The 51436-nt window shown below is 62.7% G+C and carries 39 protein-coding genes and 6 pseudogenes; 15 read left to right on the forward strand and 30 right to left on the reverse strand.

Going from position 1 to position 51436, the window contains the following annotated elements; all coding sequences use genetic code 11:
• Window positions 1-208: 208 nt before the first annotated feature.
• The 13 genes from AC1RTB_RS25505 to AC1RTB_RS25565 form a co-directional block, all read right to left on the reverse strand.
• Window positions 209-742: a hypothetical protein gene (locus AC1RTB_RS25505; protein ID WP_492882121.1), complete on the reverse strand. Its 534-nt coding sequence runs from the start codon at window positions 740-742 to the stop codon at window positions 209-211.
• On the reverse strand, window positions 735-3608 hold the full coding sequence (locus tag AC1RTB_RS25510) for a sarcosine oxidase subunit alpha family protein (protein WP_492882120.1): 2874 nt from the start codon (window positions 3606-3608) through the stop codon (window positions 735-737). Before AC1RTB_RS25510 ends, AC1RTB_RS25505 begins: the two co-directional genes overlap by 8 nt.
• A complete protein-coding gene (locus AC1RTB_RS25515; protein ID WP_492882119.1) occupies window positions 3605-3874 on the reverse strand; it encodes a sarcosine oxidase subunit delta in 270 nt (89 codons plus the stop codon). Before AC1RTB_RS25515 ends, AC1RTB_RS25510 begins: the two co-directional genes overlap by 4 nt.
• Before the next feature lie 13 nt (window positions 3875-3887).
• A complete protein-coding gene (locus tag AC1RTB_RS25520) occupies window positions 3888-5141 on the reverse strand; it encodes a sarcosine oxidase subunit beta family protein (protein WP_492882118.1) in 1254 nt (417 codons plus the stop codon).
• A gap of 153 nt (window positions 5142-5294) precedes the next feature.
• On the reverse strand, window positions 5295-6749 hold the full coding sequence (locus tag AC1RTB_RS25525) for a M81 family metallopeptidase (RefSeq protein ID WP_492882117.1): 1455 nt from the start codon (window positions 6747-6749) through the stop codon (window positions 5295-5297).
• Window positions 6750-6772: 23 nt separating this feature from the next.
• Window positions 6773-7681 carry a CobW family GTP-binding protein gene (locus tag AC1RTB_RS25530; protein ID WP_492882116.1) on the reverse strand — a complete coding sequence of 303 codons (909 nt, stop codon included), beginning with the start codon at window positions 7679-7681 and terminating at the stop codon, window positions 6773-6775.
• The gene (locus tag AC1RTB_RS25535) at window positions 7678-9171 is read right to left on the reverse strand and encodes an amidohydrolase family protein (protein WP_492882115.1); all 1494 of its coding nucleotides are present in this window, start codon (window positions 9169-9171) and stop codon (window positions 7678-7680) included. Before AC1RTB_RS25535 ends, AC1RTB_RS25530 begins: the two co-directional genes overlap by 4 nt.
• A complete protein-coding gene (locus AC1RTB_RS25540; RefSeq protein ID WP_492882114.1) occupies window positions 9164-9985 on the reverse strand; it encodes an ATP-binding cassette domain-containing protein in 822 nt (273 codons plus the stop codon). The genes AC1RTB_RS25535 and AC1RTB_RS25540 overlap by 8 nt, the downstream gene beginning before the upstream one ends.
• Window positions 9978-10808, reverse strand: a complete 831-nt coding sequence (locus AC1RTB_RS25545; protein WP_492882113.1) for an ABC transporter ATP-binding protein — start codon at window positions 10806-10808, stop codon at window positions 9978-9980. Before AC1RTB_RS25545 ends, AC1RTB_RS25540 begins: the two co-directional genes overlap by 8 nt.
• Before the next feature lie 2 nt (window positions 10809-10810).
• Window positions 10811-11689 carry an ABC transporter permease gene (locus AC1RTB_RS25550; protein ID WP_492882112.1) on the reverse strand — a complete coding sequence of 293 codons (879 nt, stop codon included), beginning with the start codon at window positions 11687-11689 and terminating at the stop codon, window positions 10811-10813.
• Window positions 11690-11699: 10 nt separating this feature from the next.
• The gene (locus AC1RTB_RS25555) at window positions 11700-12689 is read right to left on the reverse strand and encodes an ABC transporter permease (RefSeq protein ID WP_492882111.1); all 990 of its coding nucleotides are present in this window, start codon (window positions 12687-12689) and stop codon (window positions 11700-11702) included.
• 13 nt (window positions 12690-12702) lie between these two features.
• On the reverse strand, window positions 12703-14307 hold the full coding sequence (locus AC1RTB_RS25560; protein ID WP_492882110.1) for an ABC transporter substrate-binding protein: 1605 nt from the start codon (window positions 14305-14307) through the stop codon (window positions 12703-12705).
• A 26-nt stretch (window positions 14308-14333) separates the two neighbouring features.
• Window positions 14334-15890 (reverse strand): serine hydrolase domain-containing protein, encoded by a 1557-nt coding sequence (locus AC1RTB_RS25565; RefSeq protein WP_492882109.1) that lies wholly within the window; start codon window positions 15888-15890, stop codon window positions 14334-14336.
• 353 nt (window positions 15891-16243) lie between these two features.
• Between AC1RTB_RS25565 and AC1RTB_RS25570 the strand changes: the two genes are divergently transcribed.
• The 3 genes from AC1RTB_RS25570 to AC1RTB_RS25580 all read left to right on the forward strand — a co-directional run bounded on the left by AC1RTB_RS25570 (window position 16244) and on the right by AC1RTB_RS25580 (window position 18250).
• Window positions 16244-16846: a helix-turn-helix domain-containing protein gene (locus tag AC1RTB_RS25570; RefSeq protein WP_492882108.1), complete on the forward strand. Its 603-nt coding sequence runs from the start codon at window positions 16244-16246 to the stop codon at window positions 16844-16846.
• 252 nt (window positions 16847-17098) lie between these two features.
• Window positions 17099-17608, forward strand: a complete 510-nt coding sequence (locus AC1RTB_RS25575; RefSeq protein ID WP_492882107.1) for an invasion associated locus B family protein — start codon at window positions 17099-17101, stop codon at window positions 17606-17608.
• Between the two features lie 3 nt (window positions 17609-17611).
• Complete coding sequence (locus AC1RTB_RS25580) at window positions 17612-18250, forward strand: L,D-transpeptidase (RefSeq protein ID WP_492882106.1); 639 nt, start codon at window positions 17612-17614, stop codon at window positions 18248-18250.
• Window positions 18251-18335: 85 nt separating this feature from the next.
• On the opposite strand, the gene AC1RTB_RS25585 is transcribed toward AC1RTB_RS25580, so the two are convergent.
• The gene (locus tag AC1RTB_RS25585) at window positions 18336-18947 is read right to left on the reverse strand and encodes a LysE family translocator (RefSeq protein WP_492882105.1); all 612 of its coding nucleotides are present in this window, start codon (window positions 18945-18947) and stop codon (window positions 18336-18338) included.
• A 110-nt stretch (window positions 18948-19057) separates the two neighbouring features.
• On the opposite strand from AC1RTB_RS25585, the gene AC1RTB_RS25590 reads away from it, so the two are divergent.
• Window positions 19058-19519 carry an Lrp/AsnC family transcriptional regulator gene (locus AC1RTB_RS25590; RefSeq protein ID WP_492882104.1) on the forward strand — a complete coding sequence of 154 codons (462 nt, stop codon included), beginning with the start codon at window positions 19058-19060 and terminating at the stop codon, window positions 19517-19519.
• 164 nt (window positions 19520-19683) lie between these two features.
• On the opposite strand, the gene AC1RTB_RS25595 is transcribed toward AC1RTB_RS25590, so the two are convergent.
• Window positions 19684-23766 (reverse strand): autotransporter domain-containing protein, encoded by a 4083-nt coding sequence (locus AC1RTB_RS25595; RefSeq protein ID WP_492882103.1) that lies wholly within the window; start codon window positions 23764-23766, stop codon window positions 19684-19686.
• Between the two features lie 1113 nt (window positions 23767-24879).
• Between AC1RTB_RS25595 and AC1RTB_RS25600 the strand changes: the two genes are divergently transcribed.
• The 4 genes from AC1RTB_RS25600 (at window position 24880) to AC1RTB_RS25615 (ending at window position 30788) form a co-directional block, all read left to right on the forward strand.
• On the forward strand, window positions 24880-26064 hold the full coding sequence (locus AC1RTB_RS25600) for an efflux RND transporter periplasmic adaptor subunit (protein ID WP_492882102.1): 1185 nt from the start codon (window positions 24880-24882) through the stop codon (window positions 26062-26064).
• Window positions 26061-29249 (forward strand): efflux RND transporter permease subunit, encoded by a 3189-nt coding sequence (locus tag AC1RTB_RS25605; RefSeq protein WP_492882101.1) that lies wholly within the window; start codon window positions 26061-26063, stop codon window positions 29247-29249. Before AC1RTB_RS25600 ends, AC1RTB_RS25605 begins: the two co-directional genes overlap by 4 nt.
• Window positions 29250-29391: 142 nt before the next feature.
• Complete coding sequence (locus AC1RTB_RS25610) at window positions 29392-29661, forward strand: glutaredoxin family protein (protein WP_492882100.1); 270 nt, start codon at window positions 29392-29394, stop codon at window positions 29659-29661.
• A 224-nt stretch (window positions 29662-29885) separates the two neighbouring features.
• Complete coding sequence (locus AC1RTB_RS25615) at window positions 29886-30788, forward strand: LysR family transcriptional regulator (protein ID WP_492882099.1); 903 nt, start codon at window positions 29886-29888, stop codon at window positions 30786-30788.
• A 51-nt stretch (window positions 30789-30839) separates the two neighbouring features.
• On the opposite strand, the gene AC1RTB_RS25620 is transcribed toward AC1RTB_RS25615, so the two are convergent.
• The 6 genes from AC1RTB_RS25620 to AC1RTB_RS25645 all read right to left on the reverse strand — a co-directional run bounded on the left by AC1RTB_RS25620 (window position 30840) and on the right by AC1RTB_RS25645 (window position 38191).
• Entirely contained in the window at window positions 30840-32429 is a 1590-nt protein-coding gene (locus AC1RTB_RS25620; RefSeq protein WP_492882098.1) for an ABC transporter substrate-binding protein, read from the reverse strand.
• 35 nt (window positions 32430-32464) lie between these two features.
• Window positions 32465-33379, reverse strand: coding sequence for an ABC transporter permease (locus AC1RTB_RS25625; RefSeq protein WP_492882097.1), 915 nt, complete (start codon window positions 33377-33379; stop codon window positions 32465-32467).
• Between the two features lie 4 nt (window positions 33380-33383).
• Window positions 33384-34337 (reverse strand): ABC transporter permease, encoded by a 954-nt coding sequence (locus AC1RTB_RS25630; RefSeq protein WP_492882096.1) that lies wholly within the window; start codon window positions 34335-34337, stop codon window positions 33384-33386.
• Window positions 34338-34341: 4 nt separating this feature from the next.
• Window positions 34342-36378 (reverse strand): ABC transporter ATP-binding protein, encoded by a 2037-nt coding sequence (locus AC1RTB_RS25635; protein ID WP_492882095.1) that lies wholly within the window; start codon window positions 36376-36378, stop codon window positions 34342-34344.
• Between the two features lie 103 nt (window positions 36379-36481).
• The gene (locus AC1RTB_RS25640) at window positions 36482-37360 is read right to left on the reverse strand and encodes an amidohydrolase family protein (RefSeq protein WP_492882094.1); all 879 of its coding nucleotides are present in this window, start codon (window positions 37358-37360) and stop codon (window positions 36482-36484) included.
• A gap of 27 nt (window positions 37361-37387) precedes the next feature.
• Complete coding sequence (locus AC1RTB_RS25645; RefSeq protein ID WP_492882093.1) at window positions 37388-38191, reverse strand: HpcH/HpaI aldolase family protein; 804 nt, start codon at window positions 38189-38191, stop codon at window positions 37388-37390.
• Window positions 38192-38473: 282 nt separating this feature from the next.
• On the opposite strand from AC1RTB_RS25645, the gene AC1RTB_RS25650 reads away from it, so the two are divergent.
• Entirely contained in the window at window positions 38474-39577 is a 1104-nt protein-coding gene (locus AC1RTB_RS25650; RefSeq protein ID WP_492882092.1) for a hypothetical protein, read from the forward strand.
• A 15-nt stretch (window positions 39578-39592) separates the two neighbouring features.
• On the forward strand, window positions 39593-40765 hold the full coding sequence (locus AC1RTB_RS25655) for a DUF5624 domain-containing protein (protein ID WP_492882091.1): 1173 nt from the start codon (window positions 39593-39595) through the stop codon (window positions 40763-40765).
• Between the two features lie 99 nt (window positions 40766-40864).
• Here the strand turns inward: AC1RTB_RS25655 and AC1RTB_RS25660 are convergent, their stop codons facing one another.
• The 4 genes and pseudogenes from AC1RTB_RS25660 to AC1RTB_RS25675 form a co-directional block, all read right to left on the reverse strand.
• The gene (locus AC1RTB_RS25660) at window positions 40865-41308 is read right to left on the reverse strand and encodes a DoxX family protein (protein WP_492882090.1); all 444 of its coding nucleotides are present in this window, start codon (window positions 41306-41308) and stop codon (window positions 40865-40867) included.
• A 40-nt stretch (window positions 41309-41348) separates the two neighbouring features.
• Window positions 41349-41678, reverse strand: coding sequence for a hypothetical protein (locus tag AC1RTB_RS25665; RefSeq protein ID WP_492882089.1), 330 nt, complete (start codon window positions 41676-41678; stop codon window positions 41349-41351).
• An 84-nt stretch (window positions 41679-41762) separates the two neighbouring features.
• Window positions 41763-42923 (reverse strand): MFS transporter, encoded by a 1161-nt coding sequence (locus AC1RTB_RS25670; RefSeq protein WP_492882088.1) that lies wholly within the window; start codon window positions 42921-42923, stop codon window positions 41763-41765.
• 86 nt (window positions 42924-43009) lie between these two features.
• Window positions 43010-43216: pseudogene (locus tag AC1RTB_RS25675) on the reverse strand (DUF1127 domain-containing protein); the annotation flags it as partial.
• Between the two features lie 235 nt (window positions 43217-43451).
• On the opposite strand from AC1RTB_RS25675, the gene AC1RTB_RS25680 reads away from it, so the two are divergent.
• The 5 genes from AC1RTB_RS25680 (at window position 43452) to AC1RTB_RS25700 (ending at window position 49031) form a co-directional block, all read left to right on the forward strand.
• Window positions 43452-44363, forward strand: a complete 912-nt coding sequence (locus AC1RTB_RS25680; RefSeq protein WP_492882087.1) for an agmatinase — start codon at window positions 43452-43454, stop codon at window positions 44361-44363.
• Window positions 44364-44463: 100 nt separating this feature from the next.
• On the forward strand, window positions 44464-45972 hold the full coding sequence (locus AC1RTB_RS25685; RefSeq protein ID WP_492882086.1) for a winged helix-turn-helix domain-containing tetratricopeptide repeat protein: 1509 nt from the start codon (window positions 44464-44466) through the stop codon (window positions 45970-45972).
• Window positions 45973-46221: 249 nt separating this feature from the next.
• Complete coding sequence (locus tag AC1RTB_RS25690; RefSeq protein ID WP_492882085.1) at window positions 46222-46989, forward strand: alpha/beta hydrolase; 768 nt, start codon at window positions 46222-46224, stop codon at window positions 46987-46989.
• Between the two features lie 96 nt (window positions 46990-47085).
• On the forward strand, window positions 47086-48054 hold the full coding sequence (locus AC1RTB_RS25695) for a helix-turn-helix domain-containing protein (RefSeq protein ID WP_492882084.1): 969 nt from the start codon (window positions 47086-47088) through the stop codon (window positions 48052-48054).
• Between the two features lie 26 nt (window positions 48055-48080).
• The gene (locus AC1RTB_RS25700) at window positions 48081-49031 is read left to right on the forward strand and encodes a DUF5996 family protein (RefSeq protein WP_492882083.1); all 951 of its coding nucleotides are present in this window, start codon (window positions 48081-48083) and stop codon (window positions 49029-49031) included.
• Window positions 49032-49262: 231 nt separating this feature from the next.
• Here AC1RTB_RS25700 and AC1RTB_RS25705 read toward each other — a convergent pair.
• From AC1RTB_RS25705 to AC1RTB_RS25725, 5 pseudogenes are all read right to left on the reverse strand, one after another.
• Window positions 49263-49487: pseudogene (locus AC1RTB_RS25705) on the reverse strand (chemotaxis protein CheB); the annotation flags it as partial.
• Window positions 49488-49592: 105 nt separating this feature from the next.
• Window positions 49593-50491: pseudogene (locus tag AC1RTB_RS25710) on the reverse strand (CheR family methyltransferase).
• Window positions 50488-50676, reverse strand: a pseudogene (locus AC1RTB_RS25715) (chemotaxis protein CheW); the annotation flags it as partial. The pseudogenes AC1RTB_RS25710 and AC1RTB_RS25715, both read right to left, overlap by 4 nt.
• Window positions 50673-50852 (reverse strand): annotated as a pseudogene (locus AC1RTB_RS25720) (methyl-accepting chemotaxis protein); the annotation flags it as partial. The pseudogenes AC1RTB_RS25715 and AC1RTB_RS25720, both read right to left, overlap by 4 nt.
• A 117-nt stretch (window positions 50853-50969) precedes the next feature.
• Window positions 50970-51209 (reverse strand): annotated as a pseudogene (locus AC1RTB_RS25725) (transposase domain-containing protein); the annotation flags it as partial.
• Window positions 51210-51436: the final 227 nt, after the last annotated feature.

Below are 51436 nucleotides of genomic sequence, written 5' to 3' on the forward strand. Positions count from 1 at the left end.
GGCAGCCTAAAATCTAAAACACCAATAAGCAGACTCGGCCTGTCTGGGGACAACCTGTTGAGGCTCCACAGCTAGAGTTCTGTCGAAGTGATCAGCAGATGCTATCTGCTGGCCTTCAGCGGCCAGGAGCCCGGCCCCGAGGACATCGACATTTTCGACGACTTCATCGCCCGCCTGAAAGCTCCCGGCCAGGCAGGTAGGTCTGACGTCAGACGTCCGCGCGTGCGATATTGCCGCTGACGGTTGCCGCCCAGGTCCAGAAATAGATCGCAAGGCCGCGATCGACGTGGATGCGAAGCCTTTCGCCGTGGCGATAGACGACAGCATTGATGCCGGCAAACGAGATGGATGCCGACGCGCTTGCCTTGCCCGGATCAAGCGTCGTTGCGCGCGCGATGAGTTCGTCTATCGCGCCTTCGACCTCGAATATCTGGTAACAGGCACTCACCGTGGTCACGGCGAAGCCCTCGTGGTGCCAGCCTTGGCCAACGCCGGACGGACGGGCTGACACGACCAGCAGCCGGTCGCGCGCGACCTGAACCGTATAAGTGTCGCCCTTTGCCGCGCCGAATGCGCCCACCGGCTCAAGCGCTATACCAGATGCCTTGCTCCAGGCGGCGAGATTGCCGCTGACGAGAAACTGGTTCAAGCCGGACACCGAACGGATCGCAAGGCCCGATGTGTCGATGACGGCTGCCTGCCAATCCGGTATGGCCGTCCATTTTTCCGCGAGATTACGCATTGAGCCGCTCTCCTGATGGGTCAAAGGCGCAAGGGCTGGTGATCGTCGCGCGCCGGGCCATGCCGAGGTGCTGGATGTCGATCGTCTCGCCATGGCGCGCTGCCCCGCGCTCGATCAGGCCAATCGCGATCGGTCGCATAAGCGTCGGGCTGTGGTAGCTCGAGGTCACGAAACCCTGGCTCCTGATCTTGCCACCCTCACGCGAGATGCCATGCGCGCCAGTCGCCAGTGGTTCTTCGCCCTCAGCGACGGCGAGGCCGACCAACTGCTGGCGGTTCGCTTGCACGGCCACATCGGTGAACAGCGAGCGGCGACCGACATATTCCGTCGCGCGCTTCACGCGCGGACCATCGACACCGAGATCATGCGGCAGTGTGGTGCCGTCAGTGTCCTTGCCGATGACGATGTAGCCTTTTTCGGCACGCAGGATCATCAGGGCCTCAAGCCCGATGGTCACCGCGTCGAAGACCTTGCCCGCCTCGTGCATGCGCGCCCACAGCCGCTCCGCTTTGTCGGCGCGGACCGAGACCTCGTAGCTGCGATCGCCAGTGAAGCTGACGCGGGCGACACGCACCGGATCGGTTTCGAACATACCCTCGCCGATCGCCATGTGCGGCAGATCGGCATCGTCGAGCGAAAGGCCAAGGTTCAGTGCCGCGAGCAGTTTCCTGGCGCTTGGCCCAGACACGGTCAGCGTTGCCAGCTCGGAGGTGGCGTTGTGGATATAGACGGCGTCACGGCCAAAACGGTCCTGCCGCCATTCCTCGAGGCGGGCGTGCACGGCAGCCACATGCGAACTCGAACAGGAGACGACGAAGCGGTGCTCGTCCAGCCGCACCAGAATGCCGTCGTCGAAGACCACGCCGTTTTCCGAGAGCATGAAGCCGTAGCGGCAGCGGCCGGGCTTCAGCGTCGACATGGTGTTGTAATAGATGAAATCGACGAATTCGGCCGCCTTCGGGCCCATCACCTCGATCTTGCCGAGCGTCGAGCCATCGAACAGCGCGACCGACTGTCGGGCACGCCGCGCCTCGTCCTGGATCGCCCGGTCGGCATCCGCACCACCATAATGGGCAGGCCGCAGCCAGCCGCCATATTCCTGGAAGACAGCGCCTTGGGCGCGGTGGGCGTTTTCGAGCGGCAGACGGCGCACCGGCGACATCAGTTCGCCGCCACGCAGCCCCGCAAAGCTTGCCAACGGCACCGGCGTGAAAGGCGGGCGATAGGTGGTGGTGCCGACCTCGGGAACCGTGCGCCCGGTGACGGCGCCCATCAGGGCCAGTCCGGCAAGGTTCGAGGTCTTGCCCTGGTCGGTCGCCATGCCAAGTGTGGTGTAGCGCTTGAGATGCTCGACCGAGATGAAGTTTTCGCGGGCGGCGAGCTCGACATCCTTGGCGGTCACGTCGTTCTGGTAGTCGATCCAGACGCGACCCTTGGCACCTGGGATCGGCCAGGCGGCGAGGATGCCGCCGGTCGCTTCCACGCCGGTGCTGCGCGGCGCCGCGGCCTTGGTCTCGCCCGGCATCGCTTTGGCGGCACTTTCGAAGATCTCCGCCAGCGAGACCGCGCCTGCAGCCGCACCGACGACTGCGGTGGCCTCGACCGGGTCGCCTGGCAGGAAAGCGGCACGTTCGTCGCTCCAGGCGAGCTTGCCCCTGGCCTGGCAGAATAGATGGATGGTCGGGGTCCAGCCGCCTGACACCACAACGCAATCCGCATCGAGCGCGGTGCCGTCGTCGAGCACAACACCTTCGACGCGCATTTTTCCGCGCGCCGAAGCGACAAGGCGACCGGCAATATGCCTGACGCCCTTGGGTATGGCAGGCGCGGCCTTACGCATGTCGACCAGCGTGACGTCGGCGCCGGCTTCAGCAAGGGCTGCTGCTCCCTCGTAGGCGCTGTCATTGTTGGTGGCGACGACGATGCGCTGGCCCACCAACACCGCGTAACGCCTGAGATAGATCAGCGCCGCATCGGCCGACATGATGCCGGGCAGGTCGTTGTTGGCGAAAGGCAGCGGCCGCTCGATGGCGCCGGTGGCCAGCACGATCTGGCGCGGCCTGACCCGCCACAGCGTATCGGGCCTGCCATCGCCATGGCGCTGGTTCAGCCCTATCAGATTATGGTCGTAGATGCCGAAGGCTGTGGTGGCGGAAAGAACCAGATGCCCTGCGCTGGAAAGGTCGGCGATCGTCTCGGCGATCCAGACCGACGCTGGCTTGCCGTCGATCTCACTTTCGCGATGGTTGAGCGAGCCGCCTGGCTTGTGCTGGTCGTCAACCAGGATGACGGACTGCCCTGCGGCGGCAGCAAGCTTGGCCGCTGCCAGGCCGGCGGGCCCGGCACCGACCACCAGCACGTCGCAGTGGCGATTGATCTGGTCGGACGGCCCGGACGATTGCCAGTGGGGGTCGACCGCTCCAAGCCCTGCGACCGCACGGATGCGCGGCTCGAACAGATGCCAGTCCGGCCACATGAATGTCTTGTAGTAGAAGGCAGCGGGGATGAAACGCGAGAAACGGTCGATGAAGGCGTTGCGGTCGGCAGCAGCGTTGGGGGATGCGTTGACGCTTCTGGCGATCATGCCTTCGCGCACGAACTCGGTGGTTGCGCGGGTGTTCGGCGTCGTCGCGACACTGCCGTTGACATCAACCAAGGCGTTCGGCTCTTCGACGCCGGCACCCCAGATGCCGCGCGGGCGATGGTATTTGAAGCTGCGGCCGACGACGGCCACGTCGCTGGCAAGCAGGGCGGAGGCGATGGTGTCGCCCTCAAATCCCTGCACCATGCGGCCGTCGAAGCTGAACGAGATCGGGCGGGAACGGTCGATGGCGCTGCCGCCGGAAGTCAGACGCGTGGCGGTCATTGGGCATGCTCCGCGCCGTCGAGGGATGTCGATGACCCGACCTTGTGGCTGACGCTGTCGCGCTCCATGACAAAGAACTCGCCGCAGTTCATATGCACCCAGACCTCGCGGACAGCGCCCTTGGGATTGTCGCGCATATAGAGATAATTGGCCCAGCGATCGGCGGTGACATCAGCGCCATCGGGCCGGAGTTTGCCGGCCTCGCCGCCAAAATGGAATTCGGTCTCGTCGCGCGCGCCGCAGAAGGGGCAGGAAAAGAGCTGCATGATTGACTCCAGCCTAATGAGCGATGCCGGAACCGGCGGCTTCGTCCAGCAGGCGGCCGGTGACGAAGCGGTCGAGATCGAAGGGGCGGCTGATGTCGTTGTGCTTGCCTGTCGCCAGCAAATGGGCAAGCAAGGTGCCGCCAGCCGGGATCGCCTTGAAGCCGCCGGTACCCCAGCCGCAATTGAGGAACAGGCCGGGCAGCGGCGACTCGCCAATAACAGGCGAAGAGTCCGGCACGACATCGACGATACCGGCCCATTGCCGCATCAGCTTGAGCTGGCCGAAAGCCGGGAACATTTCGAGCAGCCCTGAAATGACGCCCTCAAGCGTCGGCAGATTGCCGCGCTGGCCATAGGATGGCACGCGGTCGAGCGCGCCGCCGATGACGATCTCGCCCTTGTCGGACTGGCTGACATAGACGCCCGTGCCCGGCGACAGCACCACCGTGTCGAGGATGGGCTTGACCGGTTCGGAGACGCAGGCCTGAAGCGCATAGGAATTGATCGGCAGGCGGAAACCGGCCTTTGCCGAAAGCACGGACGAATGGCCGGCAACCGCCATGCCGATGCGGTCGGCGCGAATGGTGCCGCGCGACGTGTTCACGCCACGGCAACGGCCGCCCTCGACGATGAAGTCAGTGACTTCGCAATTCTGGATGATATCGACGCCAAGCGCGCTTGCGCCGCGCGCATAACCCCAGGCGACCGCGTCGTGCCGTGCGGTGCCGGCCCTGCCCTGCCACACGCCGCCGAACACCGGAAAGCGTGCGTCGGGGGCAAAGTTGAAGATCGGGGCGACACGTTTGACGTCTTCGGGCGAAAACAGCTCGGCGTCGGTGCCGTTGATCTGCATGGCGTTGACCGTGCGCGCGGCGATCTCCATCTCGCCGATGCTGTGGCAAAGCGTGACCATGCCGCGCTGGGAGAGCATGATGTTGTAATTCAGCTCCTTCGACAGGCCCTCATAGAGCTTGTGCGCCAGGCCGTAGAGCGCCACGCTTTCGGGATAATAATAGTTGGAGCGCACGACCGTCGTGTTGCGGCCAGTGTTGCCGCCGCCGATCCAGCCCTTTTCCAGCACCGCGATGTTGGGGATGCCGTGGGTCTTGGCCAGATAATAGGCGGTTGCCAGCCCATGCCCGCCACCGCCGATGATGACGGCGTCATAAGTCTTCTTCGGCTCGGGCGTGCGCCAGGCTGGTTTCCAGCCCTTCTGGCCGGCGAAACCTTCCTTGATCAGCGACAGCGCGGAGTAGCGGCGGGTCATTATGCCATTTCCTGGAAAATATCCGTCTTATGCCTGATCGGGATGATGCGAGGCTTGCGCCCGCACAGGCATAGGAATCCTCCCGAACCGGGAGGAAACTAATGGCAATGTACATATATGTCCAGATGGTGAATTGGCCTCGCCGCTACCCTATTAGGCGGCCGTGGAAATCGGCCACTTCGGAAGCTTGATCCTGGTGTAAGGCAGGCTCGACAAATGCGAGGTGACGGTACCTTTCGAGGCGGCATAGATCACGGCACTTGCGACCTTTTCGTAGGATGCGCGGAAGTGCTGGGTGGATTTCACCACCACGATCCGCTTTTTGGTGAGATCGCAGCCGATGCCGGTGAACAGGTCGGTGTCGATCGCCTGGGAGCGTTCGGAAGCGAGCAGGATTTCGACGCCGCCGCAGTCGATCAAGGCGCAATCGCCCATCGGCGACGGCACGCCACCAAGGCCGGTCATCACCAGGTCTCGCTTCAGTCCAAGCACCCGACAGGTGACATCGACGGGATTGCCCGAGCTTGGCCCAATCTTGCCGCCGACGCGCAGCGGCAGCACGGCGCCCTCACCGGCCTCGAACAACAGCCGAACCGCAATCGGATCCCACAGCGGACCGATGACGGCGTCGCGGATACCGCGCTCGATCATGCGGGCGAGGAAAAAAGTCGAGTCGCTTGCGGCACCGCCGCCGGCATTGTCAGCGGTATCGGCGATGACAACGGTCCCAGCGGGTGCGGCGAGCGCCTGGTCGAGCGCCTCGTCGATCGAAGGCATCGGCGGCACGATCTCGGCGCGCATGGCGTAGAGATCGTCGGCCAGCCGCTGTGCTAGCGATTGTGCCAGGTCCTCATTATCGTCGGTGTAGACAACGACACGCGTGCCCATTTCGGGCACGTCGGCCCAGGGGAAACCTTGGGCGATCGATACCGACAGCACCTTGTCCTTCTGCTCCATGGCGCGGATGCGGCCGATGATCGACAGGCCGGGCTCGGTGGTGGTGCGGATGAAGGTGACCATGCCGGTATCGACAAGCGCTGCCTTCGGCTTGATCTGGCCGGTGGCGATGCGGTGGCAGAGATCGACGAGCTGGACACCGCATTCATAAACGTCGGTGTGAGGATATTCCTTGTAGGCCAGCAGGATGTCGACATTGTCGATCATCTCAGAGGTCATGTGGCAATGCGGGTCGAGCTCGCAGCCGACGACAGTGTCGGGGCCGACGATCTGGCGGATACGGGCGAGGATGTCGCCTTCGCAATCGTCGTAGCCGTCGGCGACCATGGCGCCGTGCAGCGACATCAGCACCATGTCGACAGGCAGGACGGCCCGGAGATCGTCGAGCAACTGGTCGCGCAGCGTCTCATAGGCATGGCGGGTGGTGGTTCCGCCCGGTTCCGCCGAGGCGCTCAGGCCTTCGAACAGCGTCCAGCCCTCGCGGCGACCGCGTTCGCGCGCCGCCCACAGCTGGCCGCCATAAAGCGTCATGTGATCGGGATGCTGGCCGGCTGGATAATAGTCGCCGCCCTCGACGAAGGCAGTCAAGCCAGTAGGGATGGGCGAGAATGTGTTGGTCTCAGTCGCAAGGACGGCACTGAACACGCGCATGATTGGACAACTCCGCTTGCGGGTTATGAGGTGAAGATTTCGGCGAGCCGGGCATGCGCCGTCTCGGCATCGATGACGCTGGCCTCGCCGATCAGAACGAGGCGGCAATCGGGCTCGAATTTTGGAAACGGGCGCAAGGTGGCGCGGCGTCCGACCATCTGCAGCAGGAAGCTTTGGCCGGGCCGCTCGATGAAATTGACGATGCCCTTGGCGCGGATGACCTGTGGCGCAAGCTGGTCCATGCCGGCCTGGAAGCGGTCGAGCGCGACAGGGCCTGCCGACTGCCATTCGATCGAGGTGAAGCGCGAGGCGCCGACTTTTGCCTGGCCGGGCTGGGCCGGAGGCCGGTCGGTGACGAGCAGTGCTTCGATCGGCATGGCATCGCCGTCGGTTTCAAAGACCAGCGTCTTGTTGAGCCAAACCAGCTCCGCGCGGAGCGCCTCGCTGGAGCTCTCGCTCAGTCCGGTCTTGGACAGCGCGATGAAATCCGCCGCTTCGACCTGCACGCGCCACAGCTCGTCACGCATGCGGCCGGGATTGGCAGCGACCTCGTCGGCATCGACGACAGCAACCACCGCATCGAGCCGGATGTCGTTCCACAGGATCGGGTCCATCAGGGTTTCGGTAATGCCCCTAGGATCGGCGACGCCGCTGGCTTCGATGACGATGTGGTCGGGTTTGACAGGCTGGGACAGCACGAGCTTCAAAGTGCGCAACAGATCGCCCTGCAGCGAACAGCAGATGCAGCCGTTCTTCAGCCCGACCACCGTGTCGGCTGCGTCAGCTATCAGCTCGGCGTCGATGTTGATGGCGCCGAAGTCATTGACGATGGCGCTGATGCGGCGGCCTTCGGAGCGCAGCAAAAGCTGGTTGATGAACGTCGTCTTGCCGGCGCCGAGAAAGCCGGTGACGACGAGGACCGGAACGCTCACGCGGCACCTCGCCTGATCGGACGGCCTGGTGCCGAAGCCTCGTCCAATACCCCGTCGCGGATCACCTGCTGACCATTGACCAGCATGTGTCGCACGCCTTCGGCCGGCAGGTTCATCTCGGCGAAGGTGGCGCGGTCGGCGATCGTTGCGAGATTGAAGACGACGATGTCGGCGTCGCAACCCGGCTGCAGCCGGCCCTTGCGCTTGAACAGCGGCGCGCAGCTTTCAACGATCTGGGCCGGAATCAGCGTGCATTTGGCAATCGCCTCGACGAGCGGGATCGCATCGCGCTCGCGCACCCATTGGCGCAGGAAGCGGGTGAAGGTGCCAGAGGATCGGGGATGCGCCGTCTTGTCGTCCCCGAGCGGCCATTCGCTGCCCTCATAGGGCGATCCGTCCGGCTGGCTCCACGGCATCGCGTCGGAGGCGATAGCGCCGCCGGGATACATCACCGACACGTCGAGCAGCGCGCGGTGACGCGGATTGTCCTCGGTGTCGAGGAAGTGCCAGAGCACAAGTGCCGAGGGGTCGGCCTGCCGGACCTTTTTGAGATCGTCGATGCCGTCGAGACGACGGTGCGTGGTGACAAGTTCGATCGCGTCGTAACCCGTGCCAGTGCGGGCGGAAAATGCCGGATCGACGAAGAAGCCGGCGCTGACGACCGTCGAGCCGGTGCCGTAGGGATAGGCCTCGGTGGTGATCTTCAGCCCTTGCGCCTGCGCCTTGGCGATGATCGCCGCCGCGCGTTCGACATCCTGCAGGCTTGTCGAGTTCAGGTGGCAGATATGCATGTGCGCGCCTGTCGCCCCCGCCAGCCCGATCAGCGTGACATAGGCCTCTATCGAGCTTTTGGGGTCGATGTTCGACATCTGCGCGATGTGGGTATAGGTCGGCGTGTCGGTTTCGGCGGCCAGATCGCAGATCAGGCTCATTTCCTTGGCGCCGGCGCCTGGCGCGTAGCCGGCGGGGATGCCAATGCCAAGCGCGCCCTCGTCGATACCTTGGCGCGTGAGCGCCACGACCTCGGCCGCCTGCGCTTCGGTGGCGGCATCGGTCGACCAGCGCGGGTCGTCGAAGCCGCGTCCCATGACAGTGATCGGCGCCTCGCCCGGCTTGAGTTCCAGCCCGATCATCACCGCCTTGCGGGCGAAGACCCAGGCGGAAGCGGTGCCATAGTTGAGCACGCGGGCGGTATTGGCCTGCGCGTCGTACCAGGCGCCAACAGGCAAGGCACCGACTTCCAGTTCGAGCGCCGTGGTCACGCCATCGAAGGCCTGCATGCGGTCGGCCGGCACGGATTGGCCATGCGCGTGAAGGTCGATGAAGCCGGGCGCAACGATCAGACCCGTTGCGTCGATGATGCGATGCGCCGGGCCGAGATCGGCGCCAATAGCAGCGATCTTGTCGCCCGATATGGCGATGTCGGCAATCTCGTCACGGCCGGTCTCGGGGTCGATGACGCGCCCGCCCCTGATCACGATGTCATGCATGAACAACCCTTTCGGCGGCGCGGCGCTTCTTGCCCGGCACGGCGTCGATCAGCCGGCGGGTGTAATCGGACTTCGGCGTGCGGAAAATCTCGGATGTCGGGCCGACCTCCTCCAGCACGCCCCGGTTCAACACGCCGACGCGCTGGCAAAGGTGATCGACAACCGACAGGTCGTGCGAGATGAACAACATCGCCAGGCCCTGCTCGGTGCAGATCTTGCGCAGCAGTTGCAGCACCTGCGCCTGGCTGGAAACGTCAAGCGCCGAGACCGGCTCGTCGGCGATCAAAAGCTTCGGACTGGAGGCCAGCGCGCGGGCAATCGCGATGCGCTGGCGCTGGCCGCCGGAGAATTGATGCGGGAAACGGTCGAGCCAGTCGGGGTTGAGGCCGACCTGCTCCATCAGTTCGGCTGCGCGCGCCGTCAGGCTCGAACCCTTGAGGTCGGTGTAGGATTTGAGCGGTTCGGCCAGGATGTCGCGCACCCGCCAGCGCGGATCGAGCGAGGCATAAGGGCTCTGGAACACCATCTGGACGTCGCGGCGCCTGTCGCGCAAAGCCTTGCCGCGCAGGGCGAGCCAGTCGACGCCGTCGAAGCTGACCGAGCCGGCGCTCGGTTCGGTCAGTCTCGCAATGATGCGGCCGATGGTCGACTTGCCCGAGCCGCTTTCGCCGACGAGCCCGAAGGCCTCGCCCCGGCGGATGGAAAAGCTGACATCGTTGACTGCCGTCAGCTGCCGCGATTTTTCAAACAGCCGGCCCGACAGAGTGAAATGGCGGACCAGACCGCGGACTTCGAGCAAAGCGTCGTCAGCCATGGCTCACCTCGGCCTGCATGTGGCCGGCACCGAAGCTCGGCCGCGCGTTGAGCAATTGAAGCGTGTAGGCATGCTGGGGACGGCTCAACACGTCGTCGACAGGACCGGCCTCGACAATAACACCGTCCTTCATCACGACGACGTCCTCGCAGACGTCGGCGACGACATCGAGATCGTGGCTGATCAGGATCATCGCGGTACCCTGCTCGCGGCTCAGCTCCTGCATCAGGCGCAGGATCTGCGCCTGTACGGTGACGTCGAGCGCCGTGGTCGGCTCGTCGGCGATCAGCAAAGCCGGCTTGAGCGCGATGGCGGCAGCGATGACCACACGCTGGCGCATGCCGCCCGACAATTGATGCGGATAGGCGTCGATGCGGCGGGCGGCATCCTGGATGCCGACGCGTTCGAGCAGATCGAGGCTCGCCGCGCGGATCGCCTTGCGCGACATGCCGGGGCGATGATAGCGGAAGACTTCGCCGATCTGGTCGCCGACCCGCATGACCGGGTTCAGCGTCGCCATGGCATCCTGGAACACCATGGCGATGCGGTTGCCGCGCAGCTTGCGCCAGTCGCGGCTCGACAGGGCAAGCAGGTCGCGGCCTTCGAAGGTGACCGCGCCGCCCAAAATGGCGTGCGAGGCGTCCGTCAGCCGCATCAGCGCGTAGCCGATCGAGGATTTTCCCGAGCCGCTTTCGCCGACGACGCCAAGCACCGAACCCGGCGCGACGGAAAAGCTGACGCCATTGACGGCACGGACGGCGCCGTGTCGGCTGGGATAATCGACAGTCAGGTCTCGAACAGACAACAAGGGAGAGGCTGTCATGGTCACATCCTCTCCAGGCGGGGATCGAAGTAATCGCGCAGGAAATCGCCAAACAGGTTGATGCCAACCGAGGAGATCAGCACGGCGATGCCGGGCGCTATGACGATCCAAGGCTGCTCATAGAGGAAGTCGCGGCCTTCCGAGATCATCACGCCCCAGGATGCCGTGGGCGGCTGCACGCCAAGACCGAGGAAGGACAGCGCGGCTTCCGAGATGATGACCAAGGCGATGTCGAGGGTGGCGACGACAAGCACGGCGGGCAGCACGTTGGGCAGGACGTGGGTGAAGATGATGCGCATCTGCGACACGCCCATGGTGATGGCGGCATCGACATAGTCGAGGGTGCGGATGCGCATGGTTTCGCTGCGCACGATGCGGGCGAAATTGATCCACAAAGCAAAGGCCAGCGCCATGACCAGCGTGGCGAACCCCGCCCCCAGCACCGCCATGAAGATCAGCGCCAGAAGCAGGAACGGAAAGGCGAGCTGGAAGTCGACGATGCGCATGATGATGGTGTCGACGATGCCGCCGAAATAGCCGGCGAGCGCGCCGAGGGTCGAGCCGACGACGAGTGCGATCGATACCACGATCAGCGCCACCTGGATCGAGACCTGCGCGCCCATGATGGTGCGGCTCAGAATGTCGCGGCCCATATTGTCGCCGCCGAGCAGGTTTGTGGTGCTGCCGCCGTCCTGCCAGACGGTCGGGGCGTAGCGCCACTCGATGACCTGCTGGGCGTGGTCGTGCGGGGCGATGCCTTTTGCAAAGACGGCGCACAGCACGACGATGGCAATCAGGAACAGGCCTGATATGCCCTTGGCGCTGCGGCTCAGGGCTCCGAGGAAGCGGCGCTCAGTCTTGGGCTTTGTTTCAGCGGACACAATCACGGCCTCAGTCATCACGCACCCTCGGATCGATGAAGCGGTAAAGGATGTCGACGATCAGGTTGAGCGAGATGAACAGTGCCGCCGAAATCAGCACCACCGCCTGGATGATCGGATAGTCGCGGACATGGATCGAATCCACCGCGAGCCGGCCGATGCCGGGCCAGGCGAACACCGTCTCGATGACGACGGTGCCCGACAACAGCGCCCCCATCTGCAGGCCGGCAAGGGTCACGATCGGCAACAGCGCGTTGCGCAGCGCATGACGCAGGATGATGCGCAAGCGCGGCACGCCCTTGGCGGTGGCGAAGGTGATGTAGTCCTGCTGCAGGACTTCCAGCATGGCCGAGCGGATCAGCCGCGCATTGACAGCGACCAAAACGAAAGCGAGCGAAATCGACGGCATGATGAAATAGCGGAAGGCATTCCAGAAGATGGAGACGTCGCGCTCGACAACAGCGCGCCCAAGACTCGCGAGTGCTGATCCGCGATAGCCGGACGCGGGCAGCCAGCGCAACTCGATGGAAAACCACAGGATCATCAGCACGGCGAGCAGGAAGCCCGGCATCGACACGCCCAAAACGGCGACGAAGGTGCCGGCATAGTCCAACCAGCTGTCGCGTTTGAGCGCTGTGGCGATGCCCAGCGGAACCGCGATGACGAAGGCCAGAAGCAGCGTCCAGAAGGCGAGCTCGCCGGTCGCCGGCAGGCGGTCGGCGATCAAGGTGGTGACCGGAACGCCCTGGCGGATCGAGGTTCCGAGATCGCCCTGCACCGCATGGCCGAGATAAGCGACGAACTGCTCCGGCACGGAGCGTGTCAGCCCCATGCGCTCGCGCAGCGTGTCCATGTCGGCAACACTCATGCCGGGATTGCCGGCGGCAATCACGTCGACCGGATCGCCCGGCACGAGCTTGACCAGCGAGGCCACCACAAGGATGACCCCGAGCAGAATGACAGCCGCGTAAAGCAGCCTCGATACGACCAGCCTCAGCATCCGTCGGCGCGGGTCACGAGGTCATGCCGAGCTGGTCGACACGCAACTCGCCGCCGGCATTCATGCGGGGGTCGACCACGTCCTTGGAAACGACAGCGAAGATGAGCGGCTCGAACAGCGGCTTCCAATAGGCTTCGGTGACGACCTTGGCCTGGATCTTGTCCAGCACGACCTGCCGCGCCGCCGGGTCGGCGGTGACGCGCTGCTCGGCGATCATGCCGTCGAGTTCGGCGTTTTCGTGGAAGGCCCGGTTCAGCGCGCCCTTGGTGTGCAGCACCGGATAGAGGATATCGGCTTCGGTGTAGGAATAGGTGGAGATGACCATGTCCTGCCCGCCCTGGGCGGTGATGGCCGACCATTGCGCGATCGGCAAGGTTTCGATCGCCACCTCGACGCCGATCTCGCGCAGCTGCGCCTGGATCACCTCAGCGGTACGGCGGATGACTGGCGTGTCGTTGGCGACGAGCTTGACCTTGAGCCCCTGGGCGACGCCAGCCTCAGTAAGCAGCGCCTTGGCCTTTTCGGGATCGTAGCCGTAAGACAGCTCAGCCGTCTTGGGTGAGTAGCCGGCGATCGAGCTCGCCACCGGCGAAGTCGCGGCGACGGCAAAACCATCCAGCGCAAAGGCAATCATCCGTTTCTGGTCGATGGCATGGCAAAAGGCTCGGCGCACGAGCGGATTGTCGAACGGCGCGTGCTTCTGGTTGAAGACCAGCGCGCGCATCATCTGGGCCGGGCGCTCCAGAAGGACCGCATCGGGGTTGCCGCGAAGGCGGCGCACGCTATCGAGCGGCACAGAGGCGCCACCATACATCGCGTTGATCTCGCCTGTTTCAAAAGCGGCGATACGGGTCGAATCCTCGGGGTAGTGGAAGAGCTCGACCGCATCGATGCGTGCAAGCGCGGCAACAGGTGCGTAGTCATCATTACGCTCGAGCCGCATGCCGCGGTCGGTCGACCACGACACGAACTTGAACGGACCAGCGCCGACCGGCTTGCGGCCGAACTGATCGCCAGCGGCTTCCACGGCCGCACGCGAAATCGGTGCGGAATAGCCGAGTGTCAGGCCGACCCAGACGGCAACGAAGGGTTCCTTGAAGTGGTAGGCGACGGTCAGCGGGTCGACGACCTCGGCGCGCTCCAACGGACCGAGGAAGAAGGCGCTGGGCGATGCCGCCTCGGGTGCGAGATGGCGCGCTACGGTCCAGGCCACCGCCTCGGCATCGCAAGGCGTGCCGTCGTGGAACTTGACGCCCGGCTTCAGCTTGAAGGTCAGGGTCTTGTTTTCATTGCTGAAGGCCCAGCTTTCGGCAAGGCCCGGCAGGATCTCGCCGTCATAGCCGGCGCGCGCCAGCGGCTCGTAGATCATGTCCATCGTGGTCGAGGACACCGACAAGGTGGTCTTGTGCGGATCGAGCGTATCGGGCTCTTCCGAGCGGCCGACACGCAGCGTGCCGCCGGTCTGCTGCGCCAACGCCTTGCCGGGCATGCCCAGGCTGGCCGCCGCAACGAGCGCTACCGCACCGCCCAGAAAGCCGCGCCGCGACAGGGTTGCCTGCTTGAGATAGTCGCGCGCCAGCGCGTCGAATTCCTGGGGAGATAGGTTCCGAAGGGACATGTTACACCTCGCCGTAAGTTGGTTGATCAGGCTCGTTTGAAGGCCAGTTTCTTGATGCGGTCGGAGTTCATCTCAAAACCGTCGGCGGTCACCGCCAGCGTTGCATTCCACGGCAAGCCGGGGCGCATGTCGGTGCCGGGTTGCAGCAGGAACCACAGGTCGGCATCGGCCGCGACGATGGGCGCGGTCATGGCACCCAGCCCCGAGCGCAGGCGGAATTCGCCGCTTTGCGCATCGCCTGTGATCTCGACCTCCAAGCCCTGGGCCGTATTGACGTAACGCCCGGCCAGCGGGCGCACGGCGCTGGCGTTGGCCTGAAGCGGCGCATAAATGCGCGGCGTGCCGCAGAAGACACCATCGACCTTGCCGTCAGGACGCGGGCTCAGCACCAGATCGGTGATGGCGCGTTCGGGCTTGGCACCGCCTTGATGGCCGAAGTCGAAGCCGCCGACGCCGCCTGAATTGAGGAAGGTCGGCACGCCGTCCTTGGCGACGATCTCGAAGACGTCGGGGCCACCTTCCTGGCGGTAACGGCCGGGGGCGAGCGCGATCAGCGCCGGGGATTCGTCGCCGAAATAGATGTCAGCGACGCGGCGGCCGAGCGCAAAGGAGGCAACCTGGTCGTTGTTGGCGATGATGACGACGCCAAAACCGTCATCGACAAAGCGTGTCGATTCCGACTTGCCGCCAGCGACCGTTCCGCCATGACCGACAGCGCGCCGGCCGCGATAGACATCGGTGACAAGACCGAGGCCGTAGAAGCCGGTCGCACCGTTGTCGAAGACGCAAGGGGTTGCCATGCGTTCGTACATCTCAGGCGTGCCGACCTTGGGGTCGAACAGGTTCTGCTGCCAGATGATCATGTCGTCGAGGGTCGAGATCATGCCGCCCTCGCCACCGAGATCGAGCCCCCAGTTGAGGTTGGCCCAGCCATCGGTGCGCTTGGTGTAGTGCGCGGCAAGCCGCTTCATCGCCGTTCCGTCGCGGATCAAAAGCGAGGTGTCGTTCATGCCGAGCGGGCCGGTGATGCGCTTGCGCAGCACCTCGTTGAAGGTTGCGCCCTCGATCTGCTCGATGATCTCCGACAGCATGAAGAAGCCGGCATTGCAGTAGGTCATGGCGCTGCCGGGCTTGAAGTTCAGCGCATCCTGGCGGGCGATGACATCGCGGCCGGTCTGCCGGTCGGATGGGGTGAAGATCGACAGGCCAGCGAAGATCATGGCTTCGAGGTGGTCGCGGAAGCCCGAGGTGTTGGAGGCGAGATGGGCCAGCGTCACCGGCTGTTCCAGCTTCGGCACATATGGCAGGTGCTTCTGCACCTCATCGGCAAGGCTCAGCTTACCTTCAGCTTCCAGCATCAGGATCAGCAGCACGGTGAACTGCTTGGTCTGCGAGCCGATGCGGATGATCGTCTTGCGTTCCATCGGCACGGCATTGTTGATGTTGGCGAGACCATAGGTATTGGCGAAGATCTCACGGCCGTTTTCGGTGACCGCCACGACAGCGCCCGGGCTGTCGGGGCCGGTGAATTCATTGAACAGCGCATCGATGCGCGCAGCAAAATCGGCCGGTGCCTTGGTCATGCCGGTCACTCCCTTCCTGATGTAATCGGATTGCCGGCTACGCGGAGCGTTGCGCCGGACGTGCATGGAAAACGATTGGCGCAACGCACCAGGCTCAGCCGCGATACGGTGCCTTGGTTATGACTGTCGCTACGCATGGTCCTGCCCTCCCGCATTGACCTTGGCACGACGCGCTTGGCGTCATGGGGTGCAGGGAAGTTTCCCTGCTCATCAAAAAATTTTGCCGTTCCCGCCTTTTTGTGATGCAATCGGTAAGATTTCTTTTTGCATACGTCAAGTCGTTTGCGTAAACGCTAAATCCCTGCCATTTTTAGAAAATGAAATAGGCTCAGCGCGCCAAAGCCGGAGACAATGTGACCCAACAACCGCGACTGAGTGAATGCTTGCGCGCCATGCGCCAGCGCCATGGGCTGAAGTTGCAGGAAGTCAGCGAGCGCACAGGACTTGCCTTGTCGACACTGTCGAAGGTCGAAAACGACCTGATGTCGCTGACCTATGACAAGATCCTGCAAATCTGCACGGGCCTCGATATCCCGGTTACGGAACTGCTGAATTTCGAACCGGCCAAGGGCGTGGAGCGCACAAGGCGCTCGGTGGTGTCGGCGGCAAACACGCTGCAGCTGGCGACGCGGAACTACGACTACAGCTATCTCTGCACCGACCTGATCAACAAGCGCATGGTGCCGATCATCGCCAAGATCCATGCCCGCACGCTTGAAGAGTTCGGCCCGCTGGTCCGTCACGTCGGCGAGGAATTCGCCTATGTGATCGACGGCGAGATCGAAATCCACACCGACCACTATGCACCGACACGGCTTGCAACAGGTGACGGCGTCTACATCGATTCGACCATGGGCCATGGTTATGTCTCGGTCGGCGCTGGCGAGGCGACGATCCTGTGCGTCTGCTCGGCGCCCGAATCCGGGCTGGAACAGGTGCTTATCGATCAGGCGTGAGTGACCTGTGCGGCATTTACCAGCACCAAGAGTCCTTGCTTGCCGTTCGCTGCCGGGCAGTCCAATCTCTTGGCCATGGGGGCCATTTCCAAACCAGCCGAGTCTACCCCAGCCGTCATGAAAGGCGTTGATATGCCCGTCCATCATCTTCTGACTGGTCAGAGCCCCTTGCCGCATAGCCGCGCAGAGCAACCGCTCCGGCGCAGGACAACCGTCGTCGCCGCGGCCTGCGGGGCCCTGATCCTTGGTGCGGTGGGCCAAGCCAATGCACAGGACGCCGCACCTTCAGCGCTGTCGGAGACCTATGGCGACTGGATTGTTCAGTGCGCCAATGCCGCGGCACCCAAGCAGGAGGGACAAGAGCCCGCCACCAAACGTATCTGCCAGGTGTCGCAGAGCCTGGCGCAGGGCAACTCCAACCAGCGCGTCCTGATGATCGTGTTCGAGGGCGCGGCAAAGGACAAGCAGCCCTTGGCCGGCACGGTCATCGCGCCGTTTGGCATCGACCTGCAATCAGGGCTGGCGTTGCGCATCAAGGACGATGTCTATGCCAAGGCCGCCTACAAGACCTGCCTGCCTCAAGGCTGCATCGCCCCGGTGGCTGTCGATGCCAAGTTCGAGGCAGCGCTTCGAGCCAACGAGAAGCTGACAGTGGCGATGACCGCGTCGGATACCGGTGCGCCGGTGAGTCTCGATGTGTCGCTGAAAGGCTTGGGCCAGAGCCTCGACAGGCTGAAGAAGCTTGCGGCAACCGGCGGCTAGAACATGACGGTGATGTCAGGCATGCGCTGGCGCGCGATGCTGCTCGCTGCCATGGTGCCTCTGGCAGCGTCCTGCACAAGCCAGGGTTCGCTTGAACCCGCACTGTCCAAGGCTGAGATCGAAAGCAGGCAGCAGGCCTATGCCAACGAAGCCTATCCGGTCCGAATCGTCGACCGGCGCAAGTTTGACCCGCGCCTCAAGCCGACTGTCGTTGCAGCGCCGCCCGGCTATGGCGCCGGCACCATTGTGGTCAACACCAGGGAAAAGCTGCTCTATCTCATTCGTAGCGACGGCACCGCCTATCGCTACGGCATCGCTGTCGGTGCGACAGGCCATGCCTGGTCGGGAAACGCAACGATCGGGCGCAAGGCCAAGTGGCCGGCCTGGTATCCGACCGACGACATGCACAGCCAGACCCCGCAATTGCCGCGCAGGATCGAGCCGGGGCCGCAAAACCCGCTCGGCGCGCGCGCGCTTTATCTTTACAGCGGCGGCGTCGACACGCTTTACCGCATCCACGGCACCTCCGAGCCATGGACCATCGGCACCGAGGCGTCGTCAGGCTGCATCCGCATGATCAACGAGGACGTGATCGATCTCTACGAAAAGGCCCCGAACGGCGCGCGCGTGGTCGTGTTGTAGGAATGAATCGTGCGGGCCATGTGCCACCGCAAGCCAGAGCATGATCCCGAAAAGAGCATTCCGGTTCGCTCGGAATGGAACGGCGCTAATTTATGGCCAGCCGCCCAGCGGCCAGGATCAGCAATCCGCCTGCTATGCCTTCCACCCACCGGCGACGGCGGTCGCTGAAGCTGCCACGCTTGCCGACTGAGGCAACGACAATGCTCAGGATGGTGTAGACCGCCCCGCATAGCGCAACGAAGATGGCTGAAAGCACCAGCGCTTGCAGCCAGACAGGTCCAGTGTGGTCCATGAACTGCGGCAGGATGGCGAAGTAGATCATCATGCCTTTCGGGTTCAAGAAGGCCGTCAGGAACCCGCGCCGAAGCTGGCTCTTTTCTGGTTTTCCTGACAGCGTCATTTGCCCCGCGCGTAGCGCGGACCGCATCAGATGAACTGCCAGATAGACGAGATAAGCGACGCCAACCCACCGCAGTGCCTCAAACAGGACAGGCGAGGCAGCGATGATTGCGGCCACTCCCAGTGCGGCGAAGAGCGAGTGGGCCACATATCCCAGACAAACGCCTGCCGTTGAGCGCAGGCCAGCGGCGGTGCCACCGGCCAGGGCCTGCGAGGCCACGAAAAGCATATCGGGACCTGGCGTACAGATGAGCGGCAACACGGTGGCGACGAAGAGCAGTGCCGTTGAAATTTCCATGCATGGCAAGATAGAGCGTTTGTGCCGCAATTTGCTTGCGCAGATGCCAGAAAAGCACCTAGAATTAGCATTATTCGCGTGTTTGTCGAAATCGGTGGAATATTATGCCAATGAGACTCGACGACCTCGACAAGCGCATCCTTCGCGCCCTCCAGCGTGATGCGCGCATTTCAAACGTCGAGCTTGCCAAAGAGGTGGGCCTTTCGCCCTCTCCTTGCCTGCGACGGGTGAAGCTTCTGGAGGAGGCAGGCGTCATCGACCGTTACGTGGCGGTTCTCAACCCGGCAAGGGTCGGGCTCGGCCTGAATATGTTCGCCCGTGTCTGGCTGACGGCTCAGGATGCGGAGACGATCGACCGCTTCATCGGGGCCATGCGAAAGCTTGAGCAGGTGGTCGAGTGCTACATCATGCTTGGAGAAAGCGACGCGCTCCTGCGCGTGGTCGTGGCCGATCTGGAAGATTACCGCCGGTTTCAAGCCAGCCACCTGACCAAGGTCAACGGCATTCAAAACGTCAAGACGGATGTGCCCAGCGAAACGGTCAAGCAGACCTACGCATTGCCTCTGCGGTGAGCATCTGGCCGCGTCAGATGCACCAGCCCTGTTCACGGCTCCCGCCGTTGACGGATACAGTCCGGGCCGAGAAGTGGTCCACGGCCATCGCCGCGTCCACAGACCCTGTTACTCGATTTTCCGGCATTTGGCCGGCCTGGGCCGCCGATTGCTGGGTTGGCCGCTCAGAACCTGACGCTGAGATCGAGCTTGGCGCCGTTATCGGAAACGCCCGAGCCGAATTGCCCGGTATAGGAAACGCCGAGCTTCGCCTTGGGCGCGATGTCGAAGTCGAGGCCGGCCTCCAAGACCGCGGCATCCCTGGCGATTGGCGCGCCAGCAATGGTGAAGGCGTTGCTGCCGGCAAAGGCCAGGCTCGACAGCGGCGTCACGTCGCCAAAGGCATGGCGCCAGCCAAGCATGCCGCGCGCGGTCGCGTTGACGATGCCGAGTGCAAGGTCGCCCGAGGCGCGGATGCCAAGCGTGGTGAAGGTCGCATCGGTGTTCGACCTGGCCTGCGAGAGTGCCGCCGTTCCGCCGGTCTCGTTGAACGCGTCGGTGCGGACATTGACGTAAGCGAGATTGGCGAAGGGCTCGAAGGATGCTCGCGCCGTGTCGATGCGGTAGCCAGCCTCGCCGAAGATTTGCGCTGTACCCGCATCATAGTCGGCCGACAACATCTCGGACAGGCCGGGGATCGTCACCGCACGGCGGGTCTCGATGCTGTTCCAGCTGTAGGCAGCGCCGGTACGCAGCGACACAGCACCCCATTGGCTGCCGCCATAGGCACCGAGATAGTAGCTGGTGGCGTCGCCTGACGAAGCGCGGTCGTCGGCATCGAAGGACGAGTGGCTGAAGCCGGTCATCAAGCCGACGCGCCATGCATCTCCGACCAGGACATCGCCGCCCAGTAAAAGTCCGCCGATCGAGCGGTCGAAGGTGGCGGCATTGCCGTCGCTGTCAGTGTCGCCCCATGCGCCGAAGGCGTTGCCCCAGACGGCGAAGCGATCGGTATCCGCCGCGACGAGTTCGGGCCCACCTTCGCCATAAGCCATCACCGGCGCGCGCGCAGCGCCAATGCCGTCGAACGCTGAACGGATGCGATCGGTCGCGGCATCGCGGACAAAGCGGCTGTCTTCGAGCAGCATGCCCTTGGCCGAGGCATGGATCTCGCCCGAGAGCTGGTTGAACGCGTGGGCCGCAGCCTGCGCACTCGTCTGCGAAACGACAAGGTCGTAGAGCGTGTTGCCCTGACCGAGCGGTTCGATGCTGTTGGCGCCCGCGCATTCGTTGCCGCTGAAGCCGCCGAGGCAGAAGGCGACGCCGTTGCGGACGGCGCTGAGATAGACGTTGCTGGCGTCATAGCCCAGCGACAAGTCCACATAGGGCATCTCCTCGGACAGCGCGGCAAAGGTACCGCTGACGCCACCGGCCGCATTGAGGATTGTCCACAGGCGGCCCGGCAGATAGACGCCGCCAACGTCAGGCAGGGCCACCGTGCCGCCGGCCAGCGTTGCGCTTCCGGTGGTGGTGAATTTGTCAGCCTGTCCCAGGGCATTGACGTCGACCGCCAGGACCGATCCGGCTTCAAACCGCGCATTGCCGCCAGTCTGGCTGACGACATCGCCGGCCACGCCATTGACCATGGTAAGTACGCCGCGATTGACGAAGCTGCCAAGCCCGTCAAACAGCGTGGCTACAGGCACGACGCCATCACCACCGCCGATGATTGTGCCACCAACGCTGTTGGTCAGCGTGCCGCCGCCGAAGTCGTTTTCGCCGCCCGCCGTGTTCCAGACCGCGTTATTGGTCATGACATTGGCGCCCGCGCCGAAGTTGACTGTGCCGAGGATGCTACCGGCATTGGTCAGCGCCACCGGGCCGCCGAAAGCCTCGATCGCAAGGCGCGTCGAATCGCGGGAACTATTGCGCACCAGCCCGCTGGTGACGATGGTGATCGGTTGGCCGCTGGACCCGACGGAGATGGCGCTGACGCCGCCTTCCACGAGCCCACTCGTCGTGATGCTGGTCGCGCCGGTCCCGTTATTGCTTGCTTTGATGCCATACAGCCTGCCGGCAACGGCTGCGGCATTCACCGTCAGGTCGGTTGTCGTGAGGTCGTTGTAGGCAAGAATGCCGGTGTCGGCGGCCCCGGTCACCTGACCGGAAGTGGTGATTGTCGTCGCCCCCAGGCCGTTGTTGGAGGTGCTAATGCCGAAGTCGCCGGCCGTGATGTCTGCGGCCTTCACCATCAGGTCGCCTGAGACAGGGCCGATCAGGGCCATGATCCCCGCAACCCCGGTCACATGGCCGGCCGCAGTGACGCTGGTCGTTCCGGAGCCAGCGTTGATGACGAAGATACCGGCCGGAACGCCGGCGACGCCTGCAGCTTTTACCGTCAGGTCGGTTGTCGTGGCGCCGTCATTGAAGGCGAGGATGCCGAAGCCATCGTTGGCGGTTACCTGTCCTGTCGCCGTCACACTGGTCGCGCCGACGCCCTGGTTCCATGCGTAGATGCCGGTCAATTTGGCCGTGACATCAGCGGCATTCACATTGAGGCCGTTTGCGGTTGTGCCGTTGTAGGCATGGATGCCGTTTGCCGCGATCCCGGTGACGAGCCCCGTCGCGGTCACGCTGGTCGCGCCGGTGCCGTCGTTGTAGGCGAGAATGCCAGTGTCCCCGCCGGTAGCGCGCGCAGCGTTCACCGTCAGATCGGTCGCCGTGGTAGCGTTCCAGGCGTTGAGGCCGATGCCATTGGTGCCCGTCACCTGGCCTGTCGCGGTAACGCTCGTCGCACCCGTGCCGCCGTTGTAGGCATAAATACCGTCGGCATTGCCGGTGACGCCTGCGGCGCTTACCGTCAGGTCAGCTGCAGTGGTGGCGTTTTGGACCCAGATGCCGTTGCCATTGGTCCCCGTCACCTGGCCTGTCGCGGTGACTCTCGTCGCACCTGTGCCGTCGTTGTAGGCGTAAATACCGTCAATGTCGCCAGTAACGGCTGCGGCGCTTGCCGTTAGGTCAGTGGCGCTGGCGCCGTTTCGGACCCAGATGCCGTTGCCATTGGTCCCGGTGACGAGGCCCGTCGCGGTCACGCTTGTCGCACCTGTGCCGTTGTTGGCGGCGATAATGCCGGTGTTGCCGCCGGTAACGGCTGTGGCGTTCACCGTCAGGTCGCCCGCCGTGGCGGCGTTCTCGACGTAGATGCCGGTAGCACTGGTCCCCGTTACCTGGCCGGTTGCGGTGATGGTGGTCGCACCCGTGCCGTAGTTGACGGCCCTAATACCGTCAACGTTGCCGGTGACGCCTGCGGCCTTCACCGTCAGGTCGGTTGCCGTTGAAGCGTTCTCGGCGTTGATGCCGGTGCCATTGGTGCCGGTTACCTGGCCCGTCGCGGTGACGGAAGTCGCACCTGTACCTTCGTTGTAAGCGTAGATACCGTCGGCGTTGCCGGTGACGCCTGCGGCATTCACCTTCAGACCCGTCGCCCCGAAGGCGTTCCAGGCTTCAATGCCGTTGCCATTCGTCCCGGTCACCTGGCCCGTTGCGGTGACGCTGGTGGCGCCTGTACCGTTGTTGCTGGCGATAATTCCGGCATTGCCTCCGGTGACGCCTGCGGCGTTCAGCGTCAGATTGGTCGCCGTGGCGGCGTTCTCGGCGTTGATGCCGATGCCATTGGTACCGATTACCTGGCCTGTCGCGGTGACGGTGGTCGCACCGGTGCCGTCATTGTAGGCGTAGATGCCGTCGCCATTGCCGGTGACGCCTGCGGCGCTTACCGTCAGGCCAGTTGCGGTGGTCGCGTTTTGGACCCAGATGCCGTTGAGACCGGTCCCGGTCACCTGGCCTGTCGCGGTGACGCTCGTCGCACCAGTGCCGTTGTTGGCGGCGATAATGCCGGCGTTGCCGGTGACACCTGCGGCGTTCACCCTGAGGTCGCCCGCCGTGGCGGTATTCTCGACATAGATGCCGGTACCATTGGTCCCGGTGACCTGCCCGGTTGCGGTCACGGCGGTCGCACCAGTGCCGCCGTTGAAAGCGGAAATACCCGTATTGCCACCGCTGATGGCCCCACCGGTCACAACAGTTATTGCGCCCGGCGTTGCTCCGTTGTCGCCATTCGACTGGATGTTCAGGCCAATTTGCCCTGAGCCCGCAGTCAGGGTCGCCGCGTTGCCGTCGATGTAGCTGATGTGGCCGAGCCCCTGGATGGAAAGCGCGTCCCCACCCGAGACTGTCGTATCGACGCTGAAGCCAGGGGCTGTAATCACAGCCGCATCGTCGGCATTTACGTCTTGCCCTGTCGCATTGGCTCCGGAACACGCGAAGCTGCCTACCGTGGGCACACATTGGGCCAGAGCCGGCTGGGCAAACAGGCCCAAAGTCGTCACTGCCAACAAAGCCGGGACACCGGCCGAGGCGAACCCAGCCAGCATTGTCGAGCCAAGCAGCATCCGAGGCAGCGGACGCCCGGAACGGGACGGCAGTTCTCGGGCCCTGGACGGGGGCGCAGGCTCACCGCAAGCCTGGTTGGCAGAGCTTGTCGTCGGACAGGGCAATGAACTGGTGCGCATTAGAATCTCACGATGAAGCTGGCCTTGAAGCCGTGTGGCCGGGTGTCGGCTGCAATTGGGCCGCTGGAGAACCGGCCCGCGTCGCCGACGGCCCTGGTTGGTAGCGTCGAGGTTTCAGGGGGATGCGGCGCCATAGGAGGCACTTATGGAGAAAACGCTCCCGCACGCCATGACCGACGGTCCCGATCGAATGACTGAGCGTCCCAATGTTCCGCTTGCCTGCCCGCGCCGGCGACAGCTCAGGCCGTCAAACTCGTGACGAAGCGGTTTTCGCGATGACGCGAGAGGGCCGCTGCTGGCAGGCATAGCAGACGACTCCTGGCCGGATTGGCGCAGCTTTGAGCGCGGGCGCCTGGAAGGCATCGCGCTCGACACCCATTGGCGCGAATCGAATTCGCCTGTGTGCGCGCTATTCCACATCCCAACGACGGCCTTCGGGATTGCGCGCAGATCTGCTCAGCAAGTTCGTGAGGAGATCGGCGGCACCAAGCGAGTAGCCAATTGATCGAGAAAGAGGCCCAGCGGCAGCGAAAAACGCGGTGAACCTAGGGGGCCGCTCGTCTATCGGCGTCTTTTGCTGACCGCGACGCCCTCCCCCTGAACGGTATGTTCTCAGAAAAGGACCATCAGCGCGACTTCGCAACGCCCAAAAACGGCTGTTGACCTTCCAGTCACTAGAAGCATTAGCGTCGCCGGAAATCATCAAGCGGTGTCGTCGGAGACGTCGCGCATTCTGACGACGAGGTAGTTTAAATGACTAGGAAATCTAGGATATTTCTCTTCACATTAGCGGCCGTTGGGGGCGGCGGGTTGTTTGTTTATCTCAATGGCGTGCCTGCTACTTTCAGCCGGGTGCTGACCTCGGGCGAAACGAGCAACACGGCTCCCATGACCCCGCCACCGCCCCAGGTGCCAGTCGCCCAGGTCGTCACACGGGTGATCGCAAGATCGTCGGAGTTTACTGGCGTCGTAGCCGCCGCCAAAACGGTCGAGCTACGGCCACGCGTCGGCGGTATGCTTGATACCGTCAGCGTGCCCGAAGGCGGCCTCGTTGAACGTGGCCAGCTGCTCTTCCAGATCGATCCTCGCCCGTTTGAGGTCGCGCTCCAGAATGCGGAGGCGCAGCTGCAACGGGCCGAGGTTCTGCTCGCACAAGCCGAGACCGATCACGATCGATCGAAGCGGCTGATCCCGAGCGGCGCCATCGCCAGCAAGACCTATGACGACGACTTGTCCAAGAAGCAGGAGCGGCAGGCTCAGGTGCTGGAGGCAACGGCCGCAAGGGCCGCAGCCAGGCTCGATCTTTCTTATTCCCGCGTGACAGCACCGATCGCTGGACGCGTCGACAGGGTGCTGGTGACGGAAGGAAACCTCGTCACCGGAGCTTCCGGAGGCGCGGCGACATTGCTCACCACGATCGTGTCGGTCGACCCCATACATGTTTATTTCGATATCGATGAACCGACCTATCTGAGTTTTCTAAGCGAAGCCCGTCCCGAGGCGGTGGGGCGCAAGGATACCTCATTCCTCGTCGAAGTCGGGCTCGCCACCGATAAAGGCTACCCTCATTCGGGCACCTTGGACTTCCTCGGAAACCGTATCGATCAAAGCACCGGGACAATTCGCGCCCGAGCCGTGCTGGCCAATCCCGACGGCCGGCTGACCCCAGGCCTGTTCGCGCGGGCGAAGCTTGCCACGAGCGCGCCCATAGAGACCGTTCTCATCGATGATCAAGCGGTCGGGACCGATCAGGGACGGCGCTACGTCCTGGTGCTGGGTGCCGGTGACATGGTCGAATACCGGCCGGTGGAATTGGGCGGGATGAACGATGGGCTGCGCGTGGTTGCAAGCGGCCTCAACCCTGGTGACACGGTCATCATCAAGGGGCTCGTCCGACCTGGCATGCAGGTTACCCCGAACCGAATCGAAATGGCGCCCGATCAGCGTTCAGTCAACGGCGTTGCCGCTGGCAATACGCAGGAGGCACGTCGATGAGCCTGCCACACTTTTTCATCAATCGGCCAATCTTTGCGATCGTTCTCTCGGCCCTGATGCTGATCGCGGGAGCGATCACCCTGTTTCAGCTCCCGTTGAGCGAATATCCGTCGGTCACCCCGCCGACCGTGCAGGTGACCGCAAGTTATCCAGGCGCCAACCCGCAGGTTATCGCCGAGACGGTGGCCTCCCCGCTCGAGCAATCGATCAATGGTGTCGAGGGCATGCTCTATATGAGCTCGCAGGCCGCGACCGACGGCAGGATGACGCTCACCGTCACTTTCGCCCAGGGCACGGACCCGGACATGGCCCAGATCCAGGTGCAGAACCGCGTGTCGCGCGCCCTGCCACGCCTGCCGGAAGAAGTTCAACGCATCGGCGTCGTCACCCAGAAGACATCGCCCGACATCCTGATGGTGGTGCACCTTGTATCGCCCGACAAGCGCTACGATCCGCTCTACATCTCCAACTTTGCCAGCCTGCAGATCCGCGACACGCTCGCACGCCTGCCAGGGGTCGGTGATGTCATCATCTGGGGTGCGGGCGAATACGCCATGCGTGTCTGGCTGGACCCCGCCAAAGTCGCTGCACGCGGACTGACCGCTGCGGATGTCGTCGCCGCCATTCGCGAACAAAACCTCCAGGTCGCGGCCGGCTCGGTGGGTCAGCAGCCATCGCAGGCCGCGAGCTATGAAGTTACTGTCAGTACACTGGGCCGGCTGTCCAGCGAGGAACAATTCGGCGAGATCGTCATCAAGACGGGCGAGGACGGGCAGATCGTGCGTCTGCGCGATGTTGCGCGGATTGGTCTCGGTTCCGATGGCTACGCGTTGCGTAGCCTGCTTGACGGTGAGCCGGCCGTCGCGATGCAGATCATTCAACGACCCGGTGCAAATGCGCTGGATGTCTCGAACGCCATCCATGCCGAGATGAAGCAATTGCAGCGCGGTTTTCCGGAGGGCCTGGAATACCGGATTGCCTACGATCCAACCGTCTTCGTGCGCGCGTCGCTTGCCGCCGTCATGGTGACGTTGCTCGAAGCGATCGTCCTCGTCGTCATCGTTGTCGTGCTGTTCCTGCAGTCGTGGCGTGCTTCCATCATTCCGCTGGTTGCCGTGCCCATATCGCTCATCGGCACGCTTGCGGTGATGTATCTCATGGGTTTCTCGCTCAACACCTTGTCGCTGTTCGGTCTGGTTCTTTCGATCGGCATCGTGGTCGACGACGCCATCGTCGTCGTCGAGAACGTCGAACGGCACATTGGTCTTGGCGAAACGCCGAAGGATGCGGCCCGCAAGGCGATGGACGAGGTGACGGCACCTATCATCGCGATCACCTCCGTGCTTGCCGCGGTGTTCATTCCGTCGGCATTTCTGTCGGGCCTTCAGGGCGAGTTCTATCGCCAGTTCGCGGTCACCATAGCGATCTCGACAGTTCTTTCGGCGGTCAACTCCCTGACGCTTTCGCCAGCACTGGCAGCCGTTCTCTTGAAGCCGCACCACTCCGGGTCAAACCGCGATTGGCTCACCCGTGGCATCGAGTTCGCATTCGGCTGGTTCTTCCGTCTGTTCAATCGCTTCTTCGACAGGGCATCGAACGCCTATGTCGGCGCGGCACGTCGCGCCATTCGCATAAGCGGCGTGATCCTGGCACTCTATGCAGGGCTTGTTGGAATGACCTGGATGGGGTTCCAGAGCATCCCGACCGGTTTCGTGCCCACGCAGGACAAGTACTATCTCGTCGGCATTGCCCAGTTGCCATCCGGAGCGTCGCTCGACCGGACAGAGGCTGTCGTCAAGGAGATGTCCAGGATCGCGTTGGAGGAGCCGGGCGTCGAGAGCATCGTGGCCTTTCCGGGCCTCTCCGTGAACGGCTTCGTCAACCTGCCAAATGCCGCCGTCGTCTTCGCCATGCTCGATCCCTTCGATCAGCGCAAGGATCCGTCACTCTCGGCCAATGCGATCGCCGGACGGCTGATGGGCAAGTACAGCCAGATCCCGGACGGCTTCGTCGGCATCTTCCCGCCGCCGCCGGTGCCGGGGCTCGGGACGATAGGTGGTTTCAAGCTCCAGATCGAGGATCGCTCCGGGGCAGGGCTTGAAGCCCTTGCCAAGGTGCAGGGTGAGGTCATGGCGAAGGCCGCGCAGGCGCCGGAACTTGCCGGCATGATGGCGAGCTTCCAGATGAACGCGCCGCAGGTTCAGGTCGATCTCGATCGGGTCAAGGCCAAGGCGCAAGGTGTTCCGTTGACGGAGATCTTCGAGACATTGCAGGTCAATCTGGGATCCTTGTACGCAAACGATTTCAACCGTTTCGGCCGCACCTATCGCGTGATCGTCCAGGCGGACGAGCCGTTCCGCGCCCAAGTGGACGACATTGCACGCCTGAAGGTTCGCAATGCCGCAGGCGAGATGGTTCCCCTCGCTGCCCTTGCAACTGTCGTTACCAGTTCAGGACCAGACCGGGTGATGCACTACAATGGCTACCCCTCGGTCGACATAACTGGAGGCGCGGCGCCGGGTTATTCGTCCGGGCAGGCGACAGCGGCAATCGAGCGTATCCTGCATGAGACGCTTCCAGCCGGCATGGCGTTCGAGTGGACCGATCTGGTCTTCCAGGAGAAACAGGCCGGGAACACAGCGATGATCGTGTTTCCGCTCGCGGTGTTGCTGGCATTCCTGATCCTGGCAGCGCAGTACAACAGCTGGTCATTGCCCTTCACAGTCCTGCTGATCGCGCCGATGGCGTTGCTATCCGCCATCGGCGGCGTCTGGATATCGAACGGTGACAACAACATCTTCACCCAGATCGCGTTTGTCGTGTTGGTCGGCCTTGCGGCCAAGAATGCCATCTTGATCGTGGAGTTCGCTTATGAAGAGGAAAAGAAGGGCCGCGATCCAGTTGCCGCGGTGCTCGAAGCCGCGCGCCTGCGTCTGAGGCCTATCCTGATGACGTCGCTCGCCTTCATTGCCGGCGTCGTGCCACTGGTCATTGCGACGGGAGCCGGTGCGGAGATGCGCAATGCCATGGGCATCGCCGTGTTCGCCGGCATGCTTGGCGTGACATTCTTCGGGTTGATCCTGACGCCTGTCTTCTACGTCGTCGTCCGCAAGCTGGTCCTGCGCCGAGCAGCAGGTTCGGGGGTCAACGCGGTGGCCGCTGCCAAAAGCGATCCCGTGAGCTAACAAGTAAGGGGCGGGCACGGCTCAAGCTTGCCCGCCCCCAATACCGCACGGCGCTGTTTCGTTTCCGCCGCCGCATGAACGCATCCGGCCCGCCGTGCGGGCGGGCCGCCTCCGCCAAACTCATCCAGTTTCGAGGCTCGCCATGTCGACCACACCGCGCATCGAGATCTACTCCACCCCCACCTGCCCTGACTGCTTGGCTCTGAAGCGGTGGTTTGCCAGCAAGAACATTGCCTTCGTCGAGCACGACCTGTGCGACCCGGTGGTCGCAGAGGAGGCAAGGAACCGCGCCGGCGTTCGCGTAGCACCGATCACCGTCATCGACGGCAAGCACATCTTTTACGGAACGCTTCTTGATCAGCAATTGCACATCGAAGCCATTCACGCTCCGACAGGAGAAGCAACGAAATGACCTTCGCAACGCCATCAACAGTTCGCTGGCGCCAAGGCCTATGTCGCTGGCGCATGGTCGATGCTCCGTGCTTGCACCCCACCACGTTGCCTCATCCGACATTCACACCGACGTGTTCTTCAGCCCCGGTGAAATTGATTTAAAAACCCAAACAATATGCGCATGATGATCCCGCAAACGTGACGCCGGTCAAAAAGGCACGGCGTCAGGATTGAGAGCGCGCCATGAACCTGAAGCAGCTGCAGTATTTCCATGTGCTCGCCGAAGAGCTGCATTTCCGCCGCGCGGCCGAAAAGCTGAACATCACCCAGTCGCCACTTTCCATCGCTATCCAGAATCTGGAGCAGGAACTGGGCTGCCAGCTTTTCATCCGCACACAGCGGCGCGTCCAGCTGACCGAAGTCGGTGAACGGCTTCGCGATCATGCCAGCAGCATCATCGAGCGGGTCGAATTCTGCGAACAGGATCTGAAAGCCGTGATCAGCGGCAAGGCAGGCCAGTTGCGCATCGGCTTTACGTCGGCGTCATCGCTGCTCTCGCCATTTCCGGCCCTGATCCATGCGTTCCGTCTCGAATATCCCGACATCGACGTGACGCTGAAGGAGGCGCCGACGCTGGTTCAGCTCGACGCCATCCAAAACCGCGACCTCGATGTCGGCGTCATCCGCCGCCCGCGACAGCAACTGGCCACCGCGATCTCCTTTCGCAAGCTCAAGACGGACAAGCTGGTGGTGGCGATGCACAGCACCCACCCCCTGCGGCATCAAGATGAAATCCGCATCGCCGACCTTGCCGGCGAACGTTTCATCTTCTTTCCGCGCAAGATGGGCGTCGGCATCTACGACCAGTTCATCGAGCTCTGCGGCAAGCGCGGCTTCATGCCCGATATCGTTCAGGAATCCCAGTCGACAACGACCATCGTCGGACTGGTTGCGGCGGGCCTCGGCATTGCGATCGTACCTTCCGGCCTCGCCTACATCCAGATCCCCAATGTGACGTTCAAGGACCTCGCCGACACGGACGCGGAGACCGACCTGCTTTTGGCCTACAGGGCAGGTGAAGAAAACCCCAGGCTCGCGCATCTCATCCGCCTGGCACAGAGCGCGTTTGCACAGCCGGAAACATGAACACCCTCCGCCTGCGGCGGAGGGTGCCGTACGTGCGTCGGCTGTGTTGGGCTACTCGGCCAGCCAGGTCGACGACTGATCGAGGTACAAGAAGTTGCTGGGACTGAACGTCCAGCCTTTCAGGGCAGATGCCATGGCAACGTCACGCTCCAGCCAGACGACGGGCAACGAGTAGGACTTTTCATAGAGCCGCTTTTCGAAGGCGCGCAACAGCTCCTTGCGCTTGGCCTCGTCAGTCTCGGTCGACTGCTTCACCCACAGATCGTCCAGTTCGCGGTCGGTGAAACGAGCTGCCGAACGCGCCGACTGATCGAAGGAAACGTACTTCGTCATCTGTTCGGTCGGCTCTTCGCGCAAGGCGGAATAGATGTCCGTTATAGCCTCGAAATCGCCGCTGTTGATCGCTGCGGCCCAAGGCGGCGTCTCGACCACCTGGTTGTTGGCGATCACGCCGATCTGTCGCCACTGATCGATCAGGAACACACCGAAGTCGACGACGATCGGCGGGCCGTTGCGGACAGTCAGATTGAACGTCAGCTTCTCCTGCCCTGCCTCCTTCAGCAAGCGGCGCGCCTCGGCCCGGGATGCTTCAATGTCCGACCCAAAGCCGGGAAACTGCTTCAGTTCCTCGTCGGAGGAGGCGAACTTGCCGCCCGGCATGAAGATGCCCCCTGGGAAGCGCATCTCGGTCGTAGCCCCCAGCGCCTTGGCCGCACCCCAGCGGTCGATCGCCAGGTTGAGGGCACGCCGTACCCGCTCGTCGTCGAACGGCGGCTTGGTGGAATTGAACGTGACCAGGAAATGGGTGAGCGAAGGCCCCGAATTGACGGTCACACCATCGCCCATGGCGGTCTTGAGCCGTTGCGCGCCGGCTGGGCTCACACCACGGAAATCGGTAGCTACCTGGCCGGCCTGGATGGCGTTGGTGACCGCTGGTCCTTCCATCGTGTAGGATTCCAGCGCATCGAGATAGGGCTGGCCCTGACGGAAATAGTCTTTGAAGCGAGAGGCCTTCCAAACCGACCCGGAAACGAACTCATCGAATTTGAACGGTCCGCTGCCCATGACTTTTTGTTTGGGATAGCTCGGGTCGGATGCCAGCAAACCGGCCGAATAGACACAGTTCCATGGCGAGGCGAAGGTGCCAAGCACGGAGGTGTCCCAGGCCTTCAGCTTGAAGCGGACAGTGGTATCGTCGACCGCTTCGATCTTTTCGATCTGACGGAACGTTTCGATGCGCTCGGAGACGACGCCTTTTGGCGGAAAGGCCAGCCGCTCGTAGGTCGCCGCGACATCCTTCGCCGTCAGCGGCGTGCCGTCGTGAAACTTCACGCCCGCCCGGAGCTTGAACGTGTAGGTGAGTGCTACCGGATCGGCTTGCCAGCTCTCGGCGAGATCGCCATCGATTTCCGGGTAGGCGCCAGGCTTGAAGCGCAGCAAGGTCGAATAATGCGGCGCAAGCCGCATCAGTGCCGCGAAGTGGTTGGCGCTGTGGCAGTCGAAATCGGCGGGATCGTCGCTGACGGCATAACGCAGCGTGCCGCCGGATTTGGGCTGGTCCTGGGCCGTCGCCGATAGAGTCCCCGTTGCGGCGAGGGCTGTGGCGAGCACCAGGGTGCTCAGTCTGTGTCGTAGGTTCACAATGTTCCTCCCATGTGACGTTCGTAGTTGTCAGGTCATCTGTCTTGATTGGACTTCGGATCGAGAAGATCGCGCAGCGCATCGCCAAACATCGAAAAGGCGAAGATGACGATCGCAATGGCGAGGCCGGGAAACACAACGACCCATGGCGCTGTCATGGCCGTGTTGAAGGCGTTGCCGGCAAGCATGAGCCCCCAGGACGGTGTAGGCTCGACAACGCCAAGGCCGAGATAAGACAGCGAGGCTTCGATCAGGATCGCCTGGCTGACAAAGGCCGTGAGCATGACGATGTAGGGGCCGAAGATGTTCGGTGCCATGTGCAATGCGATGATGCGCATATGGCCGAAGCCAAGGGTGCGCGCGGCGTCGACGTAGGACATGCGGCGGATCGAGAGCGCCTGGGAGCGCGCCACACGCGCCATCTTGGGAATGATCGGCAAGGCGATGGCGAAGACCAGATTGACGTCGACGCCCAGCACCATGTTGCGGCCCAGCGTCGAAACCAGGACCAGCGCCATCACGGTGATCGGGATCGCCAGCAGGATTTCCATGAAGCGTTCGAGGATCATGTCGATCCAGCCGCCGAAATAGGCCGAACCGATGCCCAAAAGCGCGCCTATCGTGCAGCCGACGAAACTCGCCGTGACGCCGATCAAAAGTGCCGTGCGGCCGCCATAGAGAATGCGGCTGAAGAGATCGCGGCCGAAGCTGTCGGTGCCAAGCCAATGCATGGCCGACGGTGCCTGCACCACTGCGCTGTAATCATTTGCGAGCGGATCATAGGGGGCGATCAGCGGCGCAAACAGCGTCAGGAACAGGCTGATTGCGATCACCACAAGCCCCATCGCGCCGAGCGGCTCGTTGACGACAAAACGCCAGACCGCATTGCGGCGCTGCGGCTGTTCGCTGAGCAGTTCAGTGGCAATCGTGGCGGGAAAGATGTCGCGCATGGGATCAGGCCAGTTTGATGCGTGGGTCGATCGCCGCGTAGGCAAAATCGACGAGGAGGTTCACGGCAACGAAGATGACGGTCAGCACCATGACGATGCCCTGAATGATGGCCAGGTCGCTGCGCGATACCGCATCGAGAAACAAGCGGCCGATGCCGTTCAGCGAAAAGACCTGCTCGATGACGACGAGACTGCCGATCAACAGTGCGAATTCGAGCCCGATCATGGTGATGGTCGGCAGGAGCGAGTTCGGGATCACATGGCGTCGAATGATGCTTCGAGCCTTCAGGCCCTTGGCGCGGGCGGTGCGGACAAAATCCTCATGCATCACCTCGATGATGGAAGATCGCATCATGCGGATGAGGATCGCCGCGTAACGGTAGCCGATGGCAATCGCTGGAAGCGCCAGTTGCTGCAACAGGCGAAGCGGGTCGTCGAGCAACGATGGCGAACCGAGTGGTGGAAGCCAGTTGAAATACCACAGCATGACAAGGGCGATGAGCATGCCGAACCAGAACGACGGCAGGGCGATGCCGCCTATGGCGAAGGTGCGGATCGCATAGTCGATCCAGGTTTCGCGATAGATGGCGGCGATCGTGCCGAGCGGGATGGCGATCACCAGGGCAAGCAGCATGGCGAGCACCGCCACCTGCAAGGTCACAGGCAGGCGCAGTGCGATCTCTTCGAGCACCGGCTTGCTGGTCCAGCTCGATGTTCCCAGATCAAATGTGGCGAGACCGGCTAGAAAATCGCCATATTGCACTAGGATCGGCCGATCGAGCCCGAGACGGGCACGCTCCGAAGCGATCAGTTCCGGCGTCGGGTTGCCGCCTTCGGCGCGAAGCATGGTTTCCACCGTGTCGCCCGGCAGGACGTTCAGCATGAAAAAGATCAGCGTCGCGACGCCAAGCAGCGTCGGGATCGAAAGCAGCAGGCGGCTGAGGACATAACGGAACATGGCGCTAGACCTTGATGCAGGCGACGTGATGCGTTTCGGAAAATGCGACGGGCATCGGCACGGCCATCGCGCATTCGGCGCTCGCAAGCGGGCAGCGCGTGCGGAAGACACAGCCGCTCGGCGGGTCGAGCGGCGATGGCAATTCGCCTTTGACGGTCACGGCCTGCCGCTGCGTGCGACCGACATCGTTCAGCGACGGAACGGCTGACAGCAGTGCTTTGGTGTAGGGATGCTTCGGGGTTTCAAACAGCTCGTTTGCGGTGGCCGTCTCGACGATGCGGCCGAGATACATGACGGCGACGCGATCGGAGATATGACGAACGACGGCGAGATCATGCGCGATCAGCAGATAGCTCAGGCCGAGCTTCGCCTGCAGGTCCGCGAGCAGGTTCATGATCTGCGCCTGGATCGAGACATCGAGGGCGGAGACGGGCTCGTCCAGGATGATGAATCTCGGGTTCATCCCAAGCGCCCGCGCGATACCGACGCGCTGGCGCTGACCGCCCGACATCTGGTGCGGATATCGCGTGACGATGTCGCTCGGCAGGCCCACCAATCCGAGCAGTTCGTCGACACGCGCAGCCGCCGCGACCTTGGTCTTGCATATGCCATGCACGAGAAGCGGCTCAGCCAGCGCGTGCCCGATCCTGTGGCGCGGATTGAGCGACGTGTAGGGGTCCTGGTAGACGACCTGAACATCCTGCCGCAGCCGGATCAGTTCTGCCTTTGTCGCCGCCAGCATGTCGCGTCCCTGGTAGTCGGCGCGGCCGGCGGTTGCTGCTTCGAGCCGCAGCAGCGTGCGGGCAACCGTGGTCTTGCCGCAGCCGGATTCGCCGACAAGACCAAGGGTCCCACCTTGAGGCACGTCGAAATCAATTGCCTGAAGCGCCTTCACCGTGGCGCCCTTGCCAAGATGGAAATCCTTGGTCAGGCCACGCACCCGAAGAACAGTCTCAGCGCGTGTCGCCCTGTCTTGGACCTCCTGTCCGGACGGACGTTTCACGGTTTTGTCTTTTTCGCCGGGATGGAAACAGGCGAAGCGATGGCCCCCCTCGCCCGTCTCCTCTGGAAGGCTGGCGCATGTCTCGGTGGCCGCTTCACAGCGCAAGCGGAATGCGCAGCCCGAAGGCAGGCAGCGCAGGCTCGGTGGCTGACCGGGAATGGTTCTAAGGCGCTCCTGGCGCGGCTGGTCGAGATGCGGCACGGCACCGAGCAAGCCAATCGTGTATCGATGGCGCGGATGGTTGAGGACTTGCCTTGAGCTACCGGATTCGACGATGCGACCGGCATACATGACATTGACGCGGTCGGCGTAGCGCGCGACCAGCCCGAGATTGTGGGTGATCAGCACCAGGCCGACGCCGAGTTCATCTACGAGGCTACGCAGCAATTCGAGAATCTGGGCCTGGATGGTGACGTCGAGCGCTGTTGTCGGTTCGTCGGCGATGATCACCTTCGGATTGCAGGCAAGTGCGATCGCGATCATCGCGCGCTGGCGCATGCCGCCGGAAAACTCATGCGGATACTGACGCAGTCGGCGTTCCGGGTCGGTTACGCCGACTTTGGTCAAAAGCTCCACAGCGCGCGCCTCGGCATCCTTCACGCTCATGTCCAAATGCTCGAGCATCGGCTCGATGATCTGCCGGCCGATGGTGAGCAACGGATTGAGCGAGGTCATCGGCTCCTGAAAGACCATCGCGATATCGCGTCCGCGCAGGCGTCGCATCGCTTCTTCTGGAAGCGCAAAAAAATCCTTGCCACAGAGTTTTGCGGAGCCGGTGAAACGGGTGGCGCCGCCGCCTTGCAAGAGCCGCATCACCGCAAGCGAGGAGACCGATTTGCCGCAACCGGATTCACCGACAAGGGCAACCACTTCGCCGGCGTGAACGTCATAGCTGATGCCGCGAACCGCGTTGAGCAAGGCATCCTGCGAAACGAACTGTACGTGAAGGTCGCGCACCGAAAGCAGCGGCGTCAAGTCCGCCAGAGCGGTCTCGAAGCCGTCCGTGTCGACCAACGCGGCCTTCGCGGTTGATGCCATGATGTCGTTTACCTTCGTGCCCGTCCTGGATTCGACCGGAACCTTCGCGATGGGGTCGCGCGATAGAGCTTGGGCCTTGGTCCAGTGCGCTTGCATGACAGGCTTACTTAAAATCGAAAAGGGTTTGCGGATTGTCGACGAGTATTGCCTTGCGGTCGCCTGCGTCCGGCGCCCATTCGGCAAGCAGATTGAGCAGCTCGCCAGTGTCGCGGCCGGAATGCGGGATATGGGGCCAGTCTGATCCCCATATGGCGCGGCGCGGGTTCTGCGCGACGATAGCCTTGGCGACATCAGCGACCGCCGCGTAGCCTTTTTCCTTGGCGATACGGTAAGGACCGCTCAGCTTCAGGTAGCATTGGCCTTCGCTCATCAAGGCAAGCAGGCGCTTGAAGTCGGCTTGCGTGAGGCCATCGGATGCCAGCATATAACCCATGTGGTCGATGACAAAAGGCGTCTCGACGCTGCGCAGGAAATCGACGAGGTCACGCACGACATAACCGGGCGCATAAAATTGCAGATGCCAGCCGAGCGCATCCACTTTCTTCGCCATGCTGGCGATGTAATCCTTGATGTCCTCGATCGGTTGGCCGGCGCGCTTGAACAAGTCCAGGCGGATGCCGCGAACGCCTGCGTCATGGAAGCGTTCCAACTCAGCTTGGCTGACGCCATCCTCGACCATGACCAGGCCGCGCGCAGCGTTGCCCGCCTTGGCCAAGGCATCGAGCAGGCAGGAATTGTCGGTTCCGTAAAAGCTCGGCTGGACGATCACGAAGCGTTCGATCCCGAGCACGCCCATCAGGCTCTGGAAATGCCCGAGTTTGCCGTCGGGCAGCGTGTAGTGGGGCTCGGGGACATGCGGATAGCGGTCTTCAGGTCCAAAGACATGCATATGCGCATCACACGTGCCGGACGGCACCCTGAAGTTCGGCGGTGTCAGCCTTTCGAGCGGCAGCATCGGCTCGGATTTGAGAGGTGCATTCATGTCGGCATTTCCGTGTTTCAAATGAGTTCAGGCGCGCGCGAACGCACGCCATTTATCCAGTCGTTGGCTCAGGGCTTCGACAAAGAGGTCGGTGTCTATGGCGGTGAAGACAAAGGGCGCGGCGCCCATGGCAACGAGCGTCGCATAATGGTCCGGCCCGGCCACACCTCCGATGATCGCGATCTTGCCATGACGCTGCGCAGCGGCGACCGTCTGGCGGCAAAGGTCCATGACTTCAGCGCTTTGAACATCTCCCATGATGCCCATAGCAGCCGAAAGGTCGTTCAGGCCGAGTGCTATGATGTCGACGCCGTCAATTGCTGCGATCGCATCGGCATTGGCCACGGCTTCAGGCGATTCGAGCAGAACCTGCAGAGCCACGCGCTTGTTTGCCTGCTCGACCCGCTCGGCGCCGGGCAAGCGGCGAAAGCCGAAGGTCGATGTCAGTGCATTGTGAGAACGGCCGCCTGCGGGCGGATAGCGGCAGAAAGACGCCGCCTGCCGCGCATCATCGGCGGTCACTATGTGAGGAATGATCAAGCCCGAGGCACCGCCGTCGAGAACACGGCCGATGGCGCCAAAATCGCCTTCGGGAATACGCACCCAGGCATCCATCCCGAGGTCGGCGGCTGTCGCACACATGTGTGCGGTGGTGTCGAGCGCGATGGTGGAATGCTCAAGATCAATCCAGACCAGATCATAGCCGACGCTTGCCGCCATCCTGACGAAGTCGACATTGCGGGCGGTGCGGATGCCCAATGAATAGCAAGGGTCACCGGCACGCAAACGATCGAGGGTCGAGGCCCTCTCTCTCAAGGCAACAGGCAGCATGAACTTCCTCCCGAGGTGCCGTCGCATGAACCACGACATCACCACGGACCGGATGCTAGTCAGGTGCTTTGATTAGCTCCAATTCAATCGCCAGGCTTATTGATTGGTAAAATAGATCAACGCGCAAACAGGGGTCGGCAACCCGCCACTTTCGTCACACTCAGCTCGACCGCGCCGAACCGCCCATTGATATACAATGCCAATCAAAATGGCCGGCTGATCGAATTGGCACAAATCATACCGCTCTGGCATGGTGCAGGCGGAAAAGATTTGGGAGAAACCATGCTCGCCCGGCAGAACACGACCCTCTTGCGCCAGATCGGCGCGTTGCCGACCTCCGGTGCGCGTGCCGCGGAAATCTTCGATTTGAGCGGCCAGACCTTTCTGGCGGTGCCGCAGCTCGCTTATGATCTTGCCGACACGCCGGCCTATATGAACGGCGGCGACAGCGACACTGATCTGCTGATTTTCCGATGGAACGGCAGCGCTTTCATTGAACACGCCCGCCTGCCGGTTCCGGGCGGCGAGGACGCAGAGTTCTTCAGCATTGACGGGGTGCATTATCTCGCCACGGCCAGTGCCCGCAAAGGACAAGGGCCGTACGAACCCAATATCGGGTCGACCATCTTCCGATGGAACGGGGCCGAATGGTTGCATTTCCAGTCGGTGCCGGGCTTCTTCGCCAAGCAGTTCCGCCACTTCTCAATCGGCAGCCGACACTTTCTTGGACTGGCGCTGGGCGTCACGGTCGAAGGGCCGGTGGCGAGCAATCCACGCAACTCCTGCATTCTCGAATGGAATGGGACAGGCTTCGAACTCTTCCAGGAACTGAATGGCCCTTGGGGCTACAACTGGCGCCACTTCACGATCGACGGTCAGCACTTCCTCGCCTACGCCGACCATATCGAGGCCTCGCGCATCCTCAAATGGGATGGAACTCGCTTCGAGGTGTTCCAGACACTGGAAGGCAAGACGGGGCGGGCATTCGAAGTGATGCATGTCGGCGGAGAGATCCAGCTCGCCTTCGCCACCATTGCCGGCGACACCTCCATGCTGAAATGGAACGGCGCGGCCTTCGAACATTTTCAGACCCTCAGCGGCCCAGGCGGCCGCGAGTTCGCGGCGCTGACGCGCGACCACCGCCACTACCTCGTCCAGATCAATTTCATCGAAGGATCGCCCAAGGAGCCGAAGACCGATCTTCTCTCCTTCATCCATTTGTGGGACGGCAAGCAGTGGCAAACGATCTTCGAATTCGAGACTTTTGGCGCCACCGATGCAGCGTTCTTCACCAACGGCGGCAAGACCTATCTGGTCGTCGCCAACAGCCTGACGCCGGACGTTCGGTTCGGCCAGGACAGCGCCATCTTCGAATTCCTCGGCTGATCACGCAGGCACGACATGAGCTACAAACCCCATCCTGAATTCTTGCAGCTGTTCGACGCCTATACCGGCCCCAATAGCATGGCCGCCGAGCTTGGCGCGAGGCGGTCGCAGTCGGCCGGCGCCAAGCCGCTGCTCGTTTCAACCGGATCCGACCTCGTTCTGTTTCCCGGCGGCGGTGCGGCGCCGATTGTCGAAAGCTTCCGCTTGAGCACACGTGGCTTCAAGGAAATGACGGCCGTCTCGCATCTCGGCACGGTCACCGCCTGGCTTGCCGAAATGAACGAAAGCGGCGACGGCGATTGGCGCAGCTGGGCTAGCAAGGTCATCGCACAATGCCAGGCCGTGCGCGCGGTCAACAACGATGCTTACTGGAGCGATGTCGTCCGTGTCGATGCGTGGCGAGGCATGGAGACAAAGATCGCAGATGTCGTCGACTATGCCTGCCGGGTGACCGAGACACTGTTGATCGACGTGCTGGCGCATCCCGAGCAGATGACCCACGCGCATCTTCGCAAGCATTATCTCGAACCTGTCGAGACAAAGACGATCCCGGTGCCGTTCAACGACGTGATGGTGGCGACCTTCGCGCTGACCTTCCTCGACATCGCCCACCGGACGCTGTCCTGGGTTCGCTCGCAAAATCTCAATTGGTCCGAGCTGATGGTGATGATCTGTGGCAGTTCGGGCCGCCCGACAGCCGGGCTTACCTGGGCAACCAACAGCACCTGCCACATTCTCTGGCGTGCATCGGAGAAACAGTTTCCGCCTGAAAACATGCTGATCGCGCCACACGCGCCGGGGCTGACCCTCGACATGATCAACAGCGGTGCCGACCTCGCCGGGATCGAGGCGCGCTACCGTGCCATGTGGACACGCACGCGCGTCACCGCCGAGATCGGCGGCAAGATGTTCCAGGGATTTCCGGGCTTCGTACCCGACATCCATGCAGCGCCGATCATGACGACAGATACCACGACGTTGAGCGAGATGCCCCGCCTGCGCTATCCTGACGACCGGCAGACGGCGATCACCAGACTGAGGCTGGTCATGGAGGACCCGCGCCAGTTGCTATCGAACTCGGTGTCGGAATTCATCATCGACGAGCTTTGCGACAAAAACCTCGATCCATCCGCCGTTGTCATTCCGGGCTTTACCAACGTGTCTTATCCCAGCCGCAGCAGGCGGTAGGGCAGAATGCTGGCGCCGGTGGGACATGGTTGAAGGTCACCCTCCACCGAGGGCGGGTGACCCTCCAACTTCGCGTGCCCGTTGGGGGCCTCCTGGCGTCTAGATTTGCTTGGCCAGGCGTGCATCGACAGAGAAGCGGCCGCCGCCATGCGCGATGAAATAGACGAGGACGGCGAACCAGAGGATTGATTTCTCGGCCCCCGCAAAACCCTGGTTCACCGTGATCCAGTGAAACCATATCGTCACCAACAAAATGACGCTGGTTGCAAATGCCGCCGGGCGTGTCAGCAAGCCAATGATCAGCAGGATGCCACCCGTGAACTCGGTCAGGGAGAGCAGAACCGACCACAACGGAGCGGGATAAAAGCCGATCATCCCAACCAGTTCGGTCGATCCAAACGGATCGACGATCTTCTCTGAACCATGTGCAACGAGCAAACCTCCTGCGACCAGGCGAAGAAGAGTCTCTGTTGCTGTTTTGAAACGCGCATAGATTGGTGCAAGAGCTGGGAAAACAAAGCCAGCCGCAGCAGTGCTGTCCATTTGACGATCTCCTGGTCGCCGAACTCGGTTTCGCTTGTCCTTACGTCCAAAAGTCTTTCGGCGCTGAACCAAGGTATTTCGAGCAGAGAGCCAGGTCCAATTTCAATGTCGCCGTCAATTGATGGCGAAAACCAATCAATCCATCGACATCGCCAGGACCGTCAAGCCCCGCTTGGCGGCCCAAGGTGCCGGCTCCAGCTGGAACCGCAAGGCCATCAGAAACGGTGTAACGGGGGAGAACATCGTATGGCGCGCGGCCCGTGAAGCTCTTGAGCTCATGACACCGATGCACCGCCGATGATCGGCATACGTTCGGGGATGAAGTGGTGGAGTCGACGATGCGCGGATCGTCTGGCAGAAACGGCAGCATGACCGGCGCTGCGCGACGGTCATGCTGGCTTTCTATTGGTGGAGCCCGGCCTAACATCGGCGCGGAACGACTGAGGTGCCTCGATCAGACCCGCCGCCTCTTCGCCATCAGAAACACCGCGAGCACACAGCACAGCAGCCCAAGCGACAATGGCAGCCCCTGATGTCCGATCAGTTGCATTGCCAGGCCCGTCGCGGGCGAACCCACGATGCCGCCGATGCCCCATACGAACGCGAAGGCTGCGTTGCCGGCGATCAAGGTTTGACCGGTGAAACGCTCGCCGAGCTGGATCAGCGACATGGTGTAGATCCCGAACGTGCCCCCGCCCCAGACAAACACGAGCGGCCAGATGGGCCACGCGTTGAAGATCAATGGCAGAGCCAAGCAGCCGGCGAGCGAAGCGAGCACGCAAAACAGCATAGTCCGCGTCGAGCCAATCCGTTCGGCCACGCGCCCGAGCAAAATCTGCAGCACGGCATTGCCTGCGACGAAACAGGTGATGAGCGAAGCGATCCGCTCCTCGGCGCTGCCGAGTGCTGCGCCATAGACCGCAAACAGGGACAGCAGGATCTGCTCGAAGGCCGCAGCGGCGAAAACCGCAAACAACAGGAGCGGCGCCAGTGCGAAGAAGCCGCCGACCGATGTTGCCTCGCCTTCACCAGGCATGTCAGGCAGGCGCGGCACGACCGCAAGCACGATCAGGCCGCAGAGAAGGAAGGCCACGATGCCGATCATGAAGGGCGGCCAACCCTCAGTGCCGACCAGGCCGAGCGACAGCGGGCCGATGGCAAAGCCACCCGAAACGATCGATGAATAGAGGCCCATGATGCGGCCCCGGCGCGGCGCGGGCGTGATCGAGAGCAGCCAGGTTTCGCTGATCACGTAAAGCGGATTGGCAAAGAAGCCGAGCAGGAAGCGCAGCGGCATCCAAGCCCAGACGTCCTGTATCAAGGCAATCGCGATCAGTGTGGCTGCTGCCAGGATCGAACACAGGATCGCAAGCCGTGCTGCGCCCAACCGCTGCGCCAGCGCCGGAATGAAGGGCGCCGATACAATGAAACCCAGCGGTGTCATCGCCGCCGACAAGCCGATCAGGGCTGATATCGTCCCCTGCCGCTCCAGGATGAAGCTGAGCAGCGGATAGGTCAGCCCCTGCGCCACGGCGAACACCGTGACGGTCGCGATGATGCCAGCCATCGCGGCCCATGGGATCCGACCCTCAAGCGTCGTGCTTTCGGTAGTCATGCGGATTTCGAGGCAGGACCGGCAAGTTCCGACAGGTGCAAGTGCCGCGAAACTGGCGATCCGGTGTCGTTGCAGCATTCGCCATATGCTTGCCAGAAGGGCTTGGCGATCTCTGCCTCGGCCTGGCGCCCCGTCAGACCGATATCATCGATCAGACGGGGATCGTCCTTCAACTTTTGCCCAAGTTCCCAGCGAAAGCGCTTCCGCGCGCCCCAGATCGCGAAAATGCTTCGCAGGGTCGCCAGATGCCGACACGACATTTCCGCCAGCCTCACAAGGGGCGTATCGTTCATGGCAACCTCCATATGGTTTGAAGGCCCGGGGCCCTCGACCTGTAAGAGGCTGACTTCTGCAGGAGACGAACGGCGGCGTCGTTAAGCTCTCCCAAATAGTTCCAAAAACTTCCAAACGGGCTAATCTTGCTTGCGACCTTGCTGGCCTGGCGTAGGATCGCCCTACAGCAAACGTTCCCAACCCGCACCTTCAACATCGAAATTTCAGCTAAACCGTCATCAAGACCATCAGGAAATGACCGCCTCACCTCCCTTTCTCGGCTTTGCCGATCGCCTCGCCGATGGCCGCATTCCCCGTGTGGTGATCTTCGGAGCCGGTCACGGCAGCACCTATCCCGGCAAGGACAGCAGCGGCTATGCCTTGGCCGCCGACGCCATCCGCGCTGCGAGCCAGGAGGATGCCGCGCTCGTCGAGCACTGGGATTTCGATCTCGGCGGAACGCTGTTCGACGGCAAGCCGGTCTGCTGCATCGACGCCGGCGACATCCCGACCACCATGCATGACAATGCCGGCAACCGGGCCCGGATCGAGGCGAAGACGCGCGAGGTCCTCGCAGTGCCGGCCGTACCGATCCTGCTCGGCGGCGACGATTCCGTGCCCATTCCTTTCCTTGCCGGCTTTGCGGATCACGGGCCAGTGTGGATCCTGCAGATCGACGCTCATATCGACTGGCGCGACGAGTTGCATAGCGAACGCCACGGCTATTCGAACCCGATGCGCCGGGCGAGCGAGATGGCGCATGTCGCCGGCATCGTGCAGGTCGGCATCCGTGGCGTGGGCAGTGCACGCCTCACCGAAATCGAGGCGGCGCGGCACTATGGCAGCCGCTTGGTGACCGCCCGCGAGGTTCATGCCCAAGGCGTTGAGGCCGCGCTCCGGCATATTCCACAAGGAGCGCGGGTCGTCGTCACCCTTGACTGCGACGGCCTCGATCCCGGCATCATGCCGGGCGTGGCGGCGCGTACGCCTGGCGGCCTCACCTACACGCAGGTGATCGACCTGATCGCAGGCCTCGGCAGGCGGGCCAGGATCGCAGGATTCGACCTCGTCGAGTTCTATCCTCCCGCCGATATTGACGGCCTGTCGGCCCTGACCGCCGCACGCCTTCTCGTCAATGTGATCGGCACCATCGTCCGGCAGGTTTGAAACCCGGCGTCCGACCTTCGCCAACCGCCTTGAACCTGCATGGAATTGCCTCCGGCAGAACGGTTCCATCCAGGCTTGAAAGGCTCTAAAGATGCGCCGCATGCAGGGATCGCGCTTTGCCTTTGGTCCGTTCGTGCTTGATCCGGGTGCGGGAACGCTGCTTCGGAACGATGTTCCCGTTGCCGTTGGCCACCGCGGGCTCAAGCTGCTCGCAGCGCTCGTTGGGCGGCCCGGCGAAATCCTCGGCAAGGCCGAGTTGATGGACGCGGCGTGGCCGGGCATGGCCGTCGAGGAAGGCAACCTCACTGTCCAGATTTCGCAGCTCAGGAAGCTGCTTGGCCCGGCTGCCGACAGCGGCGAATGGATCGCCACGGTTCCGCGCGTCGGCTATCGCTTTACCGGGGTCGTCGATGAGCACGGGGGCGCGACGCGAAAACCCTTGCCGCTGCCCGACAAACCCTCGATCGCCGTTCTGCCCTTCGTGAATCTCGGCAACGATCCCAAGCAGGAATCCTTCGCGGATGGGTTGACCGAAGACCTGATCACCGACCTCTCCAGAACCGCTGGCCTGTTCGTCATCGCCCGCAACTCGTCCTTCGCCTACAAGGGAAAGGCGATGGACGTGCGCGCGATCGCCGAGGACCTTGGCGTGCGCTACCTGCTGGAGGGCAGTGCACGCCGTGCCGCTGGGCGCGTGCGCATCAACGCCCAGCTGGTCGACGCGGTGAGTGGCGATCATCTGTGGGCCGAGCGCTTCGATCGCAGCCTGGACGATATCTTTGCCGTTCAAGACGAGGTGACGGCCATGATCGTGGAGGCGTTGCTCGGCCGGCTCAGCGCACCGCCGCCGCGCAATCGGCCCAAGAATCTCGAGGCCTATGACCTCTGCGTCCGGGCGCGCAGGCTGATGGATGACACCCCGCAGGCAGCGCGGGAAGCGCATCTGATGCTCACGCGTGCCGTTTCACTCGATCCTGATTACGCCGAGGCCTATCGCTGGCTTGCCATGAACCACTGGATGGGATGGGTCCATAGCGGCGGACCAACGGAATCCACCCGTGGCGTTGCCTTGGAACTGGCCCGCAAAGCTGTCGCGATCGATCCCAATGATGCTGGCTGCCGCTGGATCCTGGCGTATCTGCTTGCCTATGAGCGCAGCTTCGCCGCGGCGGATGCGGAATTCGCCAAAGCGATCGAGCTCGACCCGAACGAGGCCGACACCTTTGCCGCTCTCTCCGACATCGCGGTCCTGGCCGGGCGGATCGAGGAGGGCCTTGAGCACATCGCCAAGGCGTTTCGGCTGAACCCGTTTCCGGCAAGCTGGTATTATCTGGCGCTCGGCCAAGCGCAATATGCGGCCGGCGACTACGAAGGCGCTGTCGAGACACTGCGCCGGGACGAGACATATCGGACAAGCTCACGCCGTTTCCTGGCGGCAAGCCTTGCGCAACTCGGCCGGCTCGACGAGGCGCGCGCGGAGGTCGAACTGTTCCTGGTGGGAAACCCTGACTTCACAACCCGTCACTGGGCCACGACCGAGCCATTCCGCGACGCCGCGACACTTGAGCATTTCGTCGATGGTTTTCGCAGGGCCGGTCTTCCGGAATGACCTCCCAACCGGCCATTCACCTTGCGCGCGAGCCAAAAGCCCCTGGCGAGAACGTCGCCAGGCTTTTGCCCATGAGCTTGTTTGCAGGCAGCATTCTCGGGGCATCGCCTGCCATCGCAACAGCACTGCAGGATCGTACAATTCGGATTGGAACGAGCCGAATACACTCCCCTTCAGCTGGGAGGCATGGCAATGCGAAGCACTTGGGCCTCCTCCCGGCGGGAAACCTCACAGGGAAGGAGAAATCATATGTTGAATACTCTGACCATGCTCGCATCGGCAGCCGCACTTGCCCTAGGCATAAGCGCGACCGGGGCGATGGCGGCGCCGGTGAAGTCCGTCATCCTGGTACATGGCGGCTTCGTCGACGGGGCTGGATGGGAAGGCGTTTATTACATCCTCAAGAAGGATGGGTACGACGTCACCATCGTCCAGAACCCCACCACGTCCTTAGCTGACGACGTCGCCGTGACGAAGCGCGCCATTGCTGCCGCCGCTGGTAACGTCATCCTGGTTGGCCACTCCTACGGCGGTGTCGTTGTGTCTGAAGCTGGCACCGACCCCAAGGTGGCTGGCGTGGTGTACATCACGGCCTTCGCTCCCGATGCGGGGGAATCTGTATCGAGCCTGATCGCCAACCCGCCGCCCGGCGCTTCGGTCCCGCCGATCCTGCCCCCGGTCGACGGCTTCCTGCTTCTCGACAAGGCAAAGTTCGCAGCCTCGTTCGCTGCGGATGTCCGCCCCGATCTGGCTTCGTTCATGGCGGACTCGCAGGTGCCTTGGGGCGTAGCAGCCCTCGACGGCAAGGTCACAGCGCCGGCCTGGAAACAAAAGCCAAGCTGGTATCTCGTGGCCACGGAAGACAAGATGATCCCGCCGGACGCCCAGCGCGCGATGGCCAAGCGCGCCGAGGCAGTCACCGTGGAAACGCCCGGCAGCCATGCCATCTACGTCTCGAATCCCGATGTGGTGGCCAAGCTGATCGAGCAGGCGGCCGCAGGCGCCCACACCGATTAAAACGCGCACCAACTGCATCGAAACGTCTGGGCGCCAGCACGGTTGGCGCCCACGCCCCCCAGGCTGCCAACCCAAAAAAGGATAGCTGGAACTGGTATGGTCGCCGACGTGGGAGTTTGGTATTTTGCTGCTGACGAGCGGGAGGTCAGCGTGACCCTCAATGTCAACGTAAATCGAGTAGACATCGCAACCGTGCCCATCGGCCTTCCGCGCAATACGGATCGCAAACTTGCGGTCCGGGCGCTGGCGCGTTCACAGCTGATCTCGGCCGACATCAGCTATGGTTTCAAGCCGGTCGGCACGGATGCGATATTTCCAAGTTGGGAAGACGCCTACAGCATCGGCGTGCGCTTCAACGATGAAAGAAGCGATATATTCGTCGACGGCAAAAGCTATACGCGCCCACATCGCAGGGGCGAGGCCCACATCCTCTACCTGTCCGGCGTCGAACACATCGATTTTTCGACACCTCGCCACACAATCGAGATTCTGTTGCGACGCAGTTTCTTGCGCGAGATTGCCGACGACCTGGAAGTACCTCACGTCACCTACCTCGGTCATAGCCTCTTTCATGTTTCGGAGGATCCAATGCTTCGGCATTTGGCGGCGCGTATCTATCCGTTCTTCGACGCCCCCGAAACGCTCGACCCGCTGCTCGCCGACCATCTCATGTGGGGCCTTGGCATATATGTTTGTGCCCACTACGGGGACCTTGCCACCCGGCGTCGGGTGCTTGGCGGGTTGAACACCTGGCAGGAACGACTGGCCAAGGAGGTGATCGAGGCCAGACTCGTTGGCGGGATCGGTCTCGGCGAGCTTGCCGCACTTTGCCGGCTGCGCACGAGCCAGTTCGCTCATGCCTTCAAGCGCTCGACGGGGATGGCGCCTTATCAATGGCTGCTTCAGCGTCGTGTCGCCCGAGCCAAGGACCTTCTTGCCGGAAGCCTAAGCTCACTGACCGATATCGCGCTCGTGTGCGGCTTCGCCGACCAAAGCCACCTTACCCACTCTTTCGCACGCCACGTCGGTTCGACCCCAGGCGCATGGCGGGCTGCTTTTCACTAAAAGAAACTCCAGCAGGATGGTCATCAATGTCGTCTGCCGTCGAATTGGAACGTTGGCCAGATCTTCCTTACGCCGCGTGGAGGCAAACCTACGAGACACTCCACCTGTGGACCCAGATCGTCGGCAAGATCCGGCTGATGCGGGAGCCCTGGCTCAACCATTCCTGGCACGTACCGCTCTATGTGACCGCGCGTGGCTTGACGACGTCGCCGATCCCCGCCGGTGCGCGGGCATTCCAGATGGATTTCGATTTCATCGACCATGTGCTGTGGCTGAAGACGAGCGACGGCCACGTCCGCCAGATCATGCTCGCACCGCAAACCGTCGCAGCGTTCTATGGCGACGTGATGCTGGCGCTGGCTGAGCTTGGGCTCGCGACACGCATATACACCTTGCCGTCGGAAATCGCCGACGGCATCCCATTCGAGCAGGATCAAACCCACACCGCCTATGATCGCGACTATGCCCGGCGGTTCTGGCGGATCCTGCTCTCCACCCATGAGGTCTTTTCGCGGTTCCGGACAGGTTTTCTGGGCAAGGTCAGCCCGGTGCATTTCTTCTGGGGCGGCTTCGACCTCGCGGTGACGCGCTTTTCCGGCAGGCGGGCCCCGCTGCATCCAGGCGGCATACCCCGCCTGCCCGACCCGATCACCCATGAAGCCTATTCGCATGAAGTCTGCAGCGCCGGATTCTGGCCGGGCGGCGGCCCGATCGACTACCCGGTCTTTTATTCCTACGCCTACCCGGCTCCACCAGGTTATGCGTCGGCCTCCGTCCAGCCACAGCAGGCGTTTTTCTCACAGGATTTCGGTGAGTTCCTGTTGCCATACGATGCTGTGCGCACCGCCGGAGACCCGGAGGCCACGCTGATGGCGTTCCTGCAGAGCACCTATGAGGTCGCAGCCGATCTTGGCAAATGGGATCGCGAAACGCTTGAATGCCCCGTAGGCATACCCTGCCGCCCACGTGTGCTGTGACGGCCCAAATGCGGCAAGACTTCGAGATCGAGGTGCCCTTGGAACGAAGCGTCGATCATTATCGAAACCCGTCTGGTTGCTCGTGGGTCCAGTGCCCCGCCACCCGATGGTGCGGTTGCGAAAGGCACGTTCCCCCGCCCCTCGCCCGACTGACAAAAGTTCTTGAACTCTTCCTGCAGTGCATCGACAATGAGCATACGGCTGGTCGTCGTGTCATCGACGACGAGCACCTTAAAGTGTTCGAGGAAGGCCATTTTTTACTCCATTGGAATTTGAGCGGGTGAGAGCAAGGAGGTGAGCGGCGATCTTGTCCAGCGGAGCTTGCCGCTCGACAGCGCCGACCTCGAAGGCAACCCTGGGCTTGCCGTAAACAAGGCTGGTGGCTTCGTCCTGCCCGAGCGAATGGGCGCCCGCTTGGCGCATTTGCAGAAGTCCCGCAGCACCATCGCGGCCCATCGGCGGCATGGCCGACGACCTCGATTGCCGGATCAAGGCGCAGCACCGCCGAAAGCAGGCTGCGCATGGTAGCGGAATCGTCAACGATCAGAACGCGGACCTGCTTCATGAGGCGCTTGCCTCGCGTAGGCGATAGGTGGTGATGCCCTCGGGCTGGAAGGCTGCCGTGGCAGGGCCCGATACTCGTTCGGAATGGCCGATATAGAGGTGGCCGGCAGCCGTCAGTAGCGGAACGAAACGGCTCCAGACACGCGATTGCGTCGCTTCTTCGAAGTAGATGACAACGTTGCGGCAAAAGATCGCCTGGAAACGGCCCTTCATCGGCCATGCGCCGATGAAGTTGAGTCACGGAACGCTACGATCGTCCGCATCTCTTCGGTGGCGCCGAATGCGCTGCCGCCGCTTGTCCGTACTGGCGTGAACCAGCGCCGACGCAGATCCGGCGGCACCGGGCGCAACGCTGCTTCGCTATAGACGCCCTCGCGACCCATGGCGATCATGTTGGGATCGATGTCGGTCGCCAGCACCCTGATGTCGTAGTTGGCGGCTTCGGGCATCAGCGACAGGATGGTCAGCGCGATCGAATAGGGCTCGGCTCCATTGGAGCATGCCGCCGACCAGATCCTGACGCGGCCGCCACGGCGTGCGGCGTCGAGCAGCGGCGGCAATACTTGCTTTGCCAGATGTTCGAAATGATGCGGCTCGCGGTAGAAATTGGTGACATTGGTGGTCAGCGCCGCGAGCATCTTCTGGCGTTCGTCGAGCCCTTCGCGCGAAGCGATGAGCGCGCAGTAGTCGCGAAAGCTCTCGAGCCCCAGCGCGTGCAGCCGCTTGGACAGCCTTGAGTAGACGAGCGCTGCCTTCGCCTCGGTCAGATGGATGCCGGCATCGGCATGAAGCATCGCCGCGATCTGCTGCATATCGTCGCCGGTCAGCACGAACTCGCCTGACACCAGACTCTGACGCTGGTGGCGCGATGCCTCGATGTTTTGCACGTTGCTCATGCCGCGATAGGCTCGAGCGTCGGCAGGACGGCGTCGAGTGCGATCAGGCTGATCATGCGGCCTTCGATGGCAAGCACGCCACGCACGAAGGTCTTGGCCATGTCGGAGGCGACATCCGGCGTCGGCTGGATCGCGTCATCGGTCACCGACAAGATGTCGGAAACCGCGTCGACCAGAAGACCGATTTGGCCGTGGAGACGACGTCACGGGCATGCACCGCACCTTCACCCGTCTTCTTGACGGTCGCGGTGATCTCGTCGAGCGCCGCGGCGGTCTCTTCGAGGCTCGCGGCCTGCTGTTCGGTGCGCCGCGACAGATCGTCGGCAGCGGTGTAGATCTCGCCGGTACCGGCGTGGATCGCCACGCTGTCGGCGACACGCAATGTGCTGCCATCCACGGCATAGCGCGCAAGACCCCGCCAGGCTCGCCCGCATTGGTGGCGCACGTCCCAGCACGTCGCGCTCATCGCAAACAATTGCGCAAGCGGTGCTTGGCCTAAGCGCTGCCGAGCCTGCGTCAAGGCGCTCTTGGCAATGTCCGGGTTCACCTCATCGGGCAGCACCAGATCAAGATGGGCCACCACCTCAGGCATCGACTGGTGCCAATACAACGAAGGCGCAATCACCAGCCAGACAACTTGCTCAGCGGGCAGCTTGCGTTTGCGGATGCTTGCCTTGCCGCAGCTGGCATGTGCCTGGGCGATCCATTCTGGATCAATTGCACCCGAAGGGCCGACAAATCGGCTGTATGTCCTATGCGACCTGGCATCTCAAAACACGAACAGGATGAAACATATCTCCATCCTGTTCGATAGGTCTTACCAGATACTCATCCAGCCCAACTTAAGTGAACGGCATTACGGTCTTGCCCGGGCTTTTGTCTGCTTCGCTGCGGTGAGATCGCTTTCGCCTTTGGCTCAGTGATCCATGGCCTTGACGATTTCTT

The organism is Aminobacter sp. GW821-FHT11F06, from assembly GCF_058808215.1.

Coding starts and splice junctions, on each gene's coding strand:
- AC1RTB_RS25665 (WP_492882089.1), bottom strand. CDS start 41,678: ATGCTGCCGTTTCTGCCAGACGATCCGCGCATCGTCGACTCCACCACT.
- AC1RTB_RS25510 (WP_492882120.1), bottom strand. CDS start 3,608: ATGACCGCCACGCGTCTGACTTCCGGCGGCAGCGCCATCGACCGTTCC.
- AC1RTB_RS25540 (WP_492882114.1), bottom strand. CDS start 9,985: ATGGCTGACGACGCTTTGCTCGAAGTCCGCGGTCTGGTCCGCCATTTC.
- AC1RTB_RS25690 (WP_492882085.1), top strand. CDS start 46,222: ATGTTGAATACTCTGACCATGCTCGCATCGGCAGCCGCACTTGCCCTA.
- AC1RTB_RS25520 (WP_492882118.1), bottom strand. CDS start 5,141: ATGACCCGCCGCTACTCCGCGCTGTCGCTGATCAAGGAAGGTTTCGCC.
- AC1RTB_RS25680 (WP_492882087.1), top strand. CDS start 43,452: ATGACCGCCTCACCTCCCTTTCTCGGCTTTGCCGATCGCCTCGCCGAT.
- AC1RTB_RS25555 (WP_492882111.1), bottom strand. CDS start 12,689: ATGCTGAGGCTGGTCGTATCGAGGCTGCTTTACGCGGCTGTCATTCTG.
- AC1RTB_RS25655 (WP_492882091.1), top strand. CDS start 39,593: ATGAGCTACAAACCCCATCCTGAATTCTTGCAGCTGTTCGACGCCTAT.
- AC1RTB_RS25695 (WP_492882084.1), top strand. CDS start 47,086: ATGGTCGCCGACGTGGGAGTTTGGTATTTTGCTGCTGACGAGCGGGAG.
- AC1RTB_RS25645 (WP_492882093.1), bottom strand. CDS start 38,191: ATGCTGCCTGTTGCCTTGAGAGAGAGGGCCTCGACCCTCGATCGTTTG.
- AC1RTB_RS25685 (WP_492882086.1), top strand. CDS start 44,464: ATGCAGGGATCGCGCTTTGCCTTTGGTCCGTTCGTGCTTGATCCGGGT.
- AC1RTB_RS25650 (WP_492882092.1), top strand. CDS start 38,474: ATGCTCGCCCGGCAGAACACGACCCTCTTGCGCCAGATCGGCGCGTTG.
- AC1RTB_RS25610 (WP_492882100.1), top strand. CDS start 29,392: ATGTCGACCACACCGCGCATCGAGATCTACTCCACCCCCACCTGCCCT.
- AC1RTB_RS25515 (WP_492882119.1), bottom strand. CDS start 3,874: ATGCAGCTCTTTTCCTGCCCCTTCTGCGGCGCGCGCGACGAGACCGAA.
- AC1RTB_RS25700 (WP_492882083.1), top strand. CDS start 48,081: ATGTCGTCTGCCGTCGAATTGGAACGTTGGCCAGATCTTCCTTACGCC.
- AC1RTB_RS25635 (WP_492882095.1), bottom strand. CDS start 36,378: ATGGCATCAACCGCGAAGGCCGCGTTGGTCGACACGGACGGCTTCGAG.
- AC1RTB_RS25590 (WP_492882104.1), top strand. CDS start 19,058: ATGAGACTCGACGACCTCGACAAGCGCATCCTTCGCGCCCTCCAGCGT.
- AC1RTB_RS25630 (WP_492882096.1), bottom strand. CDS start 34,337: ATGTTCCGTTATGTCCTCAGCCGCCTGCTGCTTTCGATCCCGACGCTG.
- AC1RTB_RS25660 (WP_492882090.1), bottom strand. CDS start 41,308: ATGGACAGCACTGCTGCGGCTGGCTTTGTTTTCCCAGCTCTTGCACCA.
- AC1RTB_RS25615 (WP_492882099.1), top strand. CDS start 29,886: ATGAACCTGAAGCAGCTGCAGTATTTCCATGTGCTCGCCGAAGAGCTG.
- AC1RTB_RS25545 (WP_492882113.1), bottom strand. CDS start 10,808: ATGACAGCCTCTCCCTTGTTGTCTGTTCGAGACCTGACTGTCGATTAT.
- AC1RTB_RS25560 (WP_492882110.1), bottom strand. CDS start 14,307: ATGTCCCTTCGGAACCTATCTCCCCAGGAATTCGACGCGCTGGCGCGC.
- AC1RTB_RS25670 (WP_492882088.1), bottom strand. CDS start 42,923: ATGACTACCGAAAGCACGACGCTTGAGGGTCGGATCCCATGGGCCGCG.
- AC1RTB_RS25605 (WP_492882101.1), top strand. CDS start 26,061: ATGAGCCTGCCACACTTTTTCATCAATCGGCCAATCTTTGCGATCGTT.
- AC1RTB_RS25640 (WP_492882094.1), bottom strand. CDS start 37,360: ATGAATGCACCTCTCAAATCCGAGCCGATGCTGCCGCTCGAAAGGCTG.
- AC1RTB_RS25580 (WP_492882106.1), top strand. CDS start 17,612: ATGACGGTGATGTCAGGCATGCGCTGGCGCGCGATGCTGCTCGCTGCC.
- AC1RTB_RS25625 (WP_492882097.1), bottom strand. CDS start 33,379: ATGCGCGACATCTTTCCCGCCACGATTGCCACTGAACTGCTCAGCGAA.
- AC1RTB_RS25585 (WP_492882105.1), bottom strand. CDS start 18,947: ATGGAAATTTCAACGGCACTGCTCTTCGTCGCCACCGTGTTGCCGCTC.
- AC1RTB_RS25535 (WP_492882115.1), bottom strand. CDS start 9,171: ATGCATGACATCGTGATCAGGGGCGGGCGCGTCATCGACCCCGAGACC.
- AC1RTB_RS25505 (WP_492882121.1), bottom strand. CDS start 742: ATGCGTAATCTCGCGGAAAAATGGACGGCCATACCGGATTGGCAGGCA.
- AC1RTB_RS25565 (WP_492882109.1), bottom strand. CDS start 15,890: ATGACCAAGGCACCGGCCGATTTTGCTGCGCGCATCGATGCGCTGTTC.
- AC1RTB_RS25525 (WP_492882117.1), bottom strand. CDS start 6,749: ATGCGCGTGTTCAGTGCCGTCCTTGCGACTGAGACCAACACATTCTCG.